Genomic DNA, 56,168 nt, shown 5'->3' with positions numbered 1-56,168 from the left:
AGAGGTTCGCGGCCATGACGGTGGGCGAGTTCTGCGCCGAGGTGGCGCGTCGCGCGCAGCCCGCCGCGGCGACGTGAGCACCGGTGCCGCCGTGACGGGGATCGGGCTGGTCAGCCCGGTCGGCACGGCGGTGCCCGAGGTCTTCGACGCGGTCTGCTCCGGGCGGTCCGCGCTCGTGCGCCCACCCGAGGGCCACGCGCTGCACGGTGTCGTGGACGTGGCCGCGATCGGCCCGCCCGTGGACCCGGAGTCGGTCCTGCCGCCCAAGGAGGCGCGGGTGGTCGACCGCTCGATCGTGATGGCACTGCGGGCGGCCGAGGACGCCCTGGCGGACGCGGCGATCGAGGTCGGCCGGGACGTCGACCCGTACCGCGTCGCGGTGGTCCTCTCCGGGGTCGGCGGGCTCGAAGTCCTGGCGCAGCAGGCCGTTTCCCGCGCCGAGCGGGGCCGGCTCGGCGTCAGCCCGTTCCTGCTGCCCGGCGTGCTGCCGAACATGGCGGCGGCGCGGATCGCCATCAGGTTCGGCATCCGCGGCTACACCTCGTCCTCCGGCACGGCCTGCGCCGCGGGCGGGCAGTCGATCGGCGAGGCGCTGCGCATCCTGCGCGCCGGCGAGGCGGACGTGGTCGTGTGCGGCTGCACGGAAGCGCCGCTGTTCCCCACCTTCGCCGACGCGTTCGGCAACGCGCTCGCCCTCGCCCGGGGCTGGCCCGACCCCACCACCGCGAGCCGGCCGTTCGACCGGCGCCGCAACGGTTTCGTGCTCGGCGAGGGCGCGGGCGTGCTGGTGCTCGAACGGCCCGCGTTCGCCCGGGCGCGTGGCGCCGCGGTGCACGCCGAGGTGCTCGGCTGGGGCGCCACCAGCGACGGCTACCACCCGACCACGCCCCGGCCGGACGGTTCCGGTGCCGCGCGGAGCGTGCGGGACGCACTTCGGGATGCCGGACTGTCCACAGGCGACATCGGCTACCTCAACGCGCACGGCACCGGGACGAAGGCCGGCGACGCGGCCGAGGCCGCGGCGATCCGCAGCGTGTTCGGCGACGCGATGCCCCCGGTCAGCTCCACCAAGGGTGTCACCGGCCACCTGCTGGGCGCGTCCGGGGTGGTCGAGGCGGCGATCGCCGTCACGGCGCTGCGCGAGGGCGTCCTGCCACCGACGCACAACCTGGACGACCCGGACCCGGCGTGCGACCTCAACCACGTGCGCGGTGGACCGCTGACCGCCGAGGTGGCCGCGGTCATGTCGAACTCGTTCGGGTTCGGCGGCCACAACGTCAGCGTGGTCTTCGGGCGCGCCGGTGGCTGATCGGGCGTCCTCCCACCGCGCGCGAGCGGCCGGGCCGTGCGACGGGGACCGGGCCGTGCGCCACCGGGAAGCGCACCCGCGGCGGGTGCCGGCGGCCTTCGGCGAGCCGAAGCCCCGACCGCGGCGCCGACCGGCGTCACGGGACCATCCACTTCGGACCGGGGCGAGCGCTCAGCGCTCGACCGACGAGACGGCCGCGACGCTCAGGTAGCGCAACCGGTGGTCGTAGTCGGCGACCACCACCACGTCCGCCCCGCCGTCCAGCGCCGCCGTGAGCTCCCACCACACGCCCGTCGTCGGCTGGCCCTGCGACACGAGCGCGTGCTCCGGCCGACCCGGCCACACGGCGGCGAGCGCCTCGCTCACCACCACCGGGACCGGGCCGCCCGACAGCTCCGCGACGGCGAGCGAGGCGAGCCCCGGCACGGCTCCCGGGGCCACGTCGGCGTGCTGGCGCAGGTCGGTGACCCGCGCGCCCGCGCCACCGCCGTACAGCATCGCGACACCGCGGTGCTCCGCCGGCAGCGGCGCCCCCGCGTCGTACGGCAGCGACGCCTGCTCCACCACCAGCAACAGTGCCCGCCGCGCGCCGTGGGCCCGGACCACCCGCAACGCCGTGAACGGCGCGGCGCTGCCCTGGTCGCAGATCGCGAACGACAACGGCGTGCCGGGGCACAGGTGGCTCAGGTAGGTCGCGGTGGCCCGACCGGGCCACACGTCGTGCACGGAGAACGCCAGCACCAGCAGGTCGACGGGCTCCTCCGGCGACACGACCGCGGCCACCAGCTCCCGGGCCATCTCGCCGTAGGACTGCCCGGCCAGGTCACCGCCGGACTCGCCGCCGAACGGCCGGGCCATGTCGGCGACGTACGCGGCGACGTCGGCGCGGTGGCCGTCGTCGGCCAGGACCTCGGCGCTACCGGCGAAACCCCGCCGCTCGGCGCGGAGCAGGCGCATCCCCGCTCACCACGGCCGGCTGTGGCCGGCGATGAACGTGGCGAGCTGGCCGACGGTGCGCAGCTCGTCCGGCCGCAGCCGCTCCACGTCGATCTGGACGCCGACCCGCTCCTCCACCTCCAGCAGCAGCTCCAGCCCCAGCGCGGAGCCGACGCCCAGCTCGTCGGCCAGGTCCGCGTCCTCGGTGATCGGGCCGTCGTACTCGACCAGGCGCCGCAGGACGGTCGTCATGGCCTCGACCACGCGCCGCCGTAGTTCGACGTCGACCTGTGCGTCGGGTGCGGTCATCGCAGCCTCCTGGCGGAACGGTGGGTCAGTGCTGGAACACCATCGCGGAGAACGTGGCGCCGGCGCCGGCGCCGACGGTCGCGACCAGGTAGTGGTCGCCCTCGCGCAGCAGGCCGCGGTCCCGGGCGGTGCGGTGGTTGGCGAACGCGTCGGCGCAGAACAGGTGGCCGCTGTCGGGCACGTTCGACAGCAGCACGCGCTCCACCGGGAAGTCCATGAGCAGGCACAACCGCTGCCACGTCACGACGTTGACGTTGTGCGGCAGGACCAGGCGGACGTCCTCGAACCCCAACCCCGCCTCGGCGACCGCCCGCCGCATCACCTCGGCCAGCGAGCCGCGGTACTCGCGGTGGAACCGCTCGGACTGCTCGCCGAACTCCGCGTCGAACTCCCCGCGCTGGGCGCAGACGAAGGACAGCAGCCGGTCGCGCGGCCCGTCGGCGCTCACCAGGCACGCGGACGCGCCCTCGCCGAACAGGGACGTGCCCGGCAGCAGTTGGGCGTCACGGGTGAACGCCTTCTCGCCCGTCAGCACCAGCGCCAGCGAGTCACCGGCCCCGTCGGCGGCGAGCAACCGGCCGGCCAGCTCGACGGCGAGCAGCCCGCTCGCGCAGCTCTGCTGCGTGACGGTGAAGGCGAGGGCGTGACCGAGCCCCAGCTCCCGGCACAGGTCGTGCAGCGGGTTGTGCGGGTAGGGCGCCACGACCGGCATCGCCCGGCCGTGCACGACGTACCGGACGCGGTGTTCGTTGCCGCGCAACGCGGTGAGGCCGTCGACCGCCGCGCGCAGCAGCTCACCGAGCGACCGGTCCGGGTCGAGGCGGATCCGGTCCAGCCCGTGGAACCGGCGGAACAACCGGACCTGGATGTCGGTCAACCCCAGCGGCCCGGCCAGTTCCTCGATGGGAACGCGGAAGGCCGGTGTGTACACCGACACCGCGTCGAGAGCGGTCACACTTCGGGATCACACCACGTCGTTCCCGCGAACGTCAACGTGTGCCACCATGTTGCGGTGTCGAGGTTCCTGCTCGTCGTCCTGCCGCTGCAAGGCCACCTCTACCCCATGCTCGCGATCGGTCGGGAACTCGTCCGCGCGGGGCACGACGTCGTCTGGTGCGGCCCGGAGCCGGTGCTCCGCCCGCTGGTTGGTCCGGATGCGACGGTGCACCCCACCGGCACGCGCGCCTACCGCCGTTACGACGAGACGGGCATGGCCGGGCTGCGCGCGCTGTGGGACGGCTACCTGATCCCGTTCGCGCGCTTCACCCTCGGCCCGGTGGACGAGGCCGTGGCGCGGTACGAGCCGGACGTCGTGGTCACCGAGCAGTACGCCCTGGCCGGCGGTCTGGTCGCGCACCGGCGGGGCGTGCGGTGGGCCACGCTGTGCACCGGCACGCTGGAGCTGACCCCGCCCGCCGACCTGCCGGGCTTCGCCGACTTCGTGGCCGACCGGGTGGCGCGGGTCGTGGAGCTGGCCGGCCTGCCCGCCGGCGAGCCGGTCGACCCGCGGTTCTCCCCGCACCTGGTGGTCGCGCTGATGACCGAGGGGCTGGTCGGTGACGCGGAGCTGCCCGACAACTGCGTGCTGACCGGCGCGGCGCTGGGCCCGCGGCCCAACGCCCCGGACTTCCCCTGGCACCTGTGGGACCACGACCGCCGCCACGTGCTGGTCACCGTCGGCACGCTGGTCGGCCACATGATCGGCGACTTCTACGAGCGGGCGGCGGCCGTGCTCGCCCCGATGGCGGACCGGGTGCAGGCGGTGTTCGTCACCTCCGGCGTGGCCGCGACCTCCTTCCCGGACGGCGCGATCACCGCCGAGCTGGTGCCGATGCTGGACCTGATGCCGCGGCTCGACGCGCTGGTGTGCCACGCGGGCGGTGCGGTGAACGAAGCGCTCGCCTTCGGGGTGCCGATGGTCGTCGCGCCGGTCCGGGCCGAGCAGGTGGCGCTGGCGCGCCAGGTCGCCCGGTCGGGAGCGGGCGTCGAGGTGCCCATCCTCGACGTGACGGTGGCGGAGCTGGACGCGGCGGTGCGGGCGGTGCTGGACGAGCCGGCGTACCGCGACAACGCCCGCCGGATCGCGGCCGAGTTCGCCGCCGCCGGGGGAGCGGCCGCAGCCGCGGGGCACCTCGTCGGGCTGGCCGCCGGCGCCCAGGGGAGGGGAGACCTCGCGTGGACGTGACGAGGACGAACGCGCTGCCCGCGGCGGCCGAGTTCGCCTGGGCCCGGCAGCGCCGGGCCGACCTGCGCACCGCGGGCGGTGTCCTCGACCCGGTGCTCACGCTGCGGGCCGGCGGCGATGCGCCCGCCCTGTTCTGCACCCCGCCGCTGGTCGGGGCGAGCTGGTGCTACCTCGCCCTGCTGCCGCACGTGCCCCCGGAGCACCCGGTGCACGGGCTCCAGTCGCGCGGGCTGCGCCGGCCGGAGCCGCTGCCGGTGGACATGGCGGAGCTGGCCCGGGACTTCGCCGACCGGATCAGGATCACCCAACCGCACGGGCCGTACCACCTGTTCGGGTGGTCTTTGGGCGGGAACACCGCACACGCCGTCGCGGAGGAGCTGGAGCGCCGCGGCCACGAGGTGGGCCTGCTGGCGCTGGGCGACGCGACACCGCACCTGCCGCACACCGTCGGCGTCGCGGACGACGACCTCTGGCTGCTGTGCGACTTCGTGCTGCGCGAGTTCGGCTACCAGCCCCTGGTCGAGCCGGACGACCCGGACCCCGCGCGACGTGTGCTGGAGGTGGTCCGGGCCCGGCCGGGACTGGGCCTGCACGAGTGGCCGGACCGGCAGCTGCTGGCGCTGCCCCGGGTGATCCGCAACAACATCGCGGTGGCGCAGCGCCACCGCCCGGGCCGGGTGGACTGCCCGGTGCTGTTCTTCGCCGCGACCGACGGGACGCGCACCACCGAGGCGAAGCTGGCGGCGTGGGACGGTCACGTGAGCCGGCCGATCGAGGTGGTGGAGGTCCCCGGCAAGCACGAGCACATGCTGCTGCCCGAGCCCGCGGCGCGGATCGGCGCGGGCCTCGCCGCGCGGCTCGCGGTGTCGCGCTGACCGTCCGAAGGCGCCCGCGCGGACGGCGGGCGCGTCCGAAAGCCCGATTGCCACGCCGGAAGCGCGAACCTAGGGTCGAGGGCGGCCCCGCCGGTTCACGAGACCGCCGGGTGCGCGCACACCGTCCACACCCGCTCCGGTGCGCAGCCCGTTCGCCCCCCGACGGCGGTCAAGCCACTTCTTCGACCGGGAGGTCCCATGGGTCGGCCGAACCTGCGCACGGCGTTGGCGCGGGACCCGCGGGTCGGCGCGGGCAACGTGCTGCCGATGCTGCTGGAGCACGGAGCGGACCTCGACGCACCCCGGATCACGTTCGACGTCGACGTCGACGGCATCCCGGCGTGGACGCCGCTGTCCCTGCGGGACCTCGCCGAACGGGTCGCCGCCCGCGCGGAGTGGTTCGCCCGCAAGGGGATCGGCCGCCGCGACCCGGTGGCGGTGTTCGTGACGTCGGCGGCCGACGTGTTCCTCACCTTCTTCGCGCTCAACCACCTCGGCGCGATCCCGGCGCTGGTGAACGGCGCCGTGCCGATCCCGGTCGCCGCCGAGTTCGTCCGCGGGCTGCGCGGGGTCGGCGTCGTGCTGGACGCGGACCACGCGGCGCTGCGGGACCACGAACTCGGCGTGCCGGTCCTGGGCGATGCGGCGGAGGCGGGCACCGGCGACCCCCGCCAGGCGCCGCCGCCGTACCGCCACCACGCCGACGACCCCGTGGCGATCACGCACTCCTCCGGCACCACCCGGACGCCCACCCCGGTCGTGCACTCCCACCACAGCCTGTTCGCCGCCGTGCGCGCGGTGCGGCTGACCGAGGCCAGGCCGCACGGCCGGGTGCGGGAGCTGTCGGTGCTCCCGGCCGCGCACGCCGCCGGGATCATCGTGGTCAACCAGGCCCTGTGCAACGGCTACGAGCTGCTGTGCCTGTCCGCGCAGGGCGGGCCGTTCGAGCGCAGCGGCGAGGTGGTGCTGGACGCGATCGAGCGGTGGCGTCCCACCGGCGTGTTCGGCTTCGCCGTCACGTGGGCGGAGCTGGCGCGGCACGACCTGTCCCCGCGGGACCTCCGCTCGGTGCGCAACTGGTCCAGCACCGGCGACTGCGCGCACGAGGCGCACATCCGCAAGCTCGTCGCGGTCGGCAGCCACCCGGTCTGGACCCCGGACGGCGTGGTCGACGCGCCGGGCTCGAAGTTCATCGACACGCTCGGCTCGACGGAGATGGGCCACAGCGCGTTCGCGATCAGCCACCGGCCCGGCAGCGACCGCTACGACCGGTGCGTCGGCAAGCCGTACCCGTTCGCCGAGGTGGCGCTGCTCGACGTGACGACGGGGGAGGAGGTGCCGGTCGGCCAGGTGGGTCAGTGCGGCCTGAAGTCCCCGACGCTCGCGCCCGGCTACTGGAACGACTCGACGGCCACCTACCGCAACCGGCTCAACGGCTACTACCTGACCGGCGACCTGATGTACCGGGACGAGGAGGGCTACTACTACCACCTCGACCGGGTGAACGACGCCGTCGACCTCGGTGGCGGCGACTGGCTCTACACCGCGCTGTCGGAGGAGCGGATCCTGGCGCGGTGCCCGGACGTCCGCGACTGCACGGTGCTCGCGGCGAGGCAGGAGGACGGTCCTCCGGTCACCGACGTGCTGCTGGTCCTGCACGAGGGCGCGGACCCGTCGTCGGACCGCGGCGGGGCCGTGCGGGCGGCGTTGGGCGAGGCGGTGGCCCGGACCGTGCGGCGGGTCGTCGTGGTGCCCGACGACGAGCTGACCGTCGGGCCGACCGGGAAGGTCCGCAAGTTCCTGATGCGCCAACGGGTCCTGGCGGACGCGCCCCGCGGGAGGTAGCTCGTGCGGTACCCGCTGTCGTACGCCCAGCGGCGGGCGTGGGAGGACCCCGCGCCGCCCCTGGCGTGCGCCTTCCTGCTGGAGGGCGAGGTGGACCGCGGCCGGCTGCAACGCGCCGCGGACGCCGTGGCGGCCAGGCACGCGGCGTTGCGGACGCGGTTCGCCGTCTCGGGCGGGCTGGTGGAGCAGGTGGTCGCGCCCTCCGGCGGGATCGAGGTGCGCCCCGATCCCGTGGACGTCGCGGCGGAGCCGTTCGACCTCGACCGTGGTCCGCTGGTGCGGGCCGCGCTGGTCGCGGTCGGGACGGGGCGGTGGCGGTTCGAGCTGGTGGCGCACCGGCTGGTCGCGGACGACGTCTCGGTGGCGATCGTGCTGGCCGACCTGGCGGCGGCCTACCGGACCGGCGTGCTCCCGGCCCAGCCCTGGCTCGACTACGGGGACTACGCCGTGTGGCAGCGGGAGCGGCTGCGCGGCGAGGAGCTGGAACGGCAGCTGGTCCACTGGCGCGAGGCGCTGCGCGACGCGCCCGCGCCCTTCGTGCGACCCGCGTTCCCCGGCGAGTCGCTGACGGCGGTGGCCCGGGGTTCGGCCGAGGCGGTGTTCGCCGCGTACGCGCTGGTGCTGGCGCGGCACACCCGGCAGGAGGACGTGGTGGTCGGTGTCCCGGTGAGCGGGCGCATGCGGGTGGAGCTGGAACCGGTCGTCGGCCCGTTCGCCGACGTCGTGCCGGTCCGGGTGCCGCTCGCGGGCGTGCCGACGTTCGAGGCGCTGCTGGGTCGGGTGCGCGAGGCCGTGGCGGGTGCCCTCGCGCACGCCGAGCTGCCGGTGGACAAGCTGGCGGAGGAATTGGGGACGGACCTGCCGGGGCACGCCGTGCGGTTCGCGTTCGAACCGCCCGTCCCGCCGGTGCTGGACCTGCCGGGCGTGCGGAGCCGGGTGGTGGGCACCACGACCACCGGAGCGGCCCTGGAGCTCCGGGCCGAGGACGACGTGCTGACGCTGGAGCACCGCGTCGACCGGCGGTTCGCCGGGTGGCTGCTGCGCTCGGTGGTGGCCGTGCTGGACCACGTCGACCGCGCGCCGGACGCGCGGCTCGCCGACCTGCCCCCGACCGACCACGACCTCCCTCCCGCGACGGCGCCGACCGCCGCCACGCCACCGGAGCGCCGGCCGCCCGAACACCGGCCGCCCGCCGAACCTCCCGCCGCGTCGGGATCGCCCGGCCGTTCGCGGGAGCAGGTCGAGGCCGCCATGGTCGACATCTGGGCCGAGCTGCTGCGCACCACCGAGCCGATCGGCGTGCACGACAACCTGTTCGGCCTCGGCGTCGGGTCCTTGACGGCGGTGCGGTTCGCCGCGCGGGTCGCCGACACCTACGGCGTCACCCTGCCCCTGCACCGCATCATCGGCTCGCCCACGATCGCCGCGCTCGCCGACGTCGTGGCGGCCGAACTCGCGCCCGTCGACGCCGGGGACGACCTGGCCGGGTTGTCCGACGACGAGCTGGACGCCCTGCTCCGCGCCGTCACGGCGGCTCGCGAACGACGCCGTGCGGGCGGAGGGGATGCGCGGTGAGCACGGCGTGGTTGCGCGAGCTGCTGGGCGAGGACGGGCGCCGCGACCCGTTCCCCCTCTACGCCCGGTTGCACGAGCACGGGCCGGTGGTCGGGCTCCCGGCCGGCAGCGGGCACGCCGCCATCGTGCACGGGCACGACGCCGTCGGCCGGGTGCTGCGCGACCCCAACTTCCACGTGCTCGACGCCGACTACCTCGACCGGGGCAGCACGCGGTGGCGCGCGCACCCGGCCGTGCGCACCATGCAGCACTCGCTGTTCAACGACAGCGGCGACCACCTGGTCCGCACCCGCCGGGTGTTCGGCCGGGCGTTCGCCCCGACCCGGGTGTCCGAGCTCGAACCGCTGATCACCCGGCTCGCGGAGCGGCTCCTCGACCGCCTCGCCGAGCACGGCGACGACCCGGTGGACTTCATGGCGGCCTTCGCCGTGCAGCTGCCCGGCGACGTCATCGGCGAGGTGCTCGGCGTGCCGGAACCGGACCGGGCCGCGTTCCCCGACCGGGTGAGGACCTTCGACGCCATCCTCGAACTGGGCCAGCGCACGTTCCGCGAGTTGCGGGCCGCGGACACCGCCGCCGAGGAGCTGACCGCCTACTTCGCCGGCCTGGTCGCCGCACGCCGGGAGCAACCGCACGACGACCTGGTCTCCGCCCTCGCCGCGAACGACGCGCTCACCGAGCCGGTGCTCCTGGCCAACCTCGTCGTGGTGTTCAACGCCGGGTTCCGCACCACCGCCACCCTGCTGGGCAACGGCCTGCACCTGCTGCTCACCCACCCCGACGCGCTCGACGCCCTGCGCGCCGACCCCGCCACCGCGCCCGCCTGCGTCGAGGAGGTGCTGCGCTTCGACCCGCCGGTCCACTTCGCCGTCCGCCACGCCGTCGAGGACACCGAGGTCGACGGCGTGGCGGTGCCGGCGGGGCGGACGGTGCTCGTGCTCACCGCCGCGGCCAACCGCGACCCCCGCCGCTTCGCCGACCCCGACCGGTTCGACCCCACCCGCGCCGACAACCACCACTACGCGTTCGGCGCGGGCCCGCACCACTGCCTCGGCGCGGTGCTGGGCCGGGTCGAGGGGCGGATCGGGCTGGCCCGCCTGGTGACCCGGTTCCGCGCGATCACGCTCGCCGAACCGCCGCGACCGCGCGACCGGTTCATGCTCCGGGGCTTCGACCGGTTGGCGGTCCGGTGCCGGTGAACCCCGAGGACGCCGACCTCGCCACGGCCGCGCTGTTCGGCGCGCTGGAGGACCCGGCGCTGAACTCGATGAATTTCCTCAACGAAGTGGCGATCCACTATCCGGACGCGATACCGCTGGCTGCCGGCAGACCGAGCGAGGAGTTCTTCGACCTGGCCGACGTACCCCGATACCTGGACGTGTTCTGCCGATATCTCGCCGACGAACTCGGGCTCACCGGGGAACAGGTGCGGCGCACCGTATTGCAATACGGTCGGACGAAGGGGATCATCCACGAACTGGTCGCGAAGAATGTGCGGCTGGACGAGGGCATCGAGGTCGACCCGGAATCCGTCGTGGTCACCGCCGGCTGCCAGGAGGCGATGTTCCTCGTCCTGCGGGCGCTGCGCGCCGACGAGCGGGACGTGCTGCTGGCCGTGTCGCCGACCTACGTCGGGCTCACCGGCGCGGCCCGGCTCGCGGACCTGCCGGTGCGACCGGTGCGCACCGGGGAGCACGGCGTCGACGTGGCCGACCTGGTCGCCGTGATCCGGCGGGAGCGCGCGGCGGGCCGCCGACCGCGGGCCTGCTACGTGATGCCGGACTTCGCCAACCCGTCCGGGCTCAGCCTGGACCTGGCCGCCCGGCAGCGGCTGCTGGAGGTCGCCGCGGCCGAGGACGTCCTGCTCGTCGAGGACAACCCGTACGGCCTGTTCCACGGCGACGCGGCCCGGGTGCCGGCGCTGAAGGCCCTCGACCGGCACCGGCGCGTCGTCTACCTGGGCTCCTTCGCCAAGACCGTGCTGCCGGGTGCCCGCGTCGGCTACGTGGTCGCCGACCAGCGGGTGGCCGCGGCCGACGGCTCGGTCGGGCCGTTCGCCGACCAGCTCTCGAAGATCAAGAGCATGGTCACGGTGAACACCTCGCCGATCGCGCAGGCCGTGGTCGGCGGCAAGCTGCTGGCCCACGGGTGCCGCCTTGCCGACGCCAACGCCCGCGAGCGGCGGCTGTACGGCGGGAACCTCCGCCGGCTCGTGGCCGGGCTGGCCGAGCGCTTCCCCGAGGGCGGTGGCGTGACCTGGACCGCGCCGTCCGGCGGCTTCTTCGTGGTCGTCACCGTGCCGTTCCCGGTGGACGACGAGCTGCTCGAGGTCTCCGCCCGCGACTACGGCGTGCTGTGGACGCCAATGGGGCATTTCTACGACTCGGCGACGCCCGTCCGATCACTCCGACTTTCCTGCAGCGCCGTTTCCGCCGAGCAGATCGACAACGGTCTCGACCGGCTGGCCGCGTTGATCGCCGACCGACGCGGCCGGTCGGCGGATGGTGCCGCCACAACGGTGTGACATACGATTCGCCTCACCCGATCCGCCGTCGAGCGGAGACCTTTGCGCAACTGTTTCGGCACGGGCGCGACCAGGCGGGAGAGCTGATGACGAACGGCCTGGCGCCGACCGGAATCGAACCGGCGACGAGTCCGGAATGGGTTGACGAGATCCTCCTGCGCGGGCCTGACGACGATATCTGCCTGTATTCCGGCGGCCCGGTCGACCGGGGTGCGCTGCGCCGCATGGTCGCGCGGCGGCAGGAACGCCTCGCGGAGGCGGGGCTGCGCGCGGGCGGTTCGCTCGCGCTGCGGCTGCCGCCCTCGACCGCGTACGTCGCCACCCTGCTCGCCGGGTGGCGCACCGGGGCGCAGGTGAGCCTGCTGGACCACCGGCTGACCGCGTTCGAGGTGGACCTCGCGCTGCGGCGGCTGGCACCGCAGGTGGTGGTGGAGGCCGGGCGGGTCACGAGCAGCCCGCTGAGCCCGTTCGCCGACGTGGAGGAGACCGTCACGGCCCGCGCCGGCCGCCCCGCGGCGACGCCGCACGCGGTGATCCAGTTCAGCTCCGGCTCCACCGGCCCGTCCAAGGTCATCGGCCGCACGGCCGCCGACCTGGTCGCCGAGGTCGAGCGGTACACCCGGATCGACGGCGTACCGCTGCCCGGTGAGCGGATCGTCGTGCTCGCGTCGGTGGTGCACGTGCTCGGCCTGGTCGGCGCGCTGCTGTACGGGCTGCACGCCGGCGTCCAGGTCCGGTCGCCCGAGCGCCTCACCGGCGACAGCGTCCTGGACGCGGTGGCGGCCGAGGACTCGCCGGCGACCGTGCTCGGCGTGCCGTTCCACATCGGACTGCTCGCGTCCGTCGTGGACCCGCCGCGGCTGCCGCAGCTCAAGCGGATGACCACCGGTGGCGAGGCGGTGCCCGCCGCGACCGCCGCCGCGTTCACCGCGAAGTACGACGTGCCGCTGGGCAACATGTGGGGCATGACCGAGGTCGGGGTCATCGCCACCGACCTGTTCGGCGCGCACCGGCCCGCGCTGGAACCGGCACCCGGCATCGCGGTCGTCGAGCGCGACGGCGAGCTGCTGGTGAGCCGGCCGCGGTCGCCGTACGTGGGGCTGTCCGACCCGGGCCGGTGGGCCGACGGTTGGCTGCGCACCAGGGACGCGGGGACGGTCGACCCGGCCACCGGCCTGGTCACCGTGAAGGGCCGCCTCGACTCGCAGGTGTCGGTCGGCGGCCTGAAGGTCGACCTGACCGAGGTCGAGGCGACGCTGGCCGAGCTGCCCGGCGTCGTGGCGGCCGTCGTGCTGCACGACGACGTGATCACCGCCTACGCGCAGCTCGACGCGCGGGCCACCGCCGAGTCCGTGCGGGCGGCCCTGGCCGAACGGCTCGCCCCCTACAAGCGGCCGCGCCGGCTGCACGTGCTCGACGCCCTGCCGCGCACCACCACGGGCAAGCTGGTCCGCGACCGCGCGGTGCTGCGCGAAGCCGTGCGCGAGGAGTCGCGGTGAGCGGCGCGCCCGACCGCGACGACGTCCTGGCGATGCTCGCGAGCCTCGACGGCCGGTCCGCCGACGACGTGCCCGAGCTGATCGAGTCGATGGAACTGGCCTGGCTGGTCCACCAGGTCGAACAGCGCTACGGCGTGCGCGTGGAACTCGACAGCGGCCAGTACGGCCGCATGACCACCGTCTCGGGAGCCGCTGACGTGCTCCGGGAAGTGATCGGGAAGCCTGATGAACATCTCCGGGATTGACCACATCGAGCTGTACGTCGGCGACGCGAAGCAGGCGGCGTTCTACCTCGGCGTCGCCTTCGGGTTCACGGTGTGCGGGCAGGGCGGCCCCGAGACCGGGCTGGAGGGGCAGCGCTCCCTGCTGCTGCGCCAGGGCGACATCCAAGTAGTCCTCACCACCGGCCTGGTGCCCGACCACCCGGCCACGGAGTACGTGCGGCGGCACGGCGACGGCGTGGCCGTGGTGGGCATCGGCGTGGACGACGCGGCGGCGGCCTACCGCGCCCTCACCGAGCGCGGTGCCCGGCCGGTGTCGCCGCCCCGCGAGCACGTCCGCGGTGACGAGCGGGTCGTCGTCGCCGAGGTGTCGGGCTTCTCCGACGTCACGCACCGGCTGGTCGAGCGGCACGGCTCGCCGCGCGAGTTCCTCCCCGGCGCGATCGTCGTCACCGACCCGGAACCGGACTCGGCCGCCGACCTGCTGCGCAGGATCGACCACCTGGCGATCTGCGTGCCGGTCGGCGGCCTCGCCCCGACCGCCCGCTACTACGTCGACGTGTTCGGGTTCGAGCAGATCTTCGAGGAGTACGTCGAGGTCGGCGGGCAGGGCATGGACTCCAAGGTGGTGCAGAGCCCGTCCGGGCACGTCACCTTCACGCTGATCGAGCCGGACCCGCGACGGCAGCCGGGGCAGATCGACGACTTCCTGACCTGGCACGCCGGCGCGGGCGTGCAGCACGTCGCCTTCGGCACCGACGACATCGTCCGGGCGGTGAGCGCGCTGGCCGAGAAGGGCGTGCGGTTCCTCGGCACGCCCGGCTCCTACTACGACGCGCTCGAGGAGCGGGTCGGCCACCTCGACACGCCCGTGGACGAGCTGCGCCGGCTCGGCGTGCTGGTCGACCGCGACCACTGGGGCCGGCTGCTCCAGATCTTCACCGAGTCCGTGCACGTGCGCCGCACCCTCTTCCTGGAGATCATCGAGCGGCGGGGCGCGTTGACGTTCGGCAGCGGCAACATCAAGGCGCTGTACGAGGCCAAGCAGGGCGAGCTGTCCGGCACGACGTCCAGGTGAGGGAGACCCCGGTGAACGAGTTCGCGCTGACCGAGCGGGAGCGCGCCCTGCTCCCGTCCGACGACGACGTCCGGTTCTTCGCCGAGCACGGCTGGTACCTGTCCCGGAAGCTGCTCTCCGACGACGAGGTGGACGAGCTGGCCGCGGCGGTCGACCGGTACTACGCGGGTGAGCGCAGCAGGAGGCTGCCGACGCGCCCGCCCCGGCTGGCCTACTGGACGCCCGAGCACGGCGACGTGCAGCGGCACAACGACTACGTGCACTACGAGAGCGACGCCATCGCCGAGGTGCTGCTCAAACCGCTGATCGGCGCGGTGGCCGCCCGCCTGGCGCGGACCGACGAGATCCGGGTGTTCCAGTCGACCCTGATCCACAAGCCGCCGATCACCGAGGAGCCGTCCAACGTCGTGCCCTGGCACTTCGACAAGCACTACTGGTCGTCGTCCTCGTCGGACCGCATGCTCACCGCGTTCATCCCGTTCCACGACTGCGACGAGGAGCTGGGCACGATCACGATGGTCGACGGCAGCCACCGGTGGGAGGAGGTCGGCTCGGACGACAGCGCCACCAAGCACTTCGCCGAGCGCGACCCGGCCCACCTGGAGACCCTGCTGGAGGTCAACGCGGCGCACAACGGCACCCGGGTCGACAAGATCCCGATGATCATCCCCAAGGGGCACATGAGCTTCCACCACTGCCGCACCTACCACGGCAGCGGCCCCAACCGCGCCACCCGGCCCCGCCAGGCCATCTCGCTGCACCTGCAGGACGGCGACAACGCCTACCGCGAGTTCCCGCTGTCCGACGGGACCCTCGCGTTCTACAACCACGACTCCCTCGTGCGGCGCACCCCGGACGGCAAGCCCGACTACGCCGACCCGGAGTTCTGCCCGCCCGTGTGGCGCGCTTGACCGCCGTGGTGGCGCACGCGCCGGACACCGACGTCGGCCTGTACCGCACGGTGCGGCTGATCCGGCGGTTCGAGGAGCGGGCCGTCGAGCTGGTCCGCTCGGGCCACGTCGTCGGCGGCATCCACCCCTGCACCGGCCAGGAGGCCGTCGCCGCGGGCGTCTGCGCGGCCCTGCGCGCGGACGACGTGATCACCAGCACCCACCGCGGGCACGGGCACGTGCTGGCGAAGGGCGCGGACCCCGCCCGGGTGCTCGCCGAGCTGGCCGGGCGGGCCACCGGGCTGAACCGGGGGCGGGGCGGGTCGATGCACGCGGCGGACTTCGCGCTGGGCGTCCTCGGCGCGAACGCGATCGTGGGCGCGAACGGCGCGATCACCGCGGGCGCGGCCTGGGCCGCCGCGCGGGCGGGGCGGGACCTGGTCGCGGTGAGCTTCTTCGGCGACGGCGCGGTCAACCAGGGCGTGCTGCTGGAGGCGATGAACCTGGCCGCGCTGTGGCGGCTGCCGGTGCTGTTCGTCTGCGAGAACAACGGGTACGCCACCACCCTCGCGGTGGCCGACGCGGTGGCCGGCACGATCACCGGGCGCGGCGCGGCGTTCGGGATGCCGGCGGTGACGGTGGACGGGACGGACCCGCGCACGGTCCTCGCGGCGGCGCGCGAGGCGGTGGACCGGGCCCGCGCGGGCGGCGGGCCGTCGCTGGTCGAGTGCCTGACCTACCGGTTCGACGCCCACCACACCTGGGAGCACCGGGCCGGGCTCCGCTACCGCGACGAGGACGAGGTCCGAAGTGGGCGCGAGCGCGACCCGGTGGTGATCCAGGGCGCGCGGGTGCCGGACGGGGAGCGGGTGCGGGTGGACGGCGAGGTCGAGTCCACCGTGGACGCGGCGGTCGCGTTCGCGCTCGGCAGCCCGCACCCCGACCCGGTCGGCGCGCTGGACCACCTCTACGCCACGGGGACGCGGGCGCGGCCGGGCGGTGGCGGCTGATGCCGTGGCTGTCCTACCAGAAGGCGCTCAACCGGGCGCTCACCGACGAACTGGCCCGCGACCCGGCGGTGTTCGTGCTCGGCGAGGACGTCCGGGTCGCCGTGTCGAACGTGACCGCCGGCCTGCTCAAGCGGTTCGGCCCCGACCGGGTGCTGGACGCGCCGCTGTCGGAGCAGGCGTTCACGGGGTTCGCCACCGGCGCCGCGCTCGGCGGGCGGCGGCCGGTGGTCGAGTTCCAGATCCCGGCGCTGCTCTACCTGGCGTTCGAGCAGATCGTCAACCAGGCCCACAAGTTCTCCCTGATGACCGGCGGCCAGGCCCGCGTGCCGGTGACGTACCTGGTGCCCGGCTCCGGGTCGAGGACCGGCTGGGCCGGGCAGCACTCCGACCACCCGTACGCCCTGTTCGCCCACGCCGGGGTCAAGACGGTCGTGCCGGCCACGCCCGAGGACGCCTACGGCCTGCTCGTCACGGCGATCCGCGACGACGACCCCGTGGTGGTGTTCGCCCCGGCCGCCGCCCTCGCCGTCCGGGTCGACGTGGACTTCGACACCCTGGGCCCGGTGCCCCTCGGCGTCGGCCGCGTGCACCGCGAGGGCGAGGACGTCACGGTCGTCGCGGTCGGGCACCTGGTGCACGACGCGCTCGCGGTCGCCGAGGAGCTGGCGGGCGAGGTGTCGGTGGAGGTGTTCGACCCGCGCACCGCGTACCCGTTCGACTGGGACGGGCTGGCCGCGTCGCTGGCCCGGACCCGCAGGTTGGTGGTGCTCGACGACGCCAACCGCATGTGCGGCCTCGCCGCCGAGGTCCTGGCCTGCGCGGCCGAGCGGTCCGACCTGCTCGCCCCGCCGGTGCGGGTGACCAGGCCCGACGGCACCGTGGTGCCGTTCGCCCCCGCGCTCGACCGCGCGGTGCAGCCCGATCGCGCCCAGCTGGTGGCCGCGGTGCGGAAGGTGCTCGGGCGATGACCGAGGAGGTCGGCGGGCCGCCGGACCCGAGACCGCCGTCACCCCGCGAGGACGACGTCCGGCCGCTCTACGCGATGTCGGTCGGGGAGGCGCGGGCGGCCGACCTCGCGGCGATCCGGGCGGCGGCCGGCACGGGGGAACCGGTGCGGCACGTCACCGACCGGACCCTGCCCGGGCCCGGCGGCGACCTGCCCGTCCGGGTCTACCGCCCGGTCGACGGGACCGAGCCCCTGCCGACGGTGGTCTACTTCTTCGGCGGCGGCTGGGCGCTGGGCAGCGTCGAGACCTCCGACGAGATCTGCCGCGCCCTGGCCAACGCGGTGCCGTGCCAGGTGATCACGGTCGGGTACCGCCTCGCGCCCGAGCACCGGTTCCCCGCCGCCGTGGACGACTGCCGCGCGGCCGTGGCCTGGATCGCCGGGCACGCCGCCGAACTCGGCGTCGACCCCGACCGCCTCGCCGTGGCCGGCGACAGCGCGGGCGGCAACCTCGCCGCCGCCGTGACCCTCGACCGCGGTGGCCGCGGGCTCGTCGCCCAGGTGCTGGTCTACCCGAACACCGACCACCGCGGCGACACGGCGTCGATGCGGGAGCACGACGACCCGGCGACGTTCAACCGCCACTCCGTGGCCTGGTACTGGGGCCACTACCTGGCCGACCCCGACGACGGCCGCCACCCGCTGGCCTCGCCGCTGCTGGCCGAGGACCTGTCGGGCCTGCCGCCGGCGCTGGTGATCACCGCCGAGCGCGACCCGTTGCGCGACGAGGGGGAGCGGTACGCCGAACGCCTGCGCGAGGCGGGCGTGCCGGTGGTCGCGACGCGCTACGCCGGGGTGGCGCACGGCTTCTTCGCCGTGCCGGACGCGGCCCGTGCCGCGCGGGCGGAGGTCGCTGCCTTCCTGCGCGGGCACTTCAGCCGGTGACCCTCACCGCACCGAGGCGGTGAGGGCGCGCGCGGACGCCACGTCCGGGCAGCCCGCCAACCGCATCGCCGTGCCGAACTCCTCGCGCAGCACGTCCAGCACCGCCGTCACGCCCCGCTCGCCGCCCGCGCCGAGGCCCCACAGCACGGGCCTGCCGACCAGGACCGCCGCCGCGCCGAGCGCGAGCGCCCGCAGGACGTCCACCCCGGTGCGGACGCCGCTGTCCAGCAGCACGGGGCACCGCCCGCCCACCGCCGCGACCACCTCGGGCAGCGCGAGGACGCTGGGCACCGCGCCGTCGAGCTGCCGCCCGCCGTGGTTGGAGACCACCACGCCGTCCGCGCCCAGGTCGACGGCCCGCGCCGCGTCCGCCGGGTCGAGGACGCCCTTGACCAGCAGCGGCAGCCGGGTCCGCGCCCGGACCCACGCCAGGTCGGGCCAGCTCAGCGACGGGTCGAACACCGCGCTGGTGTGCCGGGCGATCACCGAGTCGCCGGGCACGCGCTCGCCGACGTCGCCGTCGGTGTTCACCGGCTTGACCCAGGACGGCAGGGCGAACCCGTTGCGCAGGTCGCGCAGCCGCCTGCCGAGCACCGGCACGTCCGCGGTCAGCACGACCGCGCGGCAGCCGGCGTCCTCGGCGCGCCGCAGCAGGGTCGTGACGACGTCGCGGTCCCGCAGCCAGTACAGCTGGAACCACGTCGTGCCGCCCGCGCCCGCGACGGCCTCGATCGGCTCGGAGCTGAGGGTGCTCACCACGTACGGGACGCCGGCCGCCGCGGCGGCGGACGCGGCGGCCAGTTCCCCGCCGTCGTGCACCAACCGCTGGTAGGCCATCGGCGCGACGGCCAGCGGGAGCGCCGCCCGCACCCCGAACAGGTCGCACCCGGTGTCGCAGGCGGAGACGTCCACGAAGCTGCGGGGCACGACGGCGACGCGGTCGAACGCGGCCCGGTTCGCCGCGAGCGTCACCTCGTCGCCGCTGCCGCCCGCGATGTAGTCCCACACGTCCGGGGCCAGCCGTTCGGCGGCCAGCCGCTCCACGTCGGCGGTCGACCACACGCCGGGCAGGGGCGCGGTCACGAGCGGGTCGCCGCTCGCAGCGCGCACCGGCCGCCGGCCACCACCACGATCGAACCCGCCGTGCGAACCGCGGACGACCGGTGCTCCACCCGAGCGTCCGCGGGCCGGGGCCGCACCGCCCCGTCCACCCGGCGCGACCAGGCGCGGACCGCGGGTGTTCCGGACGTCACTGGCGCTCCCGAATTCCCGGAAAAGGGCAGGCCGTGCTTTCTCCGCAGCGGTCGAAAGGATGGGCAAAATCGGTTCACGCCCGTGGCGCCACCGACGCGCGGGCAGGCTCAGGCATCCAATCACACGCGCGTGACCAGCATCAAGGAAGCGATTGCGTGAATCCGCACGGTTTCGCCGCGCGAGTCGTCCGGTCGCCCCGGCCGGCGGCCGAACGGTCGACTCCCATTCCGTGAACGGGCCGATCGGTTGACCGTAGTCGACTCGCTCGCGCGCACCGGCCACGATGGGGGGAGCGGCAGGGAGGAGCGCGTCATGGGTCGAGGAAAGCCGATCCCGACGGCACGCGGCGCGCTGCCGCTGGTCGGCCACGCCTGGCCCATGATGCGCGACCCGTTGGGCTTCCTCGGTTCGCTCGCCGAGACCGGCCCGCTGGTCCGCATCGCCCTCGGGCCGGTCAAGGCCGTCGTCGTGTGCGACGCGGAGCTGGTGCAGCGGGTGTTCCTCGACGACCGCACGTTCGACAAGGGCGGGCCGTTCACCGACCGGGTGCGGGAAGTGGTCGGGAACAACCTGTCCACCTGCCCGCACCACGAGCACCGACGGCAGCGGCGGCTGCTGCAACCGGCGTTCCACGTCGGCCGGTTCGACGCCTACGGGCGCACCATGGCCGCCCAGATCGCCGGCCTGGTCGGCGCGTGGCGCGACGGTCAGGTGCTCGACGTGCCCGCGCAGATGGCGGCGCTCACCACGAACGTGCTCACGGCGACGATGTTCTCCGACACGCTGTCGCCCGAGGAGCTGGAGCGGTCGCGGCAGGACGCGGACGTGCTGGCCACCGACGTGCTGCCGCGCATGATGATGCCCAAGGCGCTGACGAAGGTGCCGCTGCCCGTCAACGTGAGGTTCGAACGCGCGCACGCCCGGCTCCGGCGGACGGTCGAGGCCATCGTCACCGCGCGGCGGGCGGAGGGCGGCGACCGGGGCGACCTGCTGTCCGCGCTGCTCTCCGGGTACGACGAGGAGTCCTCCGGCGCGGAGCGGACGCTGTCCGACCACGAGGTCGTGGACCAGATGCTCACCTTCCACCTCGCCGGCAGCGAGACGACCGCCGTCACGCTCACCTGGGCGCTGCACCTGATCGCCCGCCACCCCGACGTCGAGCGCCGCCTGCACGCCGAGGTCGACGCCGTGCTGGCCGGGCGCACGGCCGGTCCCGGCGACCTGGCCGCGCTGGAGCTGACCGGCCGCGTGGTGACCGAGACGCTGCGGCTGCGCTCCCCGGTGTACATCCTCACCCGCGAGGTCACCGCCGACACCGAGCTGGGCGGCCACCCGCTGCCGGCGGGCACGGTCGTGGCCTACAGCCCGTACCCGATCCACCACGACCCGGCCCTGCACCCCGACCCGCACCGCTTCGACCCCGATCGCTGGGACCCGTCCCGCAAACCCGCGCGGCACGCGTTCGTGCCGTTCTCCAACGGCGCGCGCAAGTGCATCGGCGACAGGTTCAGCCTGATGGAGGCGACGCTCGCGCTGGCGTCGATCGTGGCGCGGTGGCGGTTGGAGCACGTGCCGGGGGAGGAGGAGGTCCGGCCCGCGGCGGCGGCGGTGATCAGGCCGCGGCGGTTGCGGATGCGGGTGACGGCGAGGGGTTGAGCGCGGGCGCGGGCGGCTCGGTGCCCGGGTTCGGCTCGACGGGTCGGCCGCGGTCCGATGTGGACGGTTTGGTGCCCGGTGGGCCACTCGATGAGGTGGTCGTGGGCGGTTGTCGGGCGTGAGTCGCCGAGTGGTGCCACGATCGCGGGCGGTGAGTCGGTTCGCGGGTCGGAGGCGGTCGGTGGTTGGTCCGTGGCGGGTCCTGGTGCTCCTCGGCGTCGCCGCCGTCACGGTGGCGAGCACGGCCGCCGCGCCGTCCGAGCCGGTCGGCCGGCGGCACCGGGCGGTGTTCGAGCTGGACGGCGACTCGTTGAGCTGGGCGCGGTTGGTGGAGGTGCTCGAAGCCGACGAGGTGACCGTCCGGCTGGGGCTGAAGGCGCGGCAGGGCATGGTCGCGGCGCGGCGCGGTGCGGAGGAGGCGTTGGCCGCCGGGCAGCGGGTGTACGGGTGGAACCAGGCGTTGGGTCCCTTGAAGGACCAGCCGCTGCCCGAACCGGACCGGGTGGAGTTCCAGCGCCGGGTGCTGCGCTCGCACGCGGCCGGGGTGGGTCCCGCGTTGTCCGAGCGGGTGGCCCGGCTCGCGCTCGTGCTCCGCGCCAACACGATGGCGCGCGGCGCGATGGGGGTGCGGCCCGAGTTCGTGGACCGCATCCTCGACCTGGTCAACGCGGGCGTGACGCCCCGGATGCCCGAGATCGGGTCGTTGGGCACCGGTGACCTCCAGCCGATGGCCGCGGCGGGCCTGGTGCTCACCGGGGAACCCGCGCCGGCCCGGTGGCGCGGTCGGGAGGGGTCCGCGCCGCAGCTCCTCGCCGAGGCCGGGTTGCCGCCGTCGTTCCAGCTCGAGCAGGGCGAGGCCCTCCCGCTGATCAGCGGGAGCAGCGTGGTGACCGCCCGCTACGTGGACGCCGTCGTGCGCGCCGAGCGGCTGGTCGACACCTACGAGGGCGCGTTCGCGCTGTTCCTGGAGGCGACGAGGGCGGAGCAGGGCGCGTTCGACGCCCGCACCCACGACGAGCGGCGCGTCCCGGCCGAGGTCGAGGCGGCGAGGGTGACCAGGGTGCTGATCTGCGGCACGGGCTGGATGACCCCCGACGGCCGCAAGGCGCTCGGCGAGGAGGGCGACCGCATCCAGGACGCGGTGTCGGTCCGCGCCACCCCGCACATCGTCGGCGCGCTGCGGCAGCGGTTGGCCGACGCCCGCGGCCACGTGGAGCGCGAGGCCAACGCCTCGACGTCCAACCCCCTGGTGTTCCCCAAGGCGGGCGGCGGCCACGAGTTCGTCATGGGCGGCAACTGGGACGCCGCGCTGCTCGGTCACGAGATCGACGCGCTCAACGCCCAGGTCGCCGACCTCGGCGTGCTGTCCCAGGAGCTGTCCGCGCGGCTGCTGTCGGAGAAGTGGAGCTACCACCTGCCGGCCAACCTCGCCTGGGGCGAGGTCGGCCTGAACTCGGGCATGGTGCAGGCGCAGACGGTCGCGGTGGCGCTCGTGCCCGAGATGCAGCAGGCCGCCACCCCGGCGGGCACGCTGTCCCGGCCCGCGAAGTTCGGGCAGGAGGACCACAACACGATGGCGATGGCCTCGGTGCGGGCCCTGCACGCCAACCTCGACCGCCTGGAGACGGTGCTGGCCGTGCAGGTGCTCATGGCGGCCCAGGGCATCGACCTGATCAAGGACAGGATGGCCGCCTTCCCGCTCGGCGCGGGCACGGCCCGGCTGCACGGCGCGGTCCGCGCCGCGGTGGAACCGCTGAAGGACGACCGCTACCTCACCCCGGACCTGGAGAGGGTGACCGCCCTGGTGCACGACGGCGTCCTGAGCCGCGAGGTGCGCGCCGCCCTCGCCCCGGACGGGAGCAGGTGCGCGGCCTGACCTACCGGTGGTGGAAGATCTGGATCAGGTTGCCGCACGTGTCGTCCAGCACCGCGGTGGTGACCGGGCCCATCTCCAGCGGGTCCTGGGTGAACCGCACGCCCAGCCCGCGCAGCCGCTCGAACTCCGCGGGCACGTCCTCCACGGCGAACGCCGCCGCCGGGATGCCGTCGGAGACCAGCGCCTCCTTGTAGGGCTTCACCGCGGGGTGCTCGTCGGGTTCCAGCACCAGCTCCGTGCCGTCGGGCTCCTCCGGCGACACCACGGTCAGCCACCGGTGCGCGCCCAGCGGGACCTCGGTCTTCTTCACGAAGCCCAGCACCTCGGTGTAGAAGCGCAGGGCCCGGTCCTGGTCGTCGACGAAGACGCTGGACAGGTGGATCCTCATGGCGTGCTCTCCGGTGGTCGTGGCCTGAGCCATCGCGTCACGACGTGCTCAAGCGGTTCGGTGTTCAGGTCGTGGAACTTGTAGCGGCCCTCGCGCCGGGTGCGGACCAGGTCCGCCGCCTCCAGCACGGCCAGGTGCTGGCTGACCGCCTGGCGGGTGAGCGCCGAGCCGCCGGCCAGCAGCCGCCCGCAGATCTCGAACAAGGTCTGGCCGTCCCGCTCCACCAGCGCGTCGAGGATGCGCCGGCGGGTCGGGTCGGCCAGTGCCTTGAACAGCTCCTCGACCATGGCGCCACGATAGGCAAGTGCCCACTTGCCTGCAAGTGGTTACTTGCCTATTGACTTCACCCGAACGTGGGCGGCTGCGAGGTGGGAAGCGAGGGGACCTGGGGAATTCCTGGTGGGTTCGGCTGGCCGCGAGCGGCCGGCGGGTTGATGCTGGACGCGATGGCAGCCCAGCGGGATCCCTCCGGTTCGGCGCTGGCCGACCTCGTCGCGCGGCAGCGCGAGGAGATCGACCGGCTGCGGGCGGCTGCCCGCAGGCAGGCCGTGGTCGAGCAGGCCAAGGGCGTCCTCGCCGAACGGCTGTCGTGCCGCCCGCACGAGGCGTTCGAGGACATGGTCCGGCTCGCCCAGGCCACGGGCAGCGACCTGGGGGTCATCGCGGCCGGGGTGCTCGGCGTGCCGCCGCCCGCCGGCCCGCCGCCCGCGCCGGCCGAGGGCGCCGACGACCCGGCGCGCTACCAGCCGCCGGTCGAGATCCCGCGGCCGTCGCCGACCCCGCCGGGCGAGCGCACGCCGCAGCCGGTGGCCCTGGCCGCGATCGGCACCGCGGTCGACCCCGAGGACCTGGCCGAGCTGGTCCGCGAGCACGTCGGCTGCGACGGCGTGCTGGTGTACGTGCTCGAACCCGACGGCGGCCTGCGGTTGCGGTGCGCCGCCAACGTGCCCGCCAAGGTGCGGCTGGAGTGGGAGCGGGTGCCCCGCCAGCTCGACACGGGCATGCTCGCGTCGGTGCGCAGCGGCCTGCCGACGTGGCTGCCGGACCTGGCCGACGCCCGCCGCCGGTACAACCTGATCGGCGACCCGGAGACGGTGTGGCGCTCGCGCGCCTGGCTGCCGTTCCGCGACCAGACCCGCACCGCCGGGGTGATCGGGGTGCTGTGGGACGAGGACCACGGGTTCACGCCCGAGGAGCGGTGGGAGCTGGACGTGCTGGCCCGCGCGGCGGGCTCGACCCTGCTGACCCTGCTGCGCGCCGAGGGCGTGGCGCGCGGCGCGAACTGGGCGCTGTGGGCCCAGCACCTGCTCGACGTGCTGCCGGGGTCGGTGGCGCTGCTGGGCGCGGTGCACGACGAGTCCGGCGAGGTGGTCGACTACCGGTTCGAGGCGACCAGCCCCGACGCCGTCGACCTCGCCGGCCGCCGCTACCGCCAACTGGTGGGCCGCACCATGCTCGCCAGCTACCCGACCATCGCCGGCACCGCGTTGTGGGAGACCTTCCACCGGGTGCTGCGCACGGGCGTCCGCGAGGTGGTGGACACGTTCGAGTACGAGGAGACCTCGCCGGGGGTGCCGCAGCAGGGCCGCTACGCGCTGACCATCGGCAAGTTCGGCGACGGGTTGATCCTGTCCTGGCGCGAGCACGAGGACCCGTTGCAGCTGGAGCGGCTGCGCAGCGTCCAGCGCCTGGGCAACATCGGCTGGGGCGAGTGGAACCTGGTGACCGACGAGATCGTCTGGTCCGACCAGCTCTACGTCATCTTCGACCGCGACCCGGCGCTGGGCCCGATGTCGTTGGACGAGATCCGGGCCTCGGTGGTGGGCGAGGACCTGCCGATCCTCCAGAACGCCGTGCGCGGCATGATGGAGCGGGGTGAGCGCGCCGACTCCGAGCTGCGCCTGAAGGCGGGCGACCAGGTCCGGTGCGGCCGGTTCATCGGCGAGGCCGTGCTCGACGTGCAGGGCAGGCCCGTGCGGCTGGACGTGGTGCTGCAGGACGTGACCGCGATGCGGCGGGCCGAGAAGCGGGTGTTCGACCTCAGCGAGCAGTTCGCGCAGGAGCACCAGGTGGCCGACCACCTCCGCTCCGCCGTGCTGCCGCTGCCGAGCCGGCCGGTGGACCTGCCGGGGATGCGGGTCGCGGTGCGCTACCTCGCGGCCGAGCAGTGGGCGGAGGTCGGCGGCGACTGGTACCACGCGTTCCCCATCGACGACGGCAGCACGCTGCTGGCGATCGGGGACGTGGCCGGGCACGGCCTGGCGACCGCGGCGGCAATGGCGAAGCTGCGGTTCGCGCTCACCGGCGCGGCGTTGACCAACCCCGACCCGGCGGGCGTCCTGGACGTGCTCAACCGCATGCTGACCGGCGGCGGGGGCGTGACGCTGGCCTCGGCGATCGTCGCCAGGTTCGAACCGACCACCCGCAGGCTGTCGTGGGCGCAGGCCGGGCACCCCAACCCGCTGCTGCTGCGGTCGCACGACGTGCACCGGCTCGACCGCCCCGACGGGCCGATCCTGGGCGCGGTGCGGGGAGCGGTGTACGCGACGGCGCGGACGCTGCTCGCGCCCGGCGACACGGTGCTGATGTTCACCGACGGCCTGATCGAGCGCCGGCCCTCCTCGGGGGCGCGCGGCGACGACCTGGAACGCCTGATGGACGAGATCCGGGGCTTCATCGCCGACCTGGACCCGGTCGAGATGCCGGAGGCGCTGACGGCGCGCCTGGTGCCCGCCACGCCGCTGGACGACACGTGCATCGTCGCCGCGACGATCATGCCGTGACCGCCGTCGCCGATTGCGCCGCGCCGGAACGGGTACACGTCACGGTATGAGCACGGAGGACCTGAACTCTTACGCGGAACCCCAGGCCAGCGGGTCGCCCGACGCGGTCGAGACCGATCCGGCGGCGCTGAACAGCGCCGAGGACCTGGACGAGGACCGCATCCGCAAGGACCCGCTCGAAGCCGGGATGGACCCGCCGGAGCAGTGGTCCGGCGTGACCAAGTACGGCATGACGCCGTGGGAGGAGTCGCACGCCCGTCCGCTGGCGGACCGGTTGGCTGAGGAGCAGCCGGACGTGGCGGTGGAGCAGCCCGCCGGCGAGCCGGTGTACCCGGGCGACGGGGTGGTGAGCCGGGACGCGGAGGAGAACCCGCGCGAGGCGGAGATCCGCGCCGAGGCCGAGCAGCGCGGTCAGGCGGCCGACGACAGCTGAGGTTCCCGTGCCGGGGTCGTGGTCCGCTCGCGGGTCAACGGCCCCGGCACCGCCGGTCACACCTGCTCGCGGGCCACCTGACGCGGTGCGGGACGGTCGGGCCGCACGGCCGCGAGCGCCTGGTCGAGGGTGGGGTGGATGTCCACCGTCTCGTTGACCAGGGTGATCTCCAGGGGGCGCAGGACGGCGCGCCGGTCGGTGGCCACGGCCAGCGCCACGCCGCGGCGCTCCGCGCCGGCCAGGGCCTCCACCAGCAGCTGGATGCCCGCCGAGCCGAAGAAGTCGACTCTGGTGAGGTCCAGGACCAGCGCGACGGGGTCGCGGCCGAGCTGGTCGGCCAGCAGGGCGCGGATCGGCTTGTCGGAGGCCATGTCGATCTCGCCGACGACCTCGACCACAGTGGTGCCGTCGTGGTGGTGGTGCACGCGGGTGGTCGTGGCGAGCGCGGTCTCGGTGCGGGTGTCGCTCATCGGACACTCCCTCGGTTTGGTACGAGAACCAACAACCGAGCTACTGCTCAACCCGAATCGTCGCTCCGCGCAGCGTGTAGTGGCGGTCGGACACTTCAACTTTACGGCCCTGTCCATGGAATCACAACCGAGTACCGGTGTGCCCGTGCTTCACCGGTGCGCCGGTCAGCCCACCGGGTGAAAGTGCAGCGGTGGCGGCCTGCGGGGCCGGGCGCGCGGACCCAGACTGCGGTGATGGGCGAGGAGAAGTTCCACAAGGGCGACGACGTCACGTGGTCCAGCCACGGCCAGACCGTGCACGGCGAGGTGGTCGAGGAGATCACCGAGGACACGGAGGCCGCGGGCAGGCAGGTCCGCGCGTCGGAGGACGACCCGCAGTACCGCGTGCGCAGCGACAAGAGCGGCAAGGACGCGGTGCACAGGCCGTCCGCTCTCGACGAGGACTCCTGATCGGCGCGAACCGGACCGTCGGCGACACGTGATCTCGGACACACCTGCCGCCACTGGTCCGGTTGGTCACGGTCGGCGCAGCCGTTCGGCGGCCAACCGGCCCGACACGAGCACCGGCGGGATGCCGACGCCCGGGGTGGTGCCGCTGCCGGCCAGCACGACGTTGCCGTCGCGGAACGGCAGGTTCCGCGGCCGGAACGGGCCAGTCTGGCCGAAGGTGTGCGCCGCCGAGAACGGCGTGCCCGCGGCCTGGCCGGACCTGGCCCAGTCGTCGGGCGTCACCACGGACAGCACCTCGACGTCCGGGTCCAGCAGCTTGCGGGCGACCAGCTCGCCGACGACCTCCTCGGCGTAGCGCGGCCCGACGCGGTCCCACCGGATCGGCGCGGCGTCGAGGTTCGGGCACGGCGCCAGCAGGTACTGCGCGTGCCGCCCCTCCGGGGCCAGGTCGGGGTCGGTGAGCGTCGGCGTGGTCAGCAGCAGTGACGGGTCGCTCATCAACCGGCCCTCGCGGATGATCTCGGCGAACGTGCCCTCCCACGCGGCGCCGAAGGAGATGGTGTGGTGGGCCAGCCGGTCGACCGCCCGTCGCGCGCTCAGGTGCACCACCACGGCGGACGGGGACCAGCGCAGCGGGCGCGGCCGGCGTGGCCGCCCGTGCAGCAGCCGCGTGCTCTGGGCCGGACCGGTGGCGAGCACCACGGCGTCGCACGGGATGCGCTCGTCGGCCGTGCGGACCGCCCGGACCCGCGCGCCGGCGCGTTCCAGCCCGACCACCTCGACGCCGTACCGGAACCGGACGCCGGCGGCGGCCGCCGCGTCCGCCAGCGCCTGCGGCACCGCCCGCATGCCGCCGCGCGGGAACCAGACGCCCGCGACCGTGTCCATGTAGGCGATCACGGCGTAGGCGGCGAGCGCGTCGGCGGGGGAGACGCCGGCGTAGAGGGCCTGGAACGTGAACACGCGCCGCAGCCGGTCGTCGTGGACGAACCGGCCGACCGCCCGGGACAGCGAGCCGAAGCCACCGAGCCGGGCGAGCGCGACGAGGTCGCGGCCGAGGAGGTCCAGCGGCGAGTCGAAGCTCGCGCCGATGAACCGGTCCCGCTCCACCCGGTACAGCCGGGTCAGCCAGTCGCGCAGCTCGCGGTAGCCGGCGGCCTCCCGGTCACCGGCGAACTCGGCGACGGCCTGGGTCATCGCGTCGGCGTCGGTGTGCACGTCGAGGGCGCTGCCGTCGGCGAACTCGGCCCGGTAGGCCGGGTGCAGCGGCACGAGGTCGAGGTGGTCGGCGCGGCGCGCGCCCACCGCCGTGAACGCCTCGTCCAGCAGTTCCGGCATGGTGAGCACGGTCGGCCCGGTGTCGATGCGGTGCCCGGCGACGTCCAGCCTGCCCGCGAGCCCGCCCGGGTGGTCGTGCTGCTCCAGCACCACCACCTCGTGCCCGGCCCCGCGCAGGTGCAGGGCGGCGGACAGGCCGGCCAACCCGGCGCCGACCACGACGACCGACTCGGTGCGTCCCTTGACGACGTGTGCCACGGCGTTCCCCTGTCAGTCGCGACGGTGGACGGCCTTGGCCGCCAGGTGCTTGAGGTGCTCGCGGGCGGTGTCGTCCACGTCCGCCCGGTCCAGCGCGGCCAGCCCGCTCGCGGCCAGCGCGTCGATGTGCCGCTCGACGGCCTCGACCGCGCCGAGGCCGACCAGCGCCGACCGCGCCTCGGCGACGGTCCGGTCGGTCACCGCGCCGTCGCCGAGGCAGCGCCGCAGCACCCGGGCCGCGGCCCGGTCGCCCGTCGCGGTGGCCCGGGCGATCGCGATCGCCATCAACGGCGTCCGCTTGCCCTCGCGCAGGTCCTCGCCGACCGGCTTGCCGGTCACCGCGCTGTCGCCGAACACGCCGATCAGGTCGTCCCGCAGCTGGAACGCGACCCCCACGTCACGGCCGAACTCGCGCAGGCACTCGACCACGTCGGCCGGCGCGCCGGCGAGCGCGGCGCCCAGGTGCAGCGGGCGTTCGACGGTGTAGGCGGCGGTCTTCAGCGCGGCCACCCGCAACGCGCCCTCCAGCGAGCCCTCGCGCCGGGCGGTCGCGAGCAGGTCGAGGTGCTGGCCCGCCATCATCTCCGCCCGCATCTCCTGCCACGGCCGCCAGGCGCGGCGCAGCGCGGGACCGGACAGCCCCGCGGTGACGAGCGCGTCGTCGGCCCACGCCAGCGCGAGGTCGCCGACCAGGATCGCGGCGCAGTCGCCGTAGTGGCGCGCGCTGCCCGCCCAACGGGACCGCTGGTGCCGTGCGGCGAACGCCTCGTGCACCGCGGGCCTGCCGCGCCGGGTCGCCGAGCGGTCCATCACGTCGTCGTGGACCAGGGCGCAGGCCTGCAACAGCTCCAACGACACCAGTGCCCGCACGGTGGCCTCGGCCGCGTCGCCGCGCACCTCGCCGCCGGCCGCGCGCCAGCCCCACCACGCGAACGAAGGCCGGACCCGCTTGCCGCCGGACAGGACGACCGCGCGCACCTCGCTGGCCAGGTCCGCCGCGGCGTCGACGTCGCGGCGGTCGCGGAAGTAGCCCTCCAGCGCGGCGGCGAACCGCGTCGCGAACTCGTCGGGCGCCGGGGGAGCGGACGTGCGGGTGTCCATGCCGGCCAACAGCGACATCGTCGCCCCCTCGCCTGTCGATCTGGTCTCGGTGGGTCGAGCTAAGCAGCGCCACGAGGGGTCCGCACAACGAGCGGGCTGGTTGTGCGGCGCGCTGCCCGCCGACTTAGCGTGAGGGCAGTGCCCACGCCGGAAGGAACCCCCACGCATGTCCGCAGATCGTGAAATGGATGCCGCGGGCATCACCGGACCGCTGCTGCGCGACGCCTATCGGCGGTGCCGCGCGCTCAACGCCGAGCACGGTCGCACGTACTACCTGGCCACGAGGATGCTGAGCCCCGAGCAGCGGCCCGCCGTCCACGCGCTGTACGGGTTCGCCCGGTACGTGGACGACATCGTGGACGACGTGCACAGTGGACCGGAGCACAAGGCCGCCGAGCTGGCGGTCGTCGAGGCCGCCGTGGCGTCCGCGCTGGAGCGCGGCACCAGCTCCGACCCGGTGCTGATCGCGTTGCTGGACACCGCGCGGCGCTACGACATCCCGAGCGCCTGGTTCCGGGACTTCATGGTGTCGATGCGGATGGACCTCACGGTCACCGACTACGCCACCCGCGCCGACCTGCTCCGGTACGTGCACGGTTCCGCCGCGGTCATCGGGTTGCAGGTGCTGCCCGTGCTCGGCACCGTCGTGCCCCGGGAGGAGGCCGAACCCGCCGCCGCCGCGCTCGGGATCGCCTTCCAGCTCACGAACTTCATCCGCGACGTCGGCGAGGACCTCGACCGCGGCCGGGTCTACCTGCCCGCGGACGAGCTGGCGGCCTTCGGCGTCGACCGGGAGCGGCTGCTGCGGGCGCGTGCCGCGGGCCGGGCCGACGACCGCGTCCGGGAGGCGCTGCGCGACCAGGTCGCCCGCGCCCGCCGGGTGTACGACGAGGCCCTGCCCGGCATCGCGATGCTCGCGCCCCGCTCGCGCCCGTGCGTGAGCACCGCGTACCGGCTCTACGGCCGCATCCTCGACCTGGTCGAGGACGCCGGCTGCGACGTGCTGTCCCGGCGCGTCGCCGTCTCGAACGGCAGGCGGCTCGCCGTCGCGCTGCCCGCGTTCGCCAGGGCCGTGCTCGCCCGCACGGCGTGATCCGGAGGAGAGACATGCCGTACCGCTCGCCGCTGCGCAGGGTCACCGGACCCCCCTGGTCGCAGCAGGAACCGACGTGGCGGGACGCGAAGCCCGCGCTCATCGAAGCGGCGCTCAAGCGCGCCACGGCCCGGCCGTCGGGCAACTGGTTCGTGGTCGGCGCGAGCCGTGACGTGGTGCCCGGCCGGCCGCTGGGCCGCACGGTCGCCGGGCGCGAGGTCGTGCTGTGGCGCGGCCCGGACGGCGTGCCGCTGGCCGGTCCCGGCTCGTGCCCGCACCTGGGCGCGCCGCTGTGCGACGGCGCCGTCGCGGACGGCAGGCTGGTCTGCCGCTGGCACGGGCTCGCGCTGGACGGCGGGCGGTTCGGCGCGTGGAGCCCGTACCCGGCGCACGACGACGGCGTGCTGGTGTGGGTGCGCCTGGACGAGGTCGGCGGTGAGCTGCCGCTGCCGGAGCCGGTGCTGCCCGCGCGGCCACCGGCCGGCTCGGTGGCGGCGGTGGCCACGCTGATCGGCCGCTGCGAGCCCGAGGACGTCGTCGCGAACCGGCTCGACCCGTGGCACGGCGCGTGGTTCCACCCGTACTCGTTCGCGAACCTGCGGGTGCTGCGGACGCCGACCGAGGAGCAGGACCGGTTCCTGGTCGAGGTGACGTTCCGGGTCGCGGGCAGGTTCGGCGTCCCGGTGACGGCGGCGTTCACCTGTCCCGAGCCGCGCACGATCGTCATGCACATCGTCTCCGGCGAGGGGGAGGGCAGCGTGGTGGAGACGCACGCCACACCATTGGGCAACGGGCGGACGGCGGTGGTCGAAGCCACCATCGCCCACTCGGAGCGGCCGGGGTTCGCGCTGGTCAAGCGGGCCGCGCCGGTGGTGCGGCCGCTCATGCGCCTGGCCGCCGCGCGGCTGTGGCGGGACGACCTGGCCTACGCCGAGCGCCGGTACGCCCTCCGGTCGAAGGGTGTGTTCCCGACCTGACGTCCGCCAAGTTGCATCGTTTCTGAGTCGATTTTATGGTGGTGTCGTCACCGCAATTCGACTCCAGAGGACGTGCGCCATGCCCGAGCTCTCCCGTCTGCCTCGTCCCGTCGCCGAGTCCTGGGACTGGCAGCTGTCCGGTCTGTGCCGCGGCATGGACAGCGCCTACTTCTTCCACACGCCCAACGAGCGCGGGGCCGCCCGCGAGCGTCGGGAGGAGATGGCCAAGGCCGTCTGCCGGCGCTGCCCGGTGATGGACAAGTGCCGCCAGCACGCGCTGGAGGTCCACGAGACGTTCGGGATCTGGGGTGGCCTGGGCGAGAGCGAACTGCGGGCTATCCTTTCCGAACGCGCCAGGAAGTGAGTCGATGAGCTGGACACCCCGTGCGGTCGCGGCGATGCTCGGCATCTCGCCCACCACGCTCCGCACCTGGGACCAGCGCTACGGCCTGGGGCCGTCCGACCGCACCGCCGGCGGTCACCGCCGCTACCAGGACGACGAGGTCGAGCAACTGCGCCGGATGGTCGCGCTGACCGCGCAGGGCGTCGCGCCGGCGGAAGCCGCGCGGCAGGCTCGGGAACCCGGAGCCGTCCACCCCCGACCGGTCGGGGCCGAGCTGACGGCGGACGCGGCCCGGACCGCCCGGCGCGGCTTCCTGGCCGCGGCCGACCGGCTCGACGAGCCGCGGATCCGCCGGCTCGCGATCGACCTGATCACCCGGCACGGCGTCGTGGCGGCGTGGCAGTCGGTGCTCTTCCCGTTCCTGGTGGAACTGGGGGAGCGGGTGAGCCGGCGCGGCGCGGGCGTCGAGGTGGAGCACCTGGCCAGCGCCGGGCTGCTGCACGCGCTGCGCGCCGTGCCGTACCCCGACGGCACGGGCGTGCTCGCCGCCCTGCTGGCGTGCGCGCCGGAGGAGCAGCACACCCTGCCGCTGGAGGCGCTGGGCGCGGCGCTGTCCGAAGAGGACTGCCGGTGGCTCGGCCTCGGCGCCAGGGTGCCGGTGAGGGCGTTGTGCGACGCGTTGGAACGCCTGCGCCCGGCGGTGGTCGTGATCTGGGCGCACGACCGGGACCTGGCCGCCACCGTGCCGCTGGACCGGCTGCGCGAGCGGACCGACGCGGTGCTGCTGGCCGCGGGCCCGGGCTGGGAGGGCGTCGCCGTGCCGGACCACGTGCGGCGGCCGGTGACGCTGGTGGAGGCCCTGCAGTTGGTCCTCGACCAGGTCCGGGTCTGAGGTTCCGCCCGGTCAGGGCGTGCGGCCCCACCGGCGGGCGGCGGTGCGCAGCAGCGGGCCGCGGCCGGTGGTCGGCACGGTCCACAGGTCCGTCCCGGTCACGCCCCACTGGCGCAGCACCCGGTTGGCCGCGGCGAAGCCGGTGGTCGCGGCGCGTTCCATCAGCGCGACCGGCAGGTCGATCCGCACCAGGTCGCCCGCGAGCACCAGGAAGTCGTCCGGTGTCCGCACGGTCGGCCGGTGGGCGTACCCGCCGACCGGGAACAGCGGGCAGTCGGCGCGCAGCTCGTGGCGCTCGTCGACCGCGTTCGCCCGCTTCGTCTCCGGGTAGACCTCGGTCAACCGCTCCCACAACCGCGCGCGGGCGTCCGGTTCGTCGGCCGGCAGCGCGTACCCGTGCAGCTCCACCACCGCACCACCGGTGCGCGCGGCCCACGCCCTGGCCTCGTGCTCGTAGTGGTTCAGCACGCTCACGTTGTCCAGCGGGCCGTAGCCGCTCGTGCCGAGGAACGCGGGCCGGCCGGGGTCGACCGGGCGGTCCAGCCAGTACCGCGACACCAGGAACGGCGGCGCGGTCCGCAACCCGGCGATCCGCTCCCGCCACGCATCGTCACCCAACCGGGGCGACGCGGCCACGACTCGGCGCAGGCCCGGCACGTCGGCGGCCGGCACGACGGCGTCCGCGTCGACCGCCCGGCCGGCGACGTCGACCGTGAACCGCCTCGGCCCGCCGCGCCGCACCGACCGCACCTCGACGCCCCGCCGCACGTCGGCGCCCAGCTCGGTGAGGTGGCGGCCCAGCGGTTCCCACAACCCGTGCGGGAACGGGTCGGCCGTGACGTCGAACAGCAGGCCCTCCGCCGAACCGAGGAAGTAGATGTGGAACATCACCGCCGGCTCGGCCGCCGACAGCCGGCTCGGGTGGGCGAAGAAGCTGCGGGAGAACACCTCGAACGCCAGGGCGTGCGCGGACCGGGGGAACCCGACGCGCTCCAGGTACGTCGCCGCGTCGAGGTCGTCCAGCTCGCGGTACACCCGAGGCACCGAGACGTCGAGCAGGGGCAACGCCGCCCGCGCGTCCACCGACGGCAGGTCCGACCAGCGGAACGTCGGGCTGCGCCGCAGGAACGCCAGCGCGTTCCACGGCGGGGTGGTGGGCAGCCCGGCGAACCCGTCCCGGTGCCCGTTCGCGTGCCACAGCGGGTAGTCCGGCACGCCGACCAGCGCCCGACCGGCGGGGTCGGCGCGGCGCAGCAGCGCCCGCAGGTTGTAGTACTGCCGGAAGAACGCGTGGAAGCCCCGGGTCATCGTGACGTCGCTGCCGTCGGCGAGGCGGGTCGACCAGCCGCCGACCCGTCCGCCGAGGTGGTCCTCGCGCTCGCACACCACCACCCGCGCGCCGCGCTCGGCCAGGACCGTCGCGGCGGACAGCCCGGCGATGCCGGCGCCGACCACGACCACGGTCGGCGGGTCCTCGTCGAGGTCGAACCGGGCGCGCCCGGCGGGTGCGGCGATCCGCACGGCCTTGCGATCACGAGGGGTCACGGTCGCTCCCGGTCCGGCGCCCGACCGGTGAAGGTGTGCACGACACCGAGCTGGAGGCCGCCCGCGGGCCTGCTGCGGACGGCCACGAAACCGTTGCGCCGCAGCCGGTCCCGCAGCGCGCTCGCGCCGTCGAACCGCAGCACGCTGCGCCACAGGTAGGTGTAGAGCGAGCGGTCCCGGGTGAGCAGCCACCCCGCGGGCACGACCACCAGCCCGCACATCGCCGTCCAGATCACCGTGCGCACCACCGAGTCGCGCACCGAGTACTCGTGCACGACCAGCGGCGCGCCCGGCTTCATCAGCCCGCGCACGGCCGCGAGGGTGGTGTCCGGATCGGGCAGGTTGCGCACGAGGTAGGCGGCGAACACCGCGTCGAACGGCCCGGGCACGTCCAGGTCCTCGACCCGGCTGTGCACGAACGTGACCCGGTCGGGCCACGGCTTGGCGCGCGCCCGTGCGAGCATCCCGGCGGAGGCGTCGACCGCGACGACCTCGGCCTCCGGGGCCGCGGCGAGCAGCGCGGCGGTCGACGCCCCGGTGCCGCAACCGAGGTCCAGCACGCGCAGCCCGGCACCGCGCCGGGGCAGCTCCAGGGCGCGCGCGGAGGCCCGCAGCGCCCGGTGGTAGCCGGGGTTCAGCCTGACCAGCACGTCGTAGTCCCCGGCCGCCACGTCGAACGATCCCGGCACCTCAGCCGCGGTCAACCGCGCCACGCGCCCTCCTCCGCTCCCACAGCGACAGCACCGCGGTGACCATCGCGAACCCGTACAGGAAGTCCTCGACCGGGATGTCCCACGGCGCGCGCAGGCCGGTGATGGCCCAGTCCGCGTACAGCACGATCGGCGCGTCCAGCTTCGTGAGCCACCCGTCCACGGGCACCTGGAACGCGAGCACGATCGCCATCGTGACCCAGTACGCGGGACGCCGGAACAGCCCCGTGCGCAGCACGAACACCTCCAGCAACACCACCAGCAGCGCCGCCGCGGCGGCCGCCAGCAGGTACTCCCTAGTCATCGCGCAGCACCCGGCGCACGGTCTCGTAGGTCAGCAGCGCGCACAGCGGGACGGCCACGAAGAACAGCACCTCCTCGACCGGCAGCACGCCGCCCAACACCAGGCCGGTCGTACCCCGGTGGTGGAAGCTCCAGTGCCCGCGCGAGATCGCCACGACGTCCCACGCCACCAGCACCAGCAGCACGGGCAGGACGGCGCGGACGACGTCGGGCGCGCGCCGGTACACGCGGCCGAACCGCTCCAGCGGCGCGGTGACGAGCAGGCACGCGGCCAGCACGGCCAGGTATTCGTACCGGCCCATGACACCTCCGCGCGTCGGTCCCCCGACGACCGTAAGAGGACCGGAGCCGGCCTGCACGACGGGCGGTGACGCGCCGCCCCCGTCGCCCGATCGTGGCGGCCGGGGGGTGCGGCGTGCCGGGGTTGACGGTCCGCGCCACGGGTAGCCGACAGGCGACCGGAGCACGGACGGAGGGACCGCATGGCCGATCGGATCGCGGACATCTGGGGCGAGCGCACACCGCACGCGAAGGACACGCCGTGGCCGGTGCGGGTGGACCTGCACCTGGACCGGGGCCTGGCCGAGGCGGACGTGGACCGGTGGGTGCAGTCGGCGTGCGTGCTGTGCAGCAACGGCTGCGGCTGCGACATCGCCGTCAAGGACGGGCGGATGGTCGGCGTGCGGGGTCGGGCGGGCGACCTGGTCAACCACGGTCGGCTGGGGCCGAAGGGCCTGTACGGGTCGTGGCAGTGGAACCGCGAGGACCGGTTGACGCGCCCGCTCGTGCGGCGCGACGGCGTGCTGGTCGAGTCGGACTGGGACACCGCGATGGACCTGGTCGTGCGGCGGTCGCGCGAGCTGCTGGACGAGGTCGGGCCGCTGTCGCACGGCTTCTACACCAGCGGCCAGCTGTTCCTGGAGGAGTACTACACGCTCGGCGTGATCGGCAAGGCCGGCCTCGGCACCCCGCACATGGACGGCAACACGCGGCTGTGCACCGCCACGGCCGCGACGGCGATGAAGGAGAGCTTCGGCTCCGACGGCCAGCCCGGCAGCTACACCGACATCGACTCCTGCGACGCGATGTTCCTGTTCGGCCACAACATGGCCGAGACGCAGACCGTGCTGTGGGCGCGGGTGCTGGACCGGCTGCACGGCCCGGACCGGCCGCTGGTGGTCGCGGTCGACCCGCGGCGCACGAAGGTGGCCGAGGCGGCGGTGGCGTCCGGGGGAGTGCACCTCGCGCCGTTGCCGGGCACGAACCAGGCGTTGATGAACGGCCTGGTCCGCGAGGTGATCGCCAACGGCTGGGTGGACCGCGAGTACGTCGACGCGCACACCCTCGGCTACGACGACCTTGCCACGACCGTGGACCCGTACCCGCCCGAGCGCGTGGCGGGCACGTGCGGGATCGACCCGGACGACCTGCGCCGGGCCGCCCGGATCTTCGGCACGTCCGACCGCGTGCTGTCCACGGTGCTGCAGGGTTTCTACCAGTCCCACCAGGCCACCTCGGCGGCCTGCCAGGTCAACAACCTGCACCTGCTGCGCGGCCTGATCGGCAGGCCCGGCTGCGGCATCCTGCAGATGAACGGGCAGCCCACCGCCCAGAACACCCGCGAGGCGGGCGCGAACGGCGACCTGCCCGGCTTCCGCAACTGGGACAACCCCGCGCACGTCGAGCAGCTGGCCCGGCTGTGGAACGTCGACCCGCTGACCATCCCGCACTGGGCGCCGCCCACCCACGCCATGCAGATCTGGCGCTACGCCGAGCAGGGCTCGATCAAGTTCCTGTGGATCTCCGGCACGAACCCGGCCGTGTCGCTGCCGGAGCTGCCGCGGGTGCGGGAGATCCTGGCGGACGAGGACCTGTTCGTGGTCGTGCAGGACGGGTTCCTCACCGAGACCGCCGAGTACGCCGACGTGGTGCTGCCCGCCGCCCTGTGGGGCGAGAAGCAGGGCACGTTCACCAACGTCAACCGCACCGTGCACCTGTCCGACAAGGCGGTCGAGCCGCCCGGCGAGGCGAGGTCGGACCTGGACATCTTCCTCGACTACGCCCGCCGCATGGACTTCCGGGACCGCGACGGCGCGCCCCTGGTCAAGTGGCACGACCCGGCCGGCGCGTTCGACGCCTGGCGGGAGTGCACCCGGGGCAGGCTGTGCGACTACACGGGCCTGTCCTACGACAAGCTGCGCGGCGGCAGCGGCATACCGTGGCCGTGCAACGACGAGCACCCCGACGGGTGCGACCGGCTCTACGCCGACGGCGTCTTCCCCACCGACCCCGACGCGTGCGAGGACTACGGCCACGACCTGCTCACCGGCGGTTCGACGACGCCCGAGCAGTACCGGGCGCGCCGCCCGGACGGCCGCGCGTTCCTCAAGCCCGCGGAGTACACCGCCCCTCCGGAGCAGCCGGACGACGACTACCCGCTCATGTGCACCACGGGCCGCACGGTCTACCACTTCCACACCCGCACCAAGACCGGTCGGTCCCGCAACCTCCGGCGGGCCGCGCCGGAGCCCTGGGTGGAGCTGTCGGCCCGCGACGCCGCCGAGCTGGGCGTGCGCGAGGGCGACCTGGTCCGGGTGGAGTCGCGCCGCGGCCGGGTCGAGGCGCCCGCCAGGGTCGGTCGGGGCCGAGACGGCGTGGTGTTCGTGCCGTTCCACTACGGCTACTGGGACACCGACGGCGACGAGCACGCGCGGGCCGCCAACGAGCTGACGCTGACCGAGTGGGACCCGGTGTCCAAGCAGCCGCTGTTCAAGGTCTCGGCGGTCCGGGTGACGAAGCTGGCCGACGGCGACCGGCCCGCGCCCGCGCCCACCACGACGGCGTCCGCGCCGCACGACCCCGTGGGCGTGCCGGCGACGGTGGGGGAGGACGACGTGCGCGAGGACGTGCCGGCGATCGAGCCGCCCGCGCCGCCACCGACCCCCCGCCGGACCCCCAACGTGCCGCACCCCGCCTCGAAGGGCTGAACCATGCACCTGGCCACCTACCTGGGACTGCTGCACTCGTCGCTGACCACGCTCGCCGACGCCTTCCGGCAGGTCGGCCAGGGCCACGGCGGTGAGCCCGACGTGTGGCACACCTGCCAGGTCCTCGCCGGTCGCGTCGACCAGGAGGCCGAGGCGCTGGCCCCGGTCGTGGAGCGCTACGGGGAGGATCGCGAGAGCGAGCCCGAGCGCCTGCACGCGGCGGGCCTGGGGTCGACCCGCAGCGGGCCGGTCGGCCTGCTGCGCGACCTCCAGGACGTCTACATGCTGGCGGGCCTGGCCGAGATGACGTGGACCGTCGTCGGCCAGGCCGCCCAGGCCCTCAAGGACCGGGAGCTGCTCGACGTCGTCGCGTTCGGCGAGCAGGAGACGAACCGCCAGCTCACCTGGTTGCGCACGCGCATCAAGCAGGCCGCGCCGCAGGCCCTCGTCGCGGCCGGGTGAGGCCGCGCGGGCGCCGTTTGGGCTGAACGGCGGCCGGCCGCGGCGCGGTGCGGCTGCCTATAGTCCGGCGAGATGTTCTGGGAGCGCTCCCAGAACGCGTCCGACGGAAGAGGGATTCTCGATGAGGAGAGTTCTCGCCGGCGTGCTCGCGACCTCGGTCGTGGCCGGCCTGGTCACGCTGGCGGCGCACGCGAGCCCACGGGCCGCCGCCGACCAACCCGTGGTCGTCGTCTCCAGCACGTTCGACGACGGCACGGCGCAAGGCTGGACGGGCCGGGCGGGCGAGGCGGCGACGCCCAGCACCGCCGTCGCGCACGGCGGCACGCACAGCCTGGCCGTCACCGGTCGCGCCCAGAGCTGGCAGGGGCCCACCCTGAGCGTCCTGGACAAGGTGCAGAAGGGCGTCCGCTACGAGCTGTCGGTCTGGGTCCGCCTGGCGGCGGGCGAGTCGGCGACGCAGGCCCGGTTGTCCGTCGAGCGGCACACCGCGGGCACGCCGAGCTACGACCAGGTCGTCGGCGACACCGCGGTCACCGCCGACGGCTGGGTCAACCTGCGCGGCAGCTACACGCTGGCCGCCGACGTCGACTTCCTCTCCACCTACGTGGAGCTGACCAGCCCCACGGCGTCGCTGCACATCGACGACTTCTCGCTCTCCTACACGCCCCTGCCGCCGATCCAGACCGACATCCCGTCGGTGAAGGACGTGCTGGCCGACCACTTCGCCGTGGGCGCGGCCGTCGAGAACGCGCAGCTGCTCAACAACCACGGGCAGCTGCTCGCCAAGCACTTCAACTCTGTGACGGTGGGCAACGCGCTCAAGTGGGACGCGACCGAGCCCACCGAGGGCGCGTTCCGGTTCGCCGACAGCGAGGCCATCGTCGCGTGGGCGAAGGCCAACGGCGCGGCCGTGCGCGGTCACACCCTGGTGTGGCACCAGCAGACCCCGGCGTGGGTGTTCCAGGACGCGGCGGGCAACGACCTGACCGCGACCCCGGAGAACAAGGCGCTGCTGCTCGCCCGGCTGGAAGCCCACATCCGCGGCGTGGTCGGCCACTTCGGCGACGACATCCCGGTGTGGGACGTGGTCAACGAGGTCGTCGACGAGAACCAGCCCGACGGCCTGCGCCGCAGCAAGTGGTTCGACCTCACCGGCCTGGACTACCTGCGCACCGCGTTCCGGGTGGCCCGCGAGGTCGCGCCCCGCGCGACGCTGGTGATCAACGACTACAACACCAACGTCCCGGCCAAGCGGGACAAGCTCTACGACCTGGTCGTGAAGCTGCGCGCCGAGGGCGTGCCGATCGACGCCGTGGGCCACCAGATGCACGTCAACGTGCAGTGGCCGTCGGCGGCCGAGACCGACGCGATGCTGGCGAAGTTCGCGCCGCTGGGCGTCGACCAGCAGATCACCGAGATGGACGTCTCGATCTACACCGACAACGGCCAGTCCTACCCGACCCCGCCGGCCGACGTGCTGCTCACCCAGGCGTACCGGTACCGCGACCTGTTCCAGGTCTACAAGAAGTACTCCGCGAACATCAGCTCGGTGACCCTGTGGGGCCTCGCGGACGACAGCACGTGGCTCGACAGCTTCCCGGTGACCCGCAAGGACCACCCGCTGCTGTTCGACACGCGCCTGCAGGCCAAGGACGCGTACTGGGGCGTGGTGGACCCGAGCCGGATCGGCGGCGGCACCACGACGACCACGACCACCACCACTACGACGACCACGACCACCACGACGACGACCACCACGACCACCGCGCCGCCGCCCGTGACGTGCTCCGTCGCGTACACGATCGGCAGCCAGTGGCAGGGCGGTTTCCAGGCCGAGGTCCGGGTCACCAACCGGACCACCGCGCCGGTCGCCGCGTGGACGCTGGCGTGGTCGTTCGCCAACGGCCAGCGGGTCACCCAGCTGTGGAACGGGCAGCACACCCAGACCGGCGCGGACGTCAGCGTGCGCAACCTGTCCTGGAACGGCTCCATCCCGCCGGGCGGCTCGGTCGCGTTCGGCTTCCTGGGCAGCTGGGCGGGCTCCAACGCCAAGCCGGCCGCGTTCAAGCTGAACGGGACGCCGTGCGGGAGCTGACGCGTCAGCCCTCGGTCACCCGGTAGTACCGGACGGGGGTGTAGGCGTTCGCCGTCCGCGCCGTCCACCTCCGCTCCACCGGCGGCGCGCCGTCGGGGCCGGTCTGCTCGCGCACGACCGGCTCCGACCCGGCGGCGTCGGCCCAGCGCACGAACAGCGCGGCATGGGAGGAGCTGGTCAGGGCGTCGCCGGGGCGCAGGTCGGCCCTCGGGATCTCGGCGGCGACCTCGCGCAGCGTCGTCGTGGTGCGCGAGTGCGTCAGGCCCCACGCCAGCGAGACGTAGCCGGAGCAGTCGGTGCGGTAACTGCCGTACTCGTTCTCGTGGCACGCCTGTTGGCTGTACGGCACCCCGGCGTCCAACCAGGACTGCGACCGGACCAGCGCCTCCTCGCGGGTGACCGTGCGGTCCTCGGCCGTCGTGCCGCACGCGATCAGCGCGCCGGGGTCGTCGGTCGCGTGCGCGACCGGCGCCTGGAACGCGGCCGTGCAGGCGAGTGCGGCGATCAACGTGCGGGTGATCATCGGACCTCCTCGGTCGTGGGTGCGCCGCATGATCCGCGCGGCGGATGGTCACCACGGGGGTTCCCGCCGTCCACCGGTCCGGCGCTCGGACCACCCGGCCGGGTGGTCCGCCCGCCGCGCCGTTTCCCGCCTGACGACCGGGGTAGTCGGCCCGTGTCCACACCGGACACGGGAGGGAACCGGCATGCGCCTCGTCGTCGTGGTGGTCGCGCTGTGCCTCACGACGGGGTGCGCGACCGACCCGGAGCCGGTGCGCGGCACACCGGCCGCTGCCGTGGTGCCCGTGCGCGAGATCGGCGTGCTGGCGCCGGCCGAGGCGGCGGACACCGCGTTCACCTACGACCCGGTGGCCGCGCCGCCCGGCGCGGAGCTGGCGCTGGAGGTGGTCCGGGGCGACGGCACGACCGCCGTGCGGCTGTCCGCCGGGATGCTCCAACCCGACCGCGGCTACGCCGCCCACGCCCACGTCAACCCGTGCGGCCGCGACGACGTCGACGCCGGTCCGCACTACCAGCACGAGGTCGACCCCGCCGCGACGCCGGAGCGGCCGTCGGTCGACCCGGCCTACGCCAACCCCCACAACGAGGTCTGGCTGGAGCTGACCACCGACGCGCGGGGCAACGGCACGGCGGAGACCACGGTGCCGTTCGTGTTCGACGACCGCGTCCCGTCCTCGATCGTGCTGCACGAGCACGCGACCACCGAGACGGAGCAGGGCCGGGCCGGCAGCGCGGGCGGCCGGATCGCCTGCTTCACCGCCCCCTTCCGCTGACCGCCCCGTGCGCGGTCGGGCGGCGGTCCACCCCGGTTACGCGGTCAGCTCGGTCGGCGTGGCGATCACGTCGACCATCGCGCCGTTGCGCAGCACGGTCACGGGCAGCGGCAGGCCGATGGCCTCGGCGAACAGCTGCCGCTGGATGCCCTGCGCGTCGCTGACCGGCGTGCGCGCCACGCTGAGCACCAGGTCGCCGTCCCGCAGCCCGGCGCGCTCGGCCGGGCCGCCCGGCACGACCTGCACCAGCCGCACCCCCGCGCGCTGCCCGGTGCGCTCCGCCACGGCGTCGGGCAGGGGAGCGGGAGCGCCGACCACGCCCAGGTAGGCCCGCCGCACCCGGCCCTCGACCACCAGCGTCGACAGGATGCGCCGGGTCGTGCTGTTCACCGGGATCGCCAAGCCCAGCCCGATGCCCGCCAGCGCCGTGTTGATGCCGACCACCTCGCCCGCGGAGTCGGCCAGCGCGCCGCCGGAGTTGCCCGGGTTCAGCGCCGCGTCGGTCTGGATCACGTCCTCGATCACCCGTCCGGCGCGGCCGTTGCGCACCGGCACGGCGCGGCCCAGCGCGCTGACCACCCCGGCGGTCACCGAACCGGCCAGGCCCAGCGGGTTGCCCACGGCGATGACGAGCTGGCCCACCTGGAGGCGGTCGGCGTCGCCGAACCTGGCCGCGCCCGGTGTGCCACCCGACGCCTTGAGCACGGCCAGGTCGGCGAGCGGGTCGGTGCCCACGACGGTGAACGGCGCCTCGGTGCCGTCGGCGAACACCGCCGTGCCCTCCCGGGAACCGCCGACGACGTGCGCGTTGGTCAGCAGGTGGCCGTCGTCGGTGAACACCACCGCCGACCCCGAACCGCGGGGCAGGCGCACGCTGGCCACGTGCGGCGTGACCGACTTCGCCACCGCGATCACGGCGCGCGAGTAGGCGTCCAGCGGTTCCATCGGCGCCTCCGATCACCCGATCGAGGCTTCAATCGTGCGCCCGGCGGCGGGGTGCTGTCCGGGGCGTTCGCCGACAGCGCAGCCGCCCCGGGCAGCGGTGGTTCAGCGGCGCAGCAGCGCCGCCAGGTCGACGGCGTCCGCCATGGCCCGCGTGCCCGCGTCGTTGGGGTGCAGGTGGTCGCCGCTGTCGTAGGCGGGGTCCAACGTGGCCGGGTCGCCCGGCGCGGCGGTCGCGGCGGCGAAGTCCACCACGCCGTCGAACTCGCCGGACGTGCGGATCCAGTCGTTGAGCGCCCGCCAGGTCGCCTCGCGCTCCCCGGTCCAGATGAACGAGCCCTTGAACGGCAGGACCGTGCCGCCGTAGACCTTCACGCCCGCGGCGCGCGCCTGGGCGATCACGTCGCGGTGCCCGGCGATCAGGTCGGCGACCGGGGCGCTGTAGCCGATGTCGTTGACGGCCTCCAGCACGATCACCGCCGTCACCCCGGTCTGCGCCAGCACGTCGCGCCGCACCCGCGTCACGCCGGCCACGCCCCAGTACGGCTCGTCGCGGTCGGCGATCAGGCGGTTGCCGCCCAGCCCGGCGTTCACCACGGACAGCGTGCGGCCCGGCACCGCGTCCAGCCGCCGGGCCAGGAAGTCGGGCCACCGGTGGTTGGCGTCGCCGGTGGTGCTCGCGGTGTCGGTGATCGAGTCGCCGAACGCCACCACCGTGCCCGCGACCCGTCGCGCCGGCGCCACGTCCACGCCGTCCACGACCATCCAGCACGGCGTGTCGGCGAAGCCGCCCGACAGCGCGCCGGTCCGGTCGCCCGCGGCCAGGTAGTTGCCCTGCGCGGTGAACGGGTGGTTGGTCAGCGGGCCGGTGGCCTCGGGCAGGTAGGCGCTCACCAGCAGCGTGGACAGCGCCTCGACGTCCAGCCGGACGGGGTCGCTGAACAGCTCCCGCCCGACCGGCACGGTCACGCCCGGCCTGCCCTGGAACGTGAGCGTGCGCAGGGTGCCCGGCACGGCCGCGTCGCCCGCCGCCCGCACGGCGACCGTCGCCCGACCCACGTGCAGCGGGGTGGAGCCGAACGCGTTGGTCACCCGCACGCGCACCGACCCGCCGCCCGCGCTGAGGAAGACGACGTTGCGGACGGTCTGGTCCCGCAACCCCCGACCGGCCGGGCAGTCGCTCCACGGGATGTCGCTGCCGACCACGGGACTCGCCGCCCAGCTCGCCACCCACGGCGCGCCGTGCGCGCTCGCCGCCGGTGGCAGCACCGCCGTCGCCGCGAGCGCGACCGCCGCGGCGAGCTTCCCCACGTGTCCTGCCATGAACGTCTCCCAACGCCGGGTCGTCACTCTGGCGTCACCGACGGTGGCAGTGGGCTGATTAACCGGTCAAGTTCGTCACGACGAGCGGCGTCATCGTTGCGACGAGTGGCCGGGCTTACGCGTTCAGCGCCCCCGCCCGACCGCGACCCCAGGTGGCACGGTCGGGCGGGGGCGCCGGGTCGGGCGCGTCGGGTCAGGCGCGGTCGGGCAGCGTGCGGGCCACGTCCTGCGGGGACGGCATGGCGGCCACCTCGTCGGCGATGGCCCGCGCGGCGGCGCGCACGGACTCGTCGGCGAGCAGGTGCCGCGCCTTGGCCGTGACCGCCTCGGGGGTCACGTCGTCGCCGAGCAGGCGGTCGCCCAGCCCGGCCTCGACCACCACCTCGGCGTTGCTGAACTGGTCGGCGCCCTGCGGCAGGAGCAGCTGCGGCACGCCCACGCCGTACGTGCCCAGCGTGGTGCCGCTGCCGCCGTGGTGGACCACGAGGTCCACGTGCGGCAGCACGTCCGCCTGCGGCACCCACTGGCGCGCGACGACGTTGTCCGGCAGCGCGCCGAGGGCCTCGGCCTCGACCGCGGGACCGGCGGCCACGAGCACCTTCACGTCCAGCGCGGCGAGGCCGTCGACCGCGGCGCGCAGCACGTCGACCCGGCCGAAGGCCGTGCCCAGCGTCAGGTACACCAGCGGCTCGTCGTGGTCGAGCACCCACCGCGGCAGCTCGCCGGGCTCGGCGAACGGCACCGGGCGCAGCGGGATGCGGTCGGCCTTCCCGGCCAGGAAGGCCGCGTCCTGCACCGAAGGCGGGCAGATGTCCAGGTACGGGTTGCCCAGGGTCAGGTCGTCGGGCGCGTCGACGCCGAGGTCGGCGGCCACCTCGCCCAGGTGGCGGCGCGCCGCGTCGGACAGCTCGTCGGCCCGCCAGATCCGGCCGAACCCGTGGCACAGCGCGGGCACGCCCGCCACCTTCGCGGCCAGGCCCGCGCCCGGGTTGCCGACCTCGTGCACGACCAGGTCGGGCTTGCGGTCGGCGATGATCGGCGCGAGGTCGGCGGCGAACCGGCGCGGTAACACCGAGCCGAAGACCTGCGCGATCCGGTCGGGGTCGAAGTCCCGCGCCTGGCGGGCCTCCAGGCCCGCGTTCACGGACTCGAACGCCGTGCGCATGTCCAGGCCGCCCGTGACGTGCTCGATGCCGTGCGGGCGCAGGGTGTCGGCGAACGCGGGCGCGGTGACGTAGGTGATCTCGTGGCCGAGCTCGCGGGCGGCGATCGCGAGGGGCAGCAGGGGGTAGGTGTGTCCGTGGGAGCCGAGGCTCGAAAAGAGGATTCGCACTGGTTCGAGCGTAGCCAGGTGTTTTCTACGGCGGGTGAATTTCGTCCGAAAGAGGTACTTCGCGCGATGAGGTGAAGATCACTCCCGCGGGCGCCCGGCGGCGGTGTCCGCCCGGACCGCCGCGGTCGCCTCGATCGTGGCGGCCAGGAACCGGGCGACGACCTCCTTGTCCGCGTCGTCGAACCGCTCCCACGCCCGGGTGTAGGCGTCGCTGAGCGGCTGGAAGAAGTCCGCGCCCAGCGCGAGCGCCTTCTCCGACGCGCGCAGCTCCACCTTGCGCCGGTCGTGGGGGTGGCGCACGCGCGCGACGTGGCCGGCCGCCTCCAGCCGGTCCAGCACGGACGTGGTCGCGGACGCGCTGAGGTGCAGCGCCTCGGCCAGCCTGCCCGGTGACATCGGCTCGCCGCCCCACCGGGCGTCCATGATCACCGCGAGCGCGTTGAGGTCCGTCCGGTGCATTCGCTGCCGATCACCGAAAATCTCCACGAACCGGTCGGTCTCGACCGTGAACTGCCGGAGCAACCTGACCAGGGCCGAGTTGTCGGCCATGCGCCCTCCCGTTAGTGTTTCGACGGTCGAACTATTGGATCGTCGAACTACATGGTTTCGGAGGTCATTGTCCCGTGGACGCCAACCGCTCCCGCGCCCGCTGGCTGCTCCCCGCCCTCGTGGCGGTGGCGTGGCTGGCACTGGGCGGCTTCGCCGGACCGTTCGCGGGCAAGCTCAGCGAGGTCGCGGTCAACGACAGCACCGCGTTCCTGCCCTCGTCGGCCGAGGCGACCGAGGTGTCCGAGCGGGTCAAGGCGTTCGGCGACGGGCGCGGCCTGCCCGCGGTCGTGGTCGCCGAGCGCGCCTCCGGCCTCACCCCGGCCGACCGCGAGTACCTGGCCGGCCGCGACTTCCCGGGCGAGGCGTCGCCGGTCATCCCCTCGGCGAAGGACGACCAGGCCGCGCAGGTCGTCGTCGTGGTCGACCCGGCGGACCCGTCCGGCGCGGTGGAGGAGATCCGGTCCCGGGTCGCCGACCCGCCCGCGGGCCTCACCGTGCTGGTCACCGGCCCCGCCGCGCAGGTCGCGGATCTCAAGGAGGCGTTCGGCGGCATCGACGGCCTGCTGCTCGTGGTCGCGGGCGCGGTGGTCGCGCTGATCCTGGTGCTGGTCTACCGCAGCCCCCTGCTGCCGCTGGTCGTGCTGGCCTCCGGCGTGTTCGCCCTGGGCCTGGCCAGCCTGGCGGTCTACCTGCTGGCCGACGGCGACGTGATCGATCTCAACGGGCAGAGCCAGGGCATCCTGTTCATCCTGGTGTTCGGCGCGGCGACGGACTACGCGCTGCTGCTGGTGTCGCGGTTCCGCGAGGAGCTGCGCGACACCGAGGACCGCTACCGGGCGATGAAGGTGGCGTGGCGCGCCACGATCGAGCCGATCGCCGCGTCGGCGGGCACGGTCGTGCTCGGCGTGCTGTGCCTGCTGTTCAGCGACCTCAACTCGAACAAGGGCCTGGGCCCGGTGGCCGCCATCGGCATCGGCGCGTCGCTGCTGGCCTCGGTCACGTTCCTGCCCGCGGTGCTGGTCCTGCTCGGCCGGGCGGCGTTCTGGCCCGTGCGGCCCAAGCTCGGCTCGCCGCACCCGGAGGCGAGCGGCCTGTGGGCGAAGGTCGCCCGGGTGATCTCCGCCCGGCCCCGGGCGACGTGGGTGCTGACGACCCTCGTGCTGCTGGTTGGCGTGGCGTTCGTGCCGCAGTTGAGGGCGTCCGGCACCGCCCAGTCCGACGTGTTCCTCTCCGACGTCGACTCGGTGGCCGGCCAGGAGGTGCTGTCGCGGCACTTCCCCGGCGGCAGCGGCGCGCCGACGGTCGTGCTCGCCCGTGCCGACCGGACCGACGAGGTGGCCCGCGCCGCCGACGTCGAGGGCGTGTCGCAGGTGCGGCCGTCGGGCGAGGCGGACGGCCTCGCGCGGCTCGACGTCGTGCTGGACGACCCGGCGGACTCCGAGGCGGCGCTGGCGACCGTGCAGCGGCTGCGCGAGGCGGTCCACGCGGTGCCGGGCGCGGACGCCAAGGTCGGCGGGCCCACCGCCACGCAGCTCGACACGCAGACCACGTCCGAGCGCGACCGGCTGGTGATCATCCCGATCGTGCTGCTGGTGATCTTCGTCGTGCTGGCGCTGCTGCTGCGGTCGCTGCTCGCGCCGCTGCTGCTGATCGCCACCGTGGTGCTGTCGTTCGGCGCGACCATGGGCGTGGCGGCGCTGGTGTTCAACGGGGTCCTCGACTTCCCGGGCGCCGACCCCGTGGTGCCGCTGTTCGGGTTCGTGTTCCTGGTGGCGCTGGGCATCGACTACAACATCTTCCTGATGACGCGGGTGCGCGAGGAGTCCGAGGAGCTGGGCACGCGGGCCGGAGTGCTGCGCGGGCTCACCATCACCGGCGGGGTGATCACGTCGGCCGGCGTGGTGCTGGCGGCCACGTTCTCGGCGCTGGCGGTGCTGCCGATCCTGTTCCTCGCCCAGATCGCGTTCATCGTGGCGTTCGGCGTGCTGCTGGACACGTTCGTGGTGCGGTCGCTGCTGGTCCCGGCGCTGGCCGTGGACCTGGGCAAGCGCATCTGGTGGCCGTCGCGCCTCGCCCGGGGGAGTGACTGACGCCGGCGGTGTCACAGCCCGGGCGGCACGATCGTCCTCACCTCGACGGGTTCGGGCGAGGGTGGGGACGGGAGCGGGATGGCTGTGGTGGCAGGCGGGGACCGGCTCGCCGACCTGGCCGCGGAGTACACCCGCGTCCGGCCGCGGTTGGTCGGCATCGCGTACTCGGTGATCGGCACGGTCGCCGAGGCGCAGGACGTGGTGTCGGACTGCTGGCTGCGGCTCACCGCCGCCGACGAGCGGCAGCCCGTCCGCGACGTCGAGGCGTGGGCGGTCGTGGCGGTGGCGCGGCGCGCGCTGGACGTGCTGCGGTCGGCGCGGGTGCGGCGCGAGGAGTACGTCGGCCCCTGGCTGCCGGAACCGCTCGTGGACGCGGCCGACGACCCGGCGGAGCGGGTGACCCTGGCCGACGAGGTGAGCTTCGCGCTCATGGTGGTGCTGGAGACCCTCAGCCCCGCCGAGCGCACCGCGTGGGTCCTGCACGAGGTGTTCGGCCTGCCGTTCCCCGAGGTCGCGGCCGTGGTCGGCCGCAGCCCGGCGGCGGTGCGGCAGCTGGCCGTGCGGGCGCGGGCCCACGTGGCGGCCGGCGCGCCGCGGTCCGACGTCGGCTCCGCCGAGCACCGCCGCGCCGTGGAGGCGTTCCTGCGGGCGGTGGGCCAGGGCGACCTGCGCGGCCTGCTGGCCGTGCTGGACCCGGACGTCGTGCTGACCAGCGACGGCGGCGGCCTGCTCGGCACGGCCCGCCGCCCGGTGCGCGGCCCGGACCGGGTGGGCCGGTTCCTGGTCGGCGTGCGCCGCAAGATGCCCGCCGACCAGCGCATCGCGCCGCTGACCGTGAACGGCGGCCCGGGGTTCGCCGTGCTGATCGGCGCGGCGACCCGGTTCGTCTGCGCCCTGACCGTGCGCGGCGGACGGGTCGCACGGGTGGACATCGTGGTGGCGCCCGACAAGCTCCCGCGCGGGTTGGTCGTCCGGACGCCGCCGGTCCACGGTCGGTGACCGGCGCGCCGCGCAGCGGAACCGGGGCCGGGATTCCCGGTCTTACCGGGACGAAATCGCGGATTCCGGGCATGGCGCTCGGCCGGCTCGTGAAGTAGAAATAGCGCACTCAACATCGCCAACGCCCGACCTCGTCGAACGTGAGAGAGCGCTCTCTCCGGATGGGGTACGGCGTCCCGACCCCAGAGGCATGTCAATGACGATCATGCGCCACGCCAGACGTGAGAGCGCTCCCGCGAGACTGCGCCGGGTGTTCGTGCTCGGCCTCGCCCTGGCTGCCGCGACCACCGCCGCCGCCCCCGCCGTGCACGCCGACCCGCCCCGCACCGGGCAGGACCTCGGCGTGAACGTGCGGGTGTTCGACCCGTCGACGCCGGTCGCCGAGATCCAGGCCGCGCTGGACGCCACGCACGCCACCCAGGTCGACAACGAGATGGGGGCGCAGCGGTACGCGTTCCTGTTCAAGCCCGGCAGCTACGGCACCCCCGAGCGGCCGCTGCAGCTCAAGGTCGGCTACTACACCGAGATCGCCGGTCTCGGCGCCTCGCCCACCGACGTCGTGATCAACGGCAAGGTCGAGGTCTACAACCGCTGCCTGGCCGACGGCGGCACCGGCAACTGCCTGGCGCTGGTCAACTTCTGGCGCACCCTGGCCAACCTGACCGTCAACATCGACGGCAAGGGGCAGGACGGCTGCCGGGCGGGCGCGAACTTCTGGGCCGTCTCCCAGGCCGTGTCGCTGCGCCGCCTCAACGTCACCAGCGGCACGTTCACCCTGATGGACTACTGCACCGCCGGTCCGCAGTACGCCAGCGGCGGCTTCATCGCCGACTCCCGGCTGCCCGCGGTCGTCAACGGCTCGCAGCAGCAGTGGCTGACCCGCAACAGCGAGCTGGGCAGCTGGTCCAACGGCGTGTGGAACCAGGTCTTCTCCGGCGTCGTCGGCGCGCCCGACGACGCGGGGTTCCCGACCCCGCCGTACACGACGCTCGACACCACCCCGGTCAGCCGGGAGAAGCCGTACCTGTTCGTCGACGCCAAGGGCCGCTACAACGTCCGCGTCCCGGCCGCGCGGCGCGACACCAGCGGTGTGTCCTGGGCGAACGGCATCACGCCGGGCCGCACGATCCCGCTGTCGGACTTCTTCGTCGCCAAGCCCGGCGACTCCGCGCGCGACATCAACAACCAGCTCGCGCGGGGCAAGCACCTCCTGCTCACCCCGGGCGTCTACGACGTGTCCCGCAGCATCGAGGTCAAGCGGGCCGACACCGTGGTGCTCGGCCTCGGGCACGCCACGCTCACCGCGGTCGACGGCGCGATCCCGCTCGACGTCGCCGACGTGCCGGGCGTGGTCGTCGCCGGCGTCACGATCGACGCGGGCACCGAGCTCTCGCCGGTGCTCCTGCGCGTCGGCAAGAAGCACGGCGACCGGCCCGGCCGGAAGGACGACCCGACCACGCTGTCGGACGTGTACTTCCGCGTCGGCGGCCCGCACGTGGGCAAGGCGGAGAGCGCGCTGGAGGTCAACAGCGACAACGTGCTCATCGACCACACGTGGGTGTGGCGCGCGGACCACGGCGTCGAGGGCTTCACCGACACGCAGCGCTGGAACACCAACACCGGCCTGACCGGCGTGGTCGTCAACGGCGACGACGTGACCGCCACCGGCCTGTTCGTGGAGCACTTCCAGCGGCACAACACCGTCTGGAACGGCGAGCGCGGCACCGTCGTGCTCTACCAGAACGAGCTGCCCTACGACCCGCCGACGCAGGCGGACTGGATGAAGGGCGACGTCGAGGGCTGGGCCGGTTACAAGGTGGGCGACCGCGTGCGCGAGCACACCCTGCACGGCGGCGGCGTGTACGTCTTCAACCAGAACAACCCGTCCATCCACACCGAGAACGGGTTCGAGGTGCCGCGCACGCCCGGCGTGAAGCTGCACCACGTCATGACGGTCAACCTCAGCGCGGGCGTCATCGACCACGTCGTCAACGGCGTGGGCGGCCCGGCCGACCTGACCAACGTCGGCGCCCCGGTCTACGTGGCGCAGTACCCGACGCCGTGACACCGGGCGGTGCCCGACCCCGCGCCGGGGCCGGGCACCGCTCGTCGGTCACCCGCAGACCGCGCCACCGGAGGCCGAGCCGACGAGCTTGGCGTACTTCGCCAGCACGCCCCGCTCGTAGCGGGCGGGCAGCGGCGCCCAGCCCTCGCGCCGGGCCGCCAGCTCCGCTTCGTCCACGTCGAGGTCCAGCGTGCCGTTGGCGACGTCGAGCGTGATCCGGTCGCCGTCGCGCACGAACGCGATCGGCCCACCGTCCACCGCCTCCGGCGCGACGTGGCCGACGCACAGGCCGGTCGTGCCGCCCGAGAACCGGCCGTCGGTGAGCAACAGGACGTCCTTGCCCAGCCCCGCGCCCTTGATCGCCGCCGTGATGGCCAGCATCTCGCGCATCCCCGGACCGCCCTTGGGCCCCTCGTAGCGGATCACCACCACGTCACCCGCGGCGATCGTGCCGTCCTCCAGCGCGTCCATCGCCGCGCGCTCCCGGTCGAACACGCGGGCGGTGCCGGTGAAGACGTCCGAGTCGAACCCGGCGGACTTCACCACCGCGCCGTCGGGCGCGAGCGAGCCGCGCAGGATCGTGATGCCGCCGGTGCGGTGGATCGGCTCGGCCATCGCGCGCAGCACCGTGCCGTCGGGGTCGGGCGGCGCGATGTCGGCGAGGTTCTCGGCGACCGTGCGGCCGGTGACGGTGAGGCAGTCGCCGTGCAGCAGGCCCGCGTCCAGCAGCGCCTTCATCACCACCGGGACGCCGCCGATGCGGTCGACGTCGGTCATCACGTGCCTGCCGAACGGCTTGACGTCGGCCAGGTGCGGCACCTTCGCGCCGATCCGGGTGAAGTCGTCCAGGCTCAGCTCGACCTCGGCCTCGTGCGCGATGGCCAGCAGGTGCAGCACCGCGTTGGTCGAGCCGCCGAACGCCATCACCACGGCGATCGCGTTCTCGAACGCCTCCCGGGTCATGATCTGCCGCGCCGTGATGCCCCGGCGCAGCATCTCCACCACCGCCTGGCCGGACCTGCGGGCGAACCCGTCGCGCCGCCGGTCGGTCGCGGGCGGCGCGGCGCTGCCCGGCAGGGACATGCCCAGCGCCTCGGCCGCGCTGGCCATCGTGTTGGCCGTGTACATGCCGCCGCACGCGCCCTCGCCGGGGCAGATGGCCCGCTCGATGAGGTCGACGTCCTCGCGGCTCATCAGGCCCCGGGCGCACGCGCCGACGGCCTCGAACGCGTCGATGATCGTGACCTCGCGCTCGCTGCCGTCGGTCAGGGTGACGCGGCCGGGCAGGATCGAGCCCGCGTAGAGGAACACGCTGGCCAGGTCGAGCCGCGCGGCGGCCATCAGCATGCCCGGCAGCGACTTGTCGCAGCCCGCGAGCAGCACCGACCCGTCCAGCCGCTCGGCCTGCATGACCGTCTCCACGCTGTCGGCGATGACCTCGCGCGAGACCAGCGAGAAGTGCATGCCCTCGTGACCCATGGAGATGCCGTCGGACACCGAGATGGTGCCGAACTCCAGCGGGTAGCCGCCCGCCGCGTGCACGCCGTCCTTGCTCGCCTTCGCGAGCCGGTCCAGCGGCAGGTTGCACGGCGTGATCTCGTTCCACGACGAGGCGACGCCGATCTGGGGCTTGGCCCAGTCGTCGTCACCCATCCCGACCGCCCGCAGCATCCCGCGTGCGGCGGTCCTCTCCAGGCCGTCGGTGACGTCGCGACTGCGCGGCTTGATGTCCGGGGTCTCGTTCATGGCAGGAAACCTAACCCCCCGGCGCGGGCGTCGCACCGGCGATCCGCGCCGCCCGGCCGACGACGGGAACCCGCACCCACCGGCGGGGCGCACCGGGACCGCCGCGCAGGTGCGGCCGCCCGACTGCCGGGATCGCGCCCGCCGCCGCGCCCGCCGCCCTTGACCCCCGGCCCGGGCCCGCTGGTAAGAAGTGGTGTCGCGAGACGCTTCCGCCGCTTTCCTTCCGGTTCCACCGGTTGAACGAAGGAAGGTCGACATGGCCGAGCCCGACGCGCGCACCGCCGGACCGGACGCCGACGACGGGCCCACGACGCCGGCGGAGGTCCTGGCCCGGGCCCGCGCCGCCGCGCCGCTGCTGCGGGCGAGGTCCGAGGAGATCGAGCGGGCCCGGCGGCTGCCCGCCGACGTCGTGCGGCTGCTGCGGTCCACCGGCGTGTTCCGGATGGCGGTCGCCGCGGACCGCGGCGGGCCCGAGCTGACGTCCGCGCAGCAGACCGAGGTGATCGAGGTGCTGTCGCACGGCGACCCGGCGGCGGGCTGGTGCGCCATGATCGGCATGGACACCCCGCTGTACGCGGCGTTCCTGCCCGCCGAGGTCGTGGACGACATGTTCCCCCACCCGGACGTGATCACGGCCGGGCTGATCCTGCCCACCGGCCGGGCCGAGCGGGTGCCCGGCGGCTACCGGCTGACCGGTCGGTGGCGGTTCGGCAGCGGCATCACGCACGCCGACTGGGTGTCGGCGGGCAGCGTGGTCACCAGCGGCGGCGAGCCGGAGACCGGGCCGGGCGGCGGGCCGGTGTGGCGGGTGCTGCTGGTGCGGCCCGACCAGGTCGAGACGCTCGACACCTGGCACACCACCGGTCTGCGGGGCAGCGGCAGCCTCGACTACGCGATCACCGACGTGTTCGTGCCGGAGGAGCACTCGTTCAGCTTCGCCGCGCCGCTGAGCCGCACCGGCCCGCTCGCCACGCCGGACGCGTTCGTGCGCAACATGCCGGGCGTGCCGCTCGGCCTGGCCCGGGCCGCCCTCGACCACGCCCGCGAGCAGGTCACGACCCGGGTGGACCGCCTCACGGGCCGGCGCTGGGCCGACGACTACCGGGTGCAGTACGCCATCGGCGAGGCGGAGCTGGACTTCCAGGCCGCGCGGCACGCCGTCTACGGCAGCCTGGACCGGCAGTGGGAGCTGCTGGCGTCCGGCCGGACGTTGGACGACTTCACCCCGGACGAGCGGATCTCGACCGCACTGCCCCGCCTGAACGCCTTCCGCGCCGCCCGCCGCATCGTCACCGGCCTCTACGACCTGCTGGGCACCTCGTCGATCTACGAGCCCTCACCGCTGGACCGGTGGCTGCGCGACATCACCACCATGTGCCAGCACGTCGTCGCGCAGGACCAGGTCGTGCAGTCGGCGGGCGCGCACGTCCTGGGCGGCACACCGCGCTTCCCGTTCGCCCTCGGCATCGTGGACTGAGCCGTCACGACCCGGCGTAGCCCTTGATCCCCACGAGCGCGGTCAGCCGCAGGGAGTTCGCGCCGGCGGGGGAGGGCAGGCCGAACCGCCTGTCCACCAGCCGGTCCACCGCGCCGCAACCCCGTGCGCCGGGCACGGCGAAGGTGGTGTCCTCGATGGTGAACCGGACCACCGGCGGGTTCGCGGAGACGCGGTCCGGGCCGCTGGTGCGGACGGGCCGGAACACGATCGGGTCGTGCTCGTCGCCGATCAGGCACGTGTCGGGCAGCAGGCGGTTCCCGACGCGCAGCCGGAGGTGCTGCACGCCCATCCGGTCGCCGTCGGAGAGGAAGTCGGCGAACCCGGCGTACTCGACGCGCAGGTCGGTGCGCAGCAGCGGGTGGCGGCCGGGTCCGCCGAGCAGCCCGCCCGGCACGGGGGTCGGTTCGGCGCGCAGCGCCCCGAAGACCTGGGCGTACCGGCCGTCGAGCCGCCCCTCGGCGAACGTCAGCCGCATCGCGCCGGCGTCCAGCTCGCCCGAGTCGCCGATCCGCATCGTGCCGCTCGACAGCAGCACCTCGCAGCGCCACTCGGCGGGGTCGGCGCCGGCGGGGATCGCGGGGCAGTCGGAGAAGTCGAACGCGGGGACGGTCTCGGCGGAGGCTTGTCCCGGCGCCGCGGCGACCACCCCGATCAGCGCTGCTCCGGTCAGGGCCGCACCCGCCAGGGCGGCGACGGCGGTGCGGAGGGGGGTTCTCGTCATGCCGCACAGCCTGCCGACCGGCGCCCCGGTCAAGATCCGGGACGACCCCGGTCCCGGCCCTGGCCGGACCCCGGGACCGGGGCCGGGGTCAGCAGGTCTTGACCCA

At 74.5% G+C, this 56,168-nt stretch carries 53 protein-coding genes (2 of these 53 only partly in view); 32 read left to right on the top strand and 21 right to left on the bottom strand.

The window, feature by feature from the left end:
• Positions 1-77, top strand: the 3' end of a protein-coding gene (locus ACIGNX_RS11840) for an acyl carrier protein (protein WP_396538980.1). 184 nt of this gene lie to the left of the window's left edge; 77 of the gene's 261 nt are visible here — the last part of the coding sequence; its start codon lies off the left edge, out of view; its stop codon occupies positions 75-77.
• 14 nt (positions 78-91) lie between these two features.
• Positions 92-1,309 carry a beta-ketoacyl-[acyl-carrier-protein] synthase family protein gene (locus tag ACIGNX_RS11835; protein WP_396538978.1) on the top strand — a complete coding sequence of 406 codons (1,218 nt, stop codon included), beginning with the start codon at positions 92-94 and terminating at the stop codon, positions 1,307-1,309.
• Positions 1,310-1,480: 171 nt separating this feature from the next.
• On the opposite strand, the gene ACIGNX_RS11830 is transcribed toward ACIGNX_RS11835, so the two are convergent.
• The 3 genes from ACIGNX_RS11830 to ACIGNX_RS11820 are packed head-to-tail and all read right to left on the bottom strand — an operon-like array spanning position 1,481 to position 3,509.
• Complete coding sequence (locus ACIGNX_RS11830; protein WP_396538976.1) at positions 1,481-2,266, bottom strand: hypothetical protein; 786 nt, start codon at positions 2,264-2,266, stop codon at positions 1,481-1,483.
• A 6-nt stretch (positions 2,267-2,272) separates the two neighbouring features.
• Positions 2,273-2,554, bottom strand: coding sequence for a phosphopantetheine-binding protein (locus ACIGNX_RS11825; protein ID WP_396538974.1), 282 nt, complete (start codon positions 2,552-2,554; stop codon positions 2,273-2,275).
• Between the two features lie 25 nt (positions 2,555-2,579).
• On the bottom strand, positions 2,580-3,509 hold the full coding sequence (locus ACIGNX_RS11820) for a 3-oxoacyl-[acyl-carrier-protein] synthase III C-terminal domain-containing protein (protein ID WP_396538972.1): 930 nt from the start codon (positions 3,507-3,509) through the stop codon (positions 2,580-2,582).
• 57 nt (positions 3,510-3,566) lie between these two features.
• Here ACIGNX_RS11820 and ACIGNX_RS11815 point away from each other — a divergent pair, with 57 nt between their 5' ends.
• From ACIGNX_RS11815 to ACIGNX_RS11755, 13 genes are all read left to right on the top strand, one after another.
• The gene (locus tag ACIGNX_RS11815) at positions 3,567-4,739 is read left to right on the top strand and encodes a glycosyltransferase (RefSeq protein ID WP_396538970.1); all 1,173 of its coding nucleotides are present in this window, start codon (positions 3,567-3,569) and stop codon (positions 4,737-4,739) included.
• Positions 4,730-5,614: a thioesterase domain-containing protein gene (locus ACIGNX_RS11810; RefSeq protein ID WP_396538968.1), complete on the top strand. Its 885-nt coding sequence runs from the start codon at positions 4,730-4,732 to the stop codon at positions 5,612-5,614. Before ACIGNX_RS11815 ends, ACIGNX_RS11810 begins: the two co-directional genes overlap by 10 nt.
• 198 nt (positions 5,615-5,812) lie before the next feature.
• The gene (locus ACIGNX_RS11805; protein ID WP_396538966.1) at positions 5,813-7,459 is read left to right on the top strand and encodes a class I adenylate-forming enzyme family protein; all 1,647 of its coding nucleotides are present in this window, start codon (positions 5,813-5,815) and stop codon (positions 7,457-7,459) included.
• 3 nt (positions 7,460-7,462) lie between these two features.
• Positions 7,463-9,034: a condensation domain-containing protein gene (locus ACIGNX_RS11800; RefSeq protein WP_396538964.1), complete on the top strand. Its 1,572-nt coding sequence runs from the start codon at positions 7,463-7,465 to the stop codon at positions 9,032-9,034.
• On the top strand, positions 9,031-10,233 hold the full coding sequence (locus ACIGNX_RS11795; RefSeq protein ID WP_396538962.1) for a cytochrome P450: 1,203 nt from the start codon (positions 9,031-9,033) through the stop codon (positions 10,231-10,233). Before ACIGNX_RS11800 ends, ACIGNX_RS11795 begins: the two co-directional genes overlap by 4 nt.
• A complete protein-coding gene (locus tag ACIGNX_RS11790) occupies positions 10,230-11,558 on the top strand; it encodes a PLP-dependent aminotransferase family protein (RefSeq protein ID WP_396538960.1) in 1,329 nt (442 codons plus the stop codon). Before ACIGNX_RS11795 ends, ACIGNX_RS11790 begins: the two co-directional genes overlap by 4 nt.
• An 86-nt stretch (positions 11,559-11,644) precedes the next feature.
• Positions 11,645-13,057 carry a class I adenylate-forming enzyme family protein gene (locus ACIGNX_RS11785; RefSeq protein ID WP_396538958.1) on the top strand — a complete coding sequence of 471 codons (1,413 nt, stop codon included), beginning with the start codon at positions 11,645-11,647 and terminating at the stop codon, positions 13,055-13,057.
• Positions 13,054-13,302 (top strand): hypothetical protein, encoded by a 249-nt coding sequence (locus ACIGNX_RS11780; RefSeq protein ID WP_396538956.1) that lies wholly within the window; start codon positions 13,054-13,056, stop codon positions 13,300-13,302. The genes ACIGNX_RS11785 and ACIGNX_RS11780 overlap by 4 nt, the downstream gene beginning before the upstream one ends.
• Entirely contained in the window at positions 13,283-14,356 is a 1,074-nt protein-coding gene (hppD, locus tag ACIGNX_RS11775) for a 4-hydroxyphenylpyruvate dioxygenase (RefSeq protein WP_396538954.1), read from the top strand. The genes ACIGNX_RS11780 and hppD overlap by 20 nt, the downstream gene beginning before the upstream one ends.
• 11 nt (positions 14,357-14,367) lie before the next feature.
• The gene (locus ACIGNX_RS11770) at positions 14,368-15,267 is read left to right on the top strand and encodes a phytanoyl-CoA dioxygenase family protein (protein WP_396538952.1); all 900 of its coding nucleotides are present in this window, start codon (positions 14,368-14,370) and stop codon (positions 15,265-15,267) included.
• 5 nt (positions 15,268-15,272) lie between these two features.
• Positions 15,273-16,256: a thiamine pyrophosphate-dependent dehydrogenase E1 component subunit alpha gene (locus tag ACIGNX_RS11765; protein WP_396539197.1), complete on the top strand. Its 984-nt coding sequence runs from the start codon at positions 15,273-15,275 to the stop codon at positions 16,254-16,256.
• Positions 16,256-17,224, top strand: coding sequence for an alpha-ketoacid dehydrogenase subunit beta (locus tag ACIGNX_RS11760; protein WP_396538950.1), 969 nt, complete (start codon positions 16,256-16,258; stop codon positions 17,222-17,224). The genes ACIGNX_RS11765 and ACIGNX_RS11760 overlap by 1 nt, the downstream gene beginning before the upstream one ends.
• Positions 17,221-18,147, top strand: coding sequence for an alpha/beta hydrolase (locus tag ACIGNX_RS11755; protein ID WP_396538948.1), 927 nt, complete (start codon positions 17,221-17,223; stop codon positions 18,145-18,147). The genes ACIGNX_RS11760 and ACIGNX_RS11755 overlap by 4 nt, the downstream gene beginning before the upstream one ends.
• A gap of 3 nt (positions 18,148-18,150) precedes the next feature.
• On the opposite strand, the gene ACIGNX_RS11750 is transcribed toward ACIGNX_RS11755, so the two are convergent.
• Positions 18,151-19,257, bottom strand: a complete 1,107-nt coding sequence (locus tag ACIGNX_RS11750; protein ID WP_396538946.1) for an alpha-hydroxy acid oxidase — start codon at positions 19,255-19,257, stop codon at positions 18,151-18,153.
• A gap of 456 nt (positions 19,258-19,713) precedes the next feature.
• Here ACIGNX_RS11750 and ACIGNX_RS11745 point away from each other — a divergent pair, with 456 nt between their 5' ends.
• Positions 19,714-21,057 (top strand): cytochrome P450, encoded by a 1,344-nt coding sequence (locus ACIGNX_RS11745; protein ID WP_396538944.1) that lies wholly within the window; start codon positions 19,714-19,716, stop codon positions 21,055-21,057.
• Between the two features lie 181 nt (positions 21,058-21,238).
• A complete protein-coding gene (hutH, locus tag ACIGNX_RS11740; RefSeq protein WP_396538942.1) occupies positions 21,239-22,933 on the top strand; it encodes a histidine ammonia-lyase in 1,695 nt (564 codons plus the stop codon).
• 1 nt (position 22,934) lies between these two features.
• Here the strand turns inward: hutH and ACIGNX_RS11735 are convergent, their stop codons facing one another.
• Both ACIGNX_RS11735 and ACIGNX_RS11730 read right to left on the bottom strand, forming a co-directional pair.
• The gene (locus ACIGNX_RS11735; RefSeq protein WP_396538940.1) at positions 22,935-23,321 is read right to left on the bottom strand and encodes a VOC family protein; all 387 of its coding nucleotides are present in this window, start codon (positions 23,319-23,321) and stop codon (positions 22,935-22,937) included.
• A complete protein-coding gene (locus ACIGNX_RS11730) occupies positions 23,318-23,608 on the bottom strand; it encodes an ArsR/SmtB family transcription factor (protein WP_396538938.1) in 291 nt (96 codons plus the stop codon). Before ACIGNX_RS11730 ends, ACIGNX_RS11735 begins: the two co-directional genes overlap by 4 nt.
• 159 nt (positions 23,609-23,767) lie before the next feature.
• Between ACIGNX_RS11730 and ACIGNX_RS11725 the strand changes: the two genes are divergently transcribed.
• Together ACIGNX_RS11725 and ACIGNX_RS11720 are read left to right on the top strand one after the other, a co-directional pair.
• Positions 23,768-26,104 carry a SpoIIE family protein phosphatase gene (locus tag ACIGNX_RS11725; protein ID WP_396538936.1) on the top strand — a complete coding sequence of 779 codons (2,337 nt, stop codon included), beginning with the start codon at positions 23,768-23,770 and terminating at the stop codon, positions 26,102-26,104.
• A 46-nt stretch (positions 26,105-26,150) separates the two neighbouring features.
• Positions 26,151-26,537, top strand: coding sequence for a hypothetical protein (locus ACIGNX_RS11720; protein WP_396538934.1), 387 nt, complete (start codon positions 26,151-26,153; stop codon positions 26,535-26,537).
• 56 nt (positions 26,538-26,593) lie between these two features.
• Here ACIGNX_RS11720 and ACIGNX_RS11715 read toward each other — a convergent pair whose 3' ends face one another.
• Positions 26,594-27,007 (bottom strand): STAS domain-containing protein, encoded by a 414-nt coding sequence (locus tag ACIGNX_RS11715; protein WP_396538932.1) that lies wholly within the window; start codon positions 27,005-27,007, stop codon positions 26,594-26,596.
• Positions 27,008-27,241: 234 nt separating this feature from the next.
• Here ACIGNX_RS11715 and ACIGNX_RS11710 point away from each other — a divergent pair, with 234 nt between their 5' ends.
• Positions 27,242-27,457, top strand: coding sequence for a DUF2945 domain-containing protein (locus ACIGNX_RS11710; RefSeq protein WP_396538930.1), 216 nt, complete (start codon positions 27,242-27,244; stop codon positions 27,455-27,457).
• A gap of 66 nt (positions 27,458-27,523) precedes the next feature.
• Here the strand turns inward: ACIGNX_RS11710 and crtI are convergent, their stop codons facing one another.
• Positions 27,524-28,993, bottom strand: a complete 1,470-nt coding sequence (crtI, locus tag ACIGNX_RS11705; RefSeq protein ID WP_396538928.1) for a phytoene desaturase family protein — start codon at positions 28,991-28,993, stop codon at positions 27,524-27,526.
• A 12-nt stretch (positions 28,994-29,005) separates the two neighbouring features.
• The gene (locus tag ACIGNX_RS11700; RefSeq protein ID WP_396538926.1) at positions 29,006-30,112 is read right to left on the bottom strand and encodes a polyprenyl synthetase family protein; all 1,107 of its coding nucleotides are present in this window, start codon (positions 30,110-30,112) and stop codon (positions 29,006-29,008) included.
• Between the two features lie 148 nt (positions 30,113-30,260).
• On the opposite strand from ACIGNX_RS11700, the gene ACIGNX_RS11695 reads away from it, so the two are divergent.
• The 4 genes from ACIGNX_RS11695 (at position 30,261) to ACIGNX_RS11680 (ending at position 33,399) form a co-directional block, all read left to right on the top strand.
• Positions 30,261-31,187 (top strand): phytoene/squalene synthase family protein, encoded by a 927-nt coding sequence (locus ACIGNX_RS11695; RefSeq protein WP_396538924.1) that lies wholly within the window; start codon positions 30,261-30,263, stop codon positions 31,185-31,187.
• Positions 31,188-31,201: 14 nt separating this feature from the next.
• Positions 31,202-32,164, top strand: a complete 963-nt coding sequence (locus tag ACIGNX_RS11690) for a DUF5914 domain-containing protein (RefSeq protein ID WP_396538922.1) — start codon at positions 31,202-31,204, stop codon at positions 32,162-32,164.
• 79 nt (positions 32,165-32,243) lie between these two features.
• Positions 32,244-32,528 (top strand): WhiB family transcriptional regulator, encoded by a 285-nt coding sequence (locus ACIGNX_RS11685; protein ID WP_396538921.1) that lies wholly within the window; start codon positions 32,244-32,246, stop codon positions 32,526-32,528.
• Positions 32,529-32,532: 4 nt separating this feature from the next.
• A complete protein-coding gene (locus ACIGNX_RS11680; protein ID WP_396538919.1) occupies positions 32,533-33,399 on the top strand; it encodes a MerR family transcriptional regulator in 867 nt (288 codons plus the stop codon).
• Between the two features lie 12 nt (positions 33,400-33,411).
• Here ACIGNX_RS11680 and ACIGNX_RS11675 read toward each other — a convergent pair whose 3' ends face one another.
• The 4 genes from ACIGNX_RS11675 to ACIGNX_RS11660 are packed head-to-tail and all read right to left on the bottom strand — an operon-like array spanning position 33,412 to position 36,259.
• Positions 33,412-34,944: an FAD-dependent oxidoreductase gene (locus tag ACIGNX_RS11675; protein ID WP_396538917.1), complete on the bottom strand. Its 1,533-nt coding sequence runs from the start codon at positions 34,942-34,944 to the stop codon at positions 33,412-33,414.
• Entirely contained in the window at positions 34,941-35,657 is a 717-nt protein-coding gene (locus tag ACIGNX_RS11670) for a class I SAM-dependent methyltransferase (protein ID WP_396538915.1), read from the bottom strand. Before ACIGNX_RS11670 ends, ACIGNX_RS11675 begins: the two co-directional genes overlap by 4 nt.
• Positions 35,635-35,958, bottom strand: coding sequence for a lycopene cyclase domain-containing protein (locus tag ACIGNX_RS11665; protein ID WP_396538913.1), 324 nt, complete (start codon positions 35,956-35,958; stop codon positions 35,635-35,637). The genes ACIGNX_RS11670 and ACIGNX_RS11665 overlap by 23 nt, the downstream gene beginning before the upstream one ends.
• Complete coding sequence (locus ACIGNX_RS11660; protein ID WP_396538911.1) at positions 35,951-36,259, bottom strand: lycopene cyclase domain-containing protein; 309 nt, start codon at positions 36,257-36,259, stop codon at positions 35,951-35,953. Before ACIGNX_RS11660 ends, ACIGNX_RS11665 begins: the two co-directional genes overlap by 8 nt.
• Positions 36,260-36,439: 180 nt before the next feature.
• Here ACIGNX_RS11660 and ACIGNX_RS11655 point away from each other — a divergent pair, with 180 nt between their 5' ends.
• The 3 genes from ACIGNX_RS11655 to ACIGNX_RS11645 all read left to right on the top strand — a co-directional run bounded on the left by ACIGNX_RS11655 (position 36,440) and on the right by ACIGNX_RS11645 (position 41,501).
• Entirely contained in the window at positions 36,440-38,944 is a 2,505-nt protein-coding gene (locus tag ACIGNX_RS11655) for a molybdopterin oxidoreductase family protein (RefSeq protein WP_396538909.1), read from the top strand.
• A gap of 3 nt (positions 38,945-38,947) precedes the next feature.
• The gene (locus tag ACIGNX_RS11650) at positions 38,948-39,406 is read left to right on the top strand and encodes a hypothetical protein (protein ID WP_396538907.1); all 459 of its coding nucleotides are present in this window, start codon (positions 38,948-38,950) and stop codon (positions 39,404-39,406) included.
• 121 nt (positions 39,407-39,527) lie between these two features.
• Positions 39,528-41,501 (top strand): endo-1,4-beta-xylanase, encoded by a 1,974-nt coding sequence (locus ACIGNX_RS11645; protein ID WP_396538905.1) that lies wholly within the window; start codon positions 39,528-39,530, stop codon positions 41,499-41,501.
• A gap of 4 nt (positions 41,502-41,505) precedes the next feature.
• Here the strand turns inward: ACIGNX_RS11645 and ACIGNX_RS11640 are convergent, their stop codons facing one another.
• Positions 41,506-42,024, bottom strand: a complete 519-nt coding sequence (locus ACIGNX_RS11640; protein WP_396538903.1) for a hypothetical protein — start codon at positions 42,022-42,024, stop codon at positions 41,506-41,508.
• A 184-nt stretch (positions 42,025-42,208) separates the two neighbouring features.
• On the opposite strand from ACIGNX_RS11640, the gene ACIGNX_RS11635 reads away from it, so the two are divergent.
• Positions 42,209-42,796, top strand: coding sequence for a superoxide dismutase (locus ACIGNX_RS11635; protein ID WP_396538901.1), 588 nt, complete (start codon positions 42,209-42,211; stop codon positions 42,794-42,796).
• Between the two features lie 36 nt (positions 42,797-42,832).
• Here the strand turns inward: ACIGNX_RS11635 and ACIGNX_RS11630 are convergent, their stop codons facing one another.
• The 4 genes from ACIGNX_RS11630 to ACIGNX_RS11615 all read right to left on the bottom strand — a co-directional run bounded on the left by ACIGNX_RS11630 (position 42,833) and on the right by ACIGNX_RS11615 (position 46,943).
• The gene (locus tag ACIGNX_RS11630; RefSeq protein WP_396538899.1) at positions 42,833-43,741 is read right to left on the bottom strand and encodes a S1C family serine protease; all 909 of its coding nucleotides are present in this window, start codon (positions 43,739-43,741) and stop codon (positions 42,833-42,835) included.
• A gap of 102 nt (positions 43,742-43,843) precedes the next feature.
• A complete protein-coding gene (locus tag ACIGNX_RS11625; protein ID WP_396538897.1) occupies positions 43,844-45,061 on the bottom strand; it encodes an SGNH/GDSL hydrolase family protein in 1,218 nt (405 codons plus the stop codon).
• 193 nt (positions 45,062-45,254) lie between these two features.
• Entirely contained in the window at positions 45,255-46,394 is a 1,140-nt protein-coding gene (locus tag ACIGNX_RS11620) for a glycosyltransferase (RefSeq protein ID WP_396538895.1), read from the bottom strand.
• Between the two features lie 78 nt (positions 46,395-46,472).
• Positions 46,473-46,943 (bottom strand): MarR family winged helix-turn-helix transcriptional regulator, encoded by a 471-nt coding sequence (locus ACIGNX_RS11615; protein WP_396538893.1) that lies wholly within the window; start codon positions 46,941-46,943, stop codon positions 46,473-46,475.
• A 74-nt stretch (positions 46,944-47,017) separates the two neighbouring features.
• Between ACIGNX_RS11615 and ACIGNX_RS11610 the strand changes: the two genes are divergently transcribed.
• From ACIGNX_RS11610 to ACIGNX_RS11600, 3 genes are all read left to right on the top strand, one after another.
• The gene (locus ACIGNX_RS11610) at positions 47,018-49,033 is read left to right on the top strand and encodes an MMPL family transporter (RefSeq protein WP_396538891.1); all 2,016 of its coding nucleotides are present in this window, start codon (positions 47,018-47,020) and stop codon (positions 49,031-49,033) included.
• A gap of 78 nt (positions 49,034-49,111) precedes the next feature.
• Complete coding sequence (gene sigJ, locus ACIGNX_RS11605; RefSeq protein ID WP_396538889.1) at positions 49,112-50,032, top strand: RNA polymerase sigma factor SigJ; 921 nt, start codon at positions 49,112-49,114, stop codon at positions 50,030-50,032.
• A gap of 250 nt (positions 50,033-50,282) precedes the next feature.
• Positions 50,283-52,097: a hypothetical protein gene (locus tag ACIGNX_RS11600; protein WP_396538887.1), complete on the top strand. Its 1,815-nt coding sequence runs from the start codon at positions 50,283-50,285 to the stop codon at positions 52,095-52,097.
• A 48-nt stretch (positions 52,098-52,145) separates the two neighbouring features.
• Here ACIGNX_RS11600 and ilvD read toward each other — a convergent pair whose 3' ends face one another.
• Entirely contained in the window at positions 52,146-53,843 is a 1,698-nt protein-coding gene (gene ilvD, locus ACIGNX_RS11595) for a dihydroxy-acid dehydratase (RefSeq protein ID WP_396538885.1), read from the bottom strand.
• Positions 53,844-54,099: 256 nt separating this feature from the next.
• On the opposite strand from ilvD, the gene ACIGNX_RS11590 reads away from it, so the two are divergent.
• Entirely contained in the window at positions 54,100-55,320 is a 1,221-nt protein-coding gene (locus ACIGNX_RS11590; RefSeq protein WP_396538883.1) for an acyl-CoA dehydrogenase family protein, read from the top strand.
• 4 nt (positions 55,321-55,324) lie between these two features.
• Here the strand turns inward: ACIGNX_RS11590 and ACIGNX_RS11585 are convergent, their stop codons facing one another.
• A complete protein-coding gene (locus ACIGNX_RS11585) occupies positions 55,325-56,062 on the bottom strand; it encodes a hypothetical protein (RefSeq protein ID WP_396538881.1) in 738 nt (245 codons plus the stop codon).
• 88 nt (positions 56,063-56,150) lie between these two features.
• On the bottom strand, positions 56,151-56,168 hold the 3' portion of the coding sequence (dacB, locus tag ACIGNX_RS11580) for a D-alanyl-D-alanine carboxypeptidase/D-alanyl-D-alanine-endopeptidase (protein ID WP_396538879.1). Its footprint extends 1,533 nt past the window's final position; only the last 18 of its 1,551 coding nucleotides appear in the window; the start codon falls outside the window, past its right edge; its stop codon occupies positions 56,151-56,153.

Source organism: Actinosynnema sp. NPDC053489 (assembly GCF_044544865.1).
Taxonomy (GTDB): Bacteria; Actinomycetota; Actinomycetes; order Mycobacteriales; family Pseudonocardiaceae; genus Actinosynnema.
Note: the sequence above shows the minus strand (reverse complement) of the source record. Positions and strands in the feature narration are given on the sequence as shown.

Excerpts from the sequence above, each read along its gene's own strand:
- ilvD (WP_396538885.1), bottom strand. The coding sequence starts at position 53,843 with ATGAACGAGACCCCGGACATCAAGCCGCGCAGTCGCGACGTCACCGAC.
- ACIGNX_RS11650 (WP_396538907.1), top strand. The coding sequence starts at position 38,948 with ATGCACCTGGCCACCTACCTGGGACTGCTGCACTCGTCGCTGACCACG.
- hppD (WP_396538954.1), top strand. The coding sequence starts at position 13,283 with ATGAACATCTCCGGGATTGACCACATCGAGCTGTACGTCGGCGACGCG.
- ACIGNX_RS11585 (WP_396538881.1), bottom strand. The coding sequence starts at position 56,062 with ATGACGAGAACCCCCCTCCGCACCGCCGTCGCCGCCCTGGCGGGTGCG.
- ACIGNX_RS11695 (WP_396538924.1), top strand. The coding sequence starts at position 30,261 with ATGTCCGCAGATCGTGAAATGGATGCCGCGGGCATCACCGGACCGCTG.
- ACIGNX_RS11655 (WP_396538909.1), top strand. The coding sequence starts at position 36,440 with ATGGCCGATCGGATCGCGGACATCTGGGGCGAGCGCACACCGCACGCG.
- ACIGNX_RS11690 (WP_396538922.1), top strand. The coding sequence starts at position 31,202 with ATGCCGTACCGCTCGCCGCTGCGCAGGGTCACCGGACCCCCCTGGTCG.
- ACIGNX_RS11640 (WP_396538903.1), bottom strand. The coding sequence starts at position 42,024 with ATGATCACCCGCACGTTGATCGCCGCACTCGCCTGCACGGCCGCGTTC.
- sigJ (WP_396538889.1), top strand. The coding sequence starts at position 49,112 with ATGGCTGTGGTGGCAGGCGGGGACCGGCTCGCCGACCTGGCCGCGGAG.
- ACIGNX_RS11685 (WP_396538921.1), top strand. The coding sequence starts at position 32,244 with ATGCCCGAGCTCTCCCGTCTGCCTCGTCCCGTCGCCGAGTCCTGGGAC.
- ACIGNX_RS11825 (WP_396538974.1), bottom strand. The coding sequence starts at position 2,554 with ATGACCGCACCCGACGCACAGGTCGACGTCGAACTACGGCGGCGCGTG.
- ACIGNX_RS11660 (WP_396538911.1), bottom strand. The coding sequence starts at position 36,259 with ATGGGCCGGTACGAATACCTGGCCGTGCTGGCCGCGTGCCTGCTCGTC.
- ACIGNX_RS11730 (WP_396538938.1), bottom strand. The coding sequence starts at position 23,608 with ATGGTCGAGGAGCTGTTCAAGGCACTGGCCGACCCGACCCGCCGGCGC.
- ACIGNX_RS11715 (WP_396538932.1), bottom strand. The coding sequence starts at position 27,007 with ATGAGCGACACCCGCACCGAGACCGCGCTCGCCACGACCACCCGCGTG.
- ACIGNX_RS11680 (WP_396538919.1), top strand. The coding sequence starts at position 32,533 with ATGAGCTGGACACCCCGTGCGGTCGCGGCGATGCTCGGCATCTCGCCC.
- ACIGNX_RS11755 (WP_396538948.1), top strand. The coding sequence starts at position 17,221 with ATGACCGAGGAGGTCGGCGGGCCGCCGGACCCGAGACCGCCGTCACCC.
- ACIGNX_RS11805 (WP_396538966.1), top strand. The coding sequence starts at position 5,813 with ATGGGTCGGCCGAACCTGCGCACGGCGTTGGCGCGGGACCCGCGGGTC.
- ACIGNX_RS11700 (WP_396538926.1), bottom strand. The coding sequence starts at position 30,112 with ATGTCGCTGTTGGCCGGCATGGACACCCGCACGTCCGCTCCCCCGGCG.
- ACIGNX_RS11665 (WP_396538913.1), bottom strand. The coding sequence starts at position 35,958 with ATGACTAGGGAGTACCTGCTGGCGGCCGCCGCGGCGGCGCTGCTGGTG.
- ACIGNX_RS11615 (WP_396538893.1), bottom strand. The coding sequence starts at position 46,943 with ATGGCCGACAACTCGGCCCTGGTCAGGTTGCTCCGGCAGTTCACGGTC.
- ACIGNX_RS11725 (WP_396538936.1), top strand. The coding sequence starts at position 23,768 with ATGGCAGCCCAGCGGGATCCCTCCGGTTCGGCGCTGGCCGACCTCGTC.
- ACIGNX_RS11590 (WP_396538883.1), top strand. The coding sequence starts at position 54,100 with ATGGCCGAGCCCGACGCGCGCACCGCCGGACCGGACGCCGACGACGGG.
- ACIGNX_RS11645 (WP_396538905.1), top strand. The coding sequence starts at position 39,528 with ATGAGGAGAGTTCTCGCCGGCGTGCTCGCGACCTCGGTCGTGGCCGGC.
- ACIGNX_RS11720 (WP_396538934.1), top strand. The coding sequence starts at position 26,151 with ATGAGCACGGAGGACCTGAACTCTTACGCGGAACCCCAGGCCAGCGGG.
- ACIGNX_RS11785 (WP_396538958.1), top strand. The coding sequence starts at position 11,645 with ATGACGAACGGCCTGGCGCCGACCGGAATCGAACCGGCGACGAGTCCG.
- ACIGNX_RS11630 (WP_396538899.1), bottom strand. The coding sequence starts at position 43,741 with ATGGAACCGCTGGACGCCTACTCGCGCGCCGTGATCGCGGTGGCGAAG.
- ACIGNX_RS11625 (WP_396538897.1), bottom strand. The coding sequence starts at position 45,061 with ATGGCAGGACACGTGGGGAAGCTCGCCGCGGCGGTCGCGCTCGCGGCG.
- ACIGNX_RS11735 (WP_396538940.1), bottom strand. The coding sequence starts at position 23,321 with ATGAGGATCCACCTGTCCAGCGTCTTCGTCGACGACCAGGACCGGGCC.
- ACIGNX_RS11830 (WP_396538976.1), bottom strand. The coding sequence starts at position 2,266 with ATGCGCCTGCTCCGCGCCGAGCGGCGGGGTTTCGCCGGTAGCGCCGAG.
- ACIGNX_RS11710 (WP_396538930.1), top strand. The coding sequence starts at position 27,242 with ATGGGCGAGGAGAAGTTCCACAAGGGCGACGACGTCACGTGGTCCAGC.
- ACIGNX_RS11760 (WP_396538950.1), top strand. The coding sequence starts at position 16,256 with ATGCCGTGGCTGTCCTACCAGAAGGCGCTCAACCGGGCGCTCACCGAC.
- ACIGNX_RS11635 (WP_396538901.1), top strand. The coding sequence starts at position 42,209 with ATGCGCCTCGTCGTCGTGGTGGTCGCGCTGTGCCTCACGACGGGGTGC.
- ACIGNX_RS11745 (WP_396538944.1), top strand. The coding sequence starts at position 19,714 with ATGGGTCGAGGAAAGCCGATCCCGACGGCACGCGGCGCGCTGCCGCTG.